This window comes from Allobosea sp. Root381 (genome assembly GCF_001429395.1).
Taxonomy (GTDB): domain Bacteria; phylum Pseudomonadota; class Alphaproteobacteria; order Rhizobiales; family Beijerinckiaceae; genus Allobosea.
Map to the genome: position 1 here is coordinate 114,340 of NZ_LMJT01000044.1, position 44,947 is coordinate 159,286.

47 protein-coding genes, 2 tRNA genes, 2 pseudogenes and 1 riboswitch (1 of these 52 cut by a window edge) are annotated in these 44,947 nt (G+C 65.7%); of the genes and pseudogenes, 22 read left to right on the forward strand and 29 right to left on the reverse strand.

The features are described from left to right. The 5 genes in view from ASE63_RS25425 to pepT are tightly spaced (at most 41 nt apart) and all read left to right on the forward strand, a layout consistent with a single transcriptional unit that may run on beyond the window. Positions 1-1,430 carry the 3' portion of an ABC transporter substrate-binding protein gene (locus tag ASE63_RS25425; protein WP_056808317.1) on the forward strand. Its footprint begins 178 nt before the window's first position, so only the last 1,430 of its 1,608 coding nucleotides appear in the window; its start codon lies beyond the left edge, outside the window; it ends in the stop codon at positions 1,428-1,430. A 39-nt stretch (positions 1,431-1,469) separates the two neighbouring features. Then, positions 1,470-2,447 carry an ABC transporter permease gene (locus ASE63_RS25430; protein WP_056808319.1) on the forward strand — a complete coding sequence of 326 codons (978 nt, stop codon included), beginning with the start codon at positions 1,470-1,472 and terminating at the stop codon, positions 2,445-2,447. Positions 2,448-2,450: 3 nt separating this feature from the next. Next, positions 2,451-3,281 carry an ABC transporter permease gene (locus ASE63_RS25435; protein ID WP_056808320.1) on the forward strand — a complete coding sequence of 277 codons (831 nt, stop codon included), beginning with the start codon at positions 2,451-2,453 and terminating at the stop codon, positions 3,279-3,281. Next, positions 3,278-4,900, forward strand: a complete 1,623-nt coding sequence (locus ASE63_RS25440; RefSeq protein WP_056808322.1) for an ABC transporter ATP-binding protein — start codon at positions 3,278-3,280, stop codon at positions 4,898-4,900. The genes ASE63_RS25435 and ASE63_RS25440 overlap by 4 nt, the downstream gene beginning before the upstream one ends. A 41-nt stretch (positions 4,901-4,941) precedes the next feature. After that, positions 4,942-6,174: a peptidase T gene (gene pepT, locus ASE63_RS25445; RefSeq protein ID WP_056808324.1), complete on the forward strand. Its 1,233-nt coding sequence runs from the start codon at positions 4,942-4,944 to the stop codon at positions 6,172-6,174. 9 nt (positions 6,175-6,183) lie between these two features. Here pepT and ASE63_RS25450 read toward each other — a convergent pair whose 3' ends face one another. The 9 genes from ASE63_RS25450 to pdxH form a co-directional block, all read right to left on the reverse strand. Beyond that, a complete protein-coding gene (locus ASE63_RS25450; RefSeq protein ID WP_056808325.1) occupies positions 6,184-6,840 on the reverse strand; it encodes a class I SAM-dependent methyltransferase in 657 nt (218 codons plus the stop codon). Between the two features lie 11 nt (positions 6,841-6,851). After that, the gene (locus tag ASE63_RS25455) at positions 6,852-7,622 is read right to left on the reverse strand and encodes an ABC transporter ATP-binding protein (RefSeq protein ID WP_056808328.1); all 771 of its coding nucleotides are present in this window, start codon (positions 7,620-7,622) and stop codon (positions 6,852-6,854) included. Continuing rightward, positions 7,619-8,656 (reverse strand): iron ABC transporter permease, encoded by a 1,038-nt coding sequence (locus ASE63_RS25460; protein ID WP_056808330.1) that lies wholly within the window; start codon positions 8,654-8,656, stop codon positions 7,619-7,621. The genes ASE63_RS25455 and ASE63_RS25460 overlap by 4 nt, the downstream gene beginning before the upstream one ends. 34 nt (positions 8,657-8,690) lie before the next feature. After that, positions 8,691-9,671, reverse strand: coding sequence for an ABC transporter substrate-binding protein (locus tag ASE63_RS25465; protein ID WP_156410615.1), 981 nt, complete (start codon positions 9,669-9,671; stop codon positions 8,691-8,693). 339 nt (positions 9,672-10,010) lie between these two features. Continuing rightward, positions 10,011-10,211: riboswitch (cobalamin riboswitch) on the reverse strand. Positions 10,212-10,381: 170 nt separating this feature from the next. Beyond that, entirely contained in the window at positions 10,382-10,651 is a 270-nt protein-coding gene (locus ASE63_RS25470; protein ID WP_056808408.1) for a hypothetical protein, read from the reverse strand. A gap of 202 nt (positions 10,652-10,853) precedes the next feature. Further along, on the reverse strand, positions 10,854-11,282 hold the full coding sequence (locus ASE63_RS25475) for a TIGR02301 family protein (RefSeq protein WP_244491596.1): 429 nt from the start codon (positions 11,280-11,282) through the stop codon (positions 10,854-10,856). Beyond that, positions 11,279-11,761, reverse strand: coding sequence for an NUDIX hydrolase (locus ASE63_RS25480; RefSeq protein WP_056808412.1), 483 nt, complete (start codon positions 11,759-11,761; stop codon positions 11,279-11,281). The genes ASE63_RS25475 and ASE63_RS25480 overlap by 4 nt, the downstream gene beginning before the upstream one ends. 13 nt (positions 11,762-11,774) lie before the next feature. Continuing rightward, complete coding sequence (locus ASE63_RS25485) at positions 11,775-12,551, reverse strand: SDR family oxidoreductase (RefSeq protein ID WP_244491598.1); 777 nt, start codon at positions 12,549-12,551, stop codon at positions 11,775-11,777. Between the two features lie 13 nt (positions 12,552-12,564). Beyond that, positions 12,565-13,179 carry a pyridoxamine 5'-phosphate oxidase gene (pdxH, locus tag ASE63_RS25490; RefSeq protein WP_056808332.1) on the reverse strand — a complete coding sequence of 205 codons (615 nt, stop codon included), beginning with the start codon at positions 13,177-13,179 and terminating at the stop codon, positions 12,565-12,567. 127 nt (positions 13,180-13,306) lie between these two features. On the opposite strand from pdxH, the gene ASE63_RS25495 reads away from it, so the two are divergent. The 3 genes from ASE63_RS25495 to fabI all read left to right on the forward strand — a co-directional run bounded on the left by ASE63_RS25495 (position 13,307) and on the right by fabI (position 15,768). Further along, the gene (locus ASE63_RS25495; RefSeq protein ID WP_056808334.1) at positions 13,307-13,768 is read left to right on the forward strand and encodes an RT0821/Lpp0805 family surface protein; all 462 of its coding nucleotides are present in this window, start codon (positions 13,307-13,309) and stop codon (positions 13,766-13,768) included. Between the two features lie 127 nt (positions 13,769-13,895). Next, on the forward strand, positions 13,896-14,804 hold the full coding sequence (locus ASE63_RS25500) for a DnaJ C-terminal domain-containing protein (protein WP_056808335.1): 909 nt from the start codon (positions 13,896-13,898) through the stop codon (positions 14,802-14,804). Between the two features lie 121 nt (positions 14,805-14,925). Continuing rightward, entirely contained in the window at positions 14,926-15,768 is an 843-nt protein-coding gene (gene fabI, locus ASE63_RS25505) for an enoyl-ACP reductase FabI (RefSeq protein WP_056808337.1), read from the forward strand. Position 15,769: 1 nt separating this feature from the next. On the opposite strand, the gene folK is transcribed toward fabI, so the two are convergent. The 3 genes from folK to folP are packed head-to-tail and all read right to left on the reverse strand — an operon-like array spanning position 15,770 to position 17,491. Further along, entirely contained in the window at positions 15,770-16,285 is a 516-nt protein-coding gene (gene folK, locus ASE63_RS25510) for a 2-amino-4-hydroxy-6-hydroxymethyldihydropteridine diphosphokinase (protein WP_244491599.1), read from the reverse strand. Then, positions 16,275-16,649 (reverse strand): dihydroneopterin aldolase, encoded by a 375-nt coding sequence (gene folB, locus ASE63_RS25515; RefSeq protein WP_056808341.1) that lies wholly within the window; start codon positions 16,647-16,649, stop codon positions 16,275-16,277. The genes folK and folB overlap by 11 nt, the downstream gene beginning before the upstream one ends. Beyond that, the gene (gene folP / locus ASE63_RS25520; protein WP_056808343.1) at positions 16,646-17,491 is read right to left on the reverse strand and encodes a dihydropteroate synthase; all 846 of its coding nucleotides are present in this window, start codon (positions 17,489-17,491) and stop codon (positions 16,646-16,648) included. The genes folB and folP overlap by 4 nt, the downstream gene beginning before the upstream one ends. Positions 17,492-17,642: 151 nt before the next feature. On the opposite strand from folP, the gene ASE63_RS25525 reads away from it, so the two are divergent. Next, a complete protein-coding gene (locus tag ASE63_RS25525) occupies positions 17,643-18,239 on the forward strand; it encodes a histidine phosphatase family protein (protein ID WP_156410606.1) in 597 nt (198 codons plus the stop codon). A 128-nt stretch (positions 18,240-18,367) separates the two neighbouring features. Here the strand turns inward: ASE63_RS25525 and ribB are convergent, their stop codons facing one another. After that, positions 18,368-19,648, reverse strand: a complete 1,281-nt coding sequence (ribB, locus tag ASE63_RS25530) for a 3,4-dihydroxy-2-butanone-4-phosphate synthase (RefSeq protein ID WP_082610298.1) — start codon at positions 19,646-19,648, stop codon at positions 18,368-18,370. Positions 19,649-19,849: 201 nt separating this feature from the next. Next, positions 19,850-20,968, reverse strand: a complete 1,119-nt coding sequence (aroC, locus tag ASE63_RS25535; protein ID WP_056808345.1) for a chorismate synthase — start codon at positions 20,966-20,968, stop codon at positions 19,850-19,852. 132 nt (positions 20,969-21,100) lie between these two features. On the opposite strand from aroC, the gene ASE63_RS25540 reads away from it, so the two are divergent. Beyond that, positions 21,101-21,343 carry a type II toxin-antitoxin system prevent-host-death family antitoxin gene (locus tag ASE63_RS25540; RefSeq protein WP_056808420.1) on the forward strand — a complete coding sequence of 81 codons (243 nt, stop codon included), beginning with the start codon at positions 21,101-21,103 and terminating at the stop codon, positions 21,341-21,343. After that, positions 21,340-21,777 (forward strand): type II toxin-antitoxin system VapC family toxin, encoded by a 438-nt coding sequence (locus ASE63_RS25545; protein ID WP_056808347.1) that lies wholly within the window; start codon positions 21,340-21,342, stop codon positions 21,775-21,777. The genes ASE63_RS25540 and ASE63_RS25545 overlap by 4 nt, the downstream gene beginning before the upstream one ends. Positions 21,778-21,796: 19 nt before the next feature. Here the strand turns inward: ASE63_RS25545 and ASE63_RS25550 are convergent, their stop codons facing one another. Then, positions 21,797-25,822 carry a Pls/PosA family non-ribosomal peptide synthetase gene (locus ASE63_RS25550; protein WP_156410617.1) on the reverse strand — a complete coding sequence of 1,342 codons (4,026 nt, stop codon included), beginning with the start codon at positions 25,820-25,822 and terminating at the stop codon, positions 21,797-21,799. Positions 25,823-26,090: 268 nt separating this feature from the next. After that, on the reverse strand, positions 26,091-27,020 hold the full coding sequence (locus tag ASE63_RS25555) for a histone deacetylase family protein (protein ID WP_056808350.1): 930 nt from the start codon (positions 27,018-27,020) through the stop codon (positions 26,091-26,093). Between the two features lie 230 nt (positions 27,021-27,250). On the opposite strand from ASE63_RS25555, the gene ASE63_RS25560 reads away from it, so the two are divergent. Beyond that, positions 27,251-27,847, forward strand: coding sequence for a L,D-transpeptidase (locus ASE63_RS25560; RefSeq protein WP_056808424.1), 597 nt, complete (start codon positions 27,251-27,253; stop codon positions 27,845-27,847). A 339-nt stretch (positions 27,848-28,186) separates the two neighbouring features. On the opposite strand, the gene ASE63_RS27650 is transcribed toward ASE63_RS25560, so the two are convergent. The 3 genes from ASE63_RS27650 to ASE63_RS25570 form a co-directional block, all read right to left on the reverse strand. Then, positions 28,187-28,396 (reverse strand): hypothetical protein, encoded by a 210-nt coding sequence (locus ASE63_RS27650; protein WP_156410607.1) that lies wholly within the window; start codon positions 28,394-28,396, stop codon positions 28,187-28,189. A gap of 278 nt (positions 28,397-28,674) precedes the next feature. Next, positions 28,675-30,054 carry an aspartate aminotransferase family protein gene (locus ASE63_RS25565; RefSeq protein WP_056808425.1) on the reverse strand — a complete coding sequence of 460 codons (1,380 nt, stop codon included), beginning with the start codon at positions 30,052-30,054 and terminating at the stop codon, positions 28,675-28,677. Positions 30,055-30,220: 166 nt separating this feature from the next. Beyond that, positions 30,221-30,622 carry a MarR family transcriptional regulator gene (locus ASE63_RS25570; protein WP_082610304.1) on the reverse strand — a complete coding sequence of 134 codons (402 nt, stop codon included), beginning with the start codon at positions 30,620-30,622 and terminating at the stop codon, positions 30,221-30,223. 225 nt (positions 30,623-30,847) lie between these two features. Here ASE63_RS25570 and ASE63_RS25575 point away from each other — a divergent pair, with 225 nt between their 5' ends. Further along, complete coding sequence (locus ASE63_RS25575; protein ID WP_244491601.1) at positions 30,848-31,678, forward strand: DUF1499 domain-containing protein; 831 nt, start codon at positions 30,848-30,850, stop codon at positions 31,676-31,678. A gap of 2 nt (positions 31,679-31,680) precedes the next feature. On the opposite strand, the gene ASE63_RS25580 is transcribed toward ASE63_RS25575, so the two are convergent. Beyond that, positions 31,681-32,595 (reverse strand): MBL fold metallo-hydrolase, encoded by a 915-nt coding sequence (locus ASE63_RS25580; protein WP_056808355.1) that lies wholly within the window; start codon positions 32,593-32,595, stop codon positions 31,681-31,683. A gap of 126 nt (positions 32,596-32,721) precedes the next feature. Between ASE63_RS25580 and ASE63_RS25585 the strand changes: the two genes are divergently transcribed. Further along, positions 32,722-33,348, forward strand: a complete 627-nt coding sequence (locus tag ASE63_RS25585) for a biotin transporter BioY (RefSeq protein WP_056808357.1) — start codon at positions 32,722-32,724, stop codon at positions 33,346-33,348. 89 nt (positions 33,349-33,437) lie between these two features. Here ASE63_RS25585 and ASE63_RS28795 read toward each other — a convergent pair whose 3' ends face one another. From ASE63_RS28795 to ASE63_RS25595, 3 genes are all read right to left on the reverse strand, one after another. After that, the gene (locus ASE63_RS28795; RefSeq protein WP_280137466.1) at positions 33,438-33,572 is read right to left on the reverse strand and encodes a hypothetical protein; all 135 of its coding nucleotides are present in this window, start codon (positions 33,570-33,572) and stop codon (positions 33,438-33,440) included. Between the two features lie 117 nt (positions 33,573-33,689). Next, complete coding sequence (locus tag ASE63_RS25590) at positions 33,690-33,872, reverse strand: hypothetical protein (RefSeq protein ID WP_056808359.1); 183 nt, start codon at positions 33,870-33,872, stop codon at positions 33,690-33,692. A gap of 636 nt (positions 33,873-34,508) precedes the next feature. Then, positions 34,509-34,585: transfer RNA gene (locus tag ASE63_RS25595), tRNA-Pro, on the reverse strand. A 169-nt stretch (positions 34,586-34,754) separates the two neighbouring features. Between ASE63_RS25595 and ASE63_RS25600 the strand changes: the two genes are divergently transcribed. Further along, positions 34,755-34,829: transfer RNA gene (locus tag ASE63_RS25600), tRNA-Gln, on the forward strand. A gap of 362 nt (positions 34,830-35,191) precedes the next feature. On the opposite strand, the pseudogene ASE63_RS27025 reads toward ASE63_RS25600, so the two are convergent. From ASE63_RS27025 to ASE63_RS28800, 5 genes and pseudogenes are all read right to left on the reverse strand, one after another. After that, positions 35,192-35,826 (reverse strand): annotated as a pseudogene (locus ASE63_RS27025) (IS3 family transposase); the annotation flags it as partial. Between the two features lie 1,034 nt (positions 35,827-36,860). Further along, positions 36,861-37,121, reverse strand: coding sequence for a hypothetical protein (locus ASE63_RS25615; RefSeq protein ID WP_056808364.1), 261 nt, complete (start codon positions 37,119-37,121; stop codon positions 36,861-36,863). A 553-nt stretch (positions 37,122-37,674) separates the two neighbouring features. Then, the gene (locus ASE63_RS25625) at positions 37,675-37,944 is read right to left on the reverse strand and encodes a DUF1488 family protein (protein WP_082610300.1); all 270 of its coding nucleotides are present in this window, start codon (positions 37,942-37,944) and stop codon (positions 37,675-37,677) included. Beyond that, positions 37,941-38,228 carry a hypothetical protein gene (locus ASE63_RS25630; protein WP_156410608.1) on the reverse strand — a complete coding sequence of 96 codons (288 nt, stop codon included), beginning with the start codon at positions 38,226-38,228 and terminating at the stop codon, positions 37,941-37,943. Before ASE63_RS25630 ends, ASE63_RS25625 begins: the two co-directional genes overlap by 4 nt. An 8-nt stretch (positions 38,229-38,236) precedes the next feature. Next, on the reverse strand, positions 38,237-38,362 hold the full coding sequence (locus ASE63_RS28800; RefSeq protein WP_274532857.1) for a hypothetical protein: 126 nt from the start codon (positions 38,360-38,362) through the stop codon (positions 38,237-38,239). A gap of 172 nt (positions 38,363-38,534) precedes the next feature. On the opposite strand from ASE63_RS28800, the gene ASE63_RS25635 reads away from it, so the two are divergent. From ASE63_RS25635 to ASE63_RS25660, 6 genes are all read left to right on the forward strand, one after another. Further along, complete coding sequence (locus ASE63_RS25635; protein ID WP_156410609.1) at positions 38,535-39,023, forward strand: hypothetical protein; 489 nt, start codon at positions 38,535-38,537, stop codon at positions 39,021-39,023. A gap of 841 nt (positions 39,024-39,864) precedes the next feature. Further along, a complete protein-coding gene (locus tag ASE63_RS25640; protein ID WP_056808374.1) occupies positions 39,865-40,182 on the forward strand; it encodes a hypothetical protein in 318 nt (105 codons plus the stop codon). A 231-nt stretch (positions 40,183-40,413) separates the two neighbouring features. Continuing rightward, positions 40,414-40,857: a hypothetical protein gene (locus ASE63_RS25645; RefSeq protein WP_056808376.1), complete on the forward strand. Its 444-nt coding sequence runs from the start codon at positions 40,414-40,416 to the stop codon at positions 40,855-40,857. Then, positions 40,850-42,085, forward strand: a complete 1,236-nt coding sequence (locus tag ASE63_RS25650) for an HlyD family secretion protein (RefSeq protein WP_056808378.1) — start codon at positions 40,850-40,852, stop codon at positions 42,083-42,085. The genes ASE63_RS25645 and ASE63_RS25650 overlap by 8 nt, the downstream gene beginning before the upstream one ends. A 183-nt stretch (positions 42,086-42,268) precedes the next feature. After that, positions 42,269-42,535 carry a hypothetical protein gene (locus tag ASE63_RS25655; RefSeq protein WP_056808380.1) on the forward strand — a complete coding sequence of 89 codons (267 nt, stop codon included), beginning with the start codon at positions 42,269-42,271 and terminating at the stop codon, positions 42,533-42,535. Between the two features lie 379 nt (positions 42,536-42,914). Next, positions 42,915-43,232, forward strand: coding sequence for a hypothetical protein (locus ASE63_RS25660; protein WP_056808382.1), 318 nt, complete (start codon positions 42,915-42,917; stop codon positions 43,230-43,232). Here ASE63_RS25660 and ASE63_RS25665 read toward each other — a convergent pair. Next, on the reverse strand, positions 43,229-43,540 hold the full coding sequence (locus tag ASE63_RS25665; RefSeq protein ID WP_056808384.1) for a hypothetical protein: 312 nt from the start codon (positions 43,538-43,540) through the stop codon (positions 43,229-43,231). The two genes, ASE63_RS25660 and ASE63_RS25665, sit on opposite strands and share 4 nt — an antisense overlap. A gap of 281 nt (positions 43,541-43,821) precedes the next feature. Between ASE63_RS25665 and ASE63_RS25675 the strand changes: the two are divergent. Beyond that, positions 43,822-44,947, forward strand: a pseudogene (locus tag ASE63_RS25675) (IS3 family transposase); the annotation flags it as partial.

The window sequence follows — 44,947 nt, forward strand, 5'->3', positions numbered from 1 at the left end:
ACATCATCGGCGGCAAGATCCAGGAGCAACTCGTCGACCTCGACGCAGCCGGCAACCCGGTCGGCGTGCTCGCCACGAGCTGGGAAGCCTCGCCCGACGGCAAGACCATCACCTTCAAGCTGCGCGAGGGCGTGAAATGGCACGACGGCAAGCCCTTCACCTCGGCGGACGTGCAGTTCACCGCGATGGAGATGTGGAAGAAGATCCTGAACTACGGCACCACGCTGCAGCTCTTCCTCACCGCCGTCGACACGCCCGATCCGCTAACCGCCGTGTTCCGCTACGAGCGCCCGATGCCGCTCAACCTGCTGCTGCGCGCCCTGCCCGATCTCGGCTACGTCTCGCCGCGCCATATCTATGAGGGCAAGGGCGACATCCGTCAGAATCCGGCGAACCTCGCGCCCATCGGCACCGGCCCGTTCAAATTCGTCACCTATGAGCGCGGCCAGCACGTCATCGCCGACCGCAACCCCGATTACTGGCGCCCGAACGCGCCTAATCTCGACCGCATCGTCTGGCGCGTCGTCACCGACCGTTCTGCCGCCGCCGCCCAGATGGAAGCAGGCCAGATCCACTACTCGCCGTTCTCCGGCCTGACGATCTCGGACGCCGCGCGCCTGAGCAAGGATCCGCGCTTCATCGTCTCGACCAAGGGCAATGAGGGCAATGCCCGCACCAACACGGTCGAATTCAACTTCCGGCGCAAGGAACTCGCCGACATCCGCGTGCGCCGCGCCATCGCGCATGCGCTCGACATCCCCTTCTTCATCGAGAACTTCCTCGGCGACTTCGCCAAGCCCGGCACCGGCCCGGTCCCCTCGGTCTCGACCGATTTCTATCCGGCCGACAACGGCCCGCAATACGCCTTCGACAAGAAGCTCTCGGCCAAGCTGCTCGACGAGGCCGGCTTCAAGGCCGGCGCTGGCGGCACGCGCTTCTCGCTGCGCCTCCTGCCCGCGCCGTGGGGCGAGGACATCACCCTGTTCGCGACCTTCATCCAGCAGTCGCTGGCCGAAGTCGGGATCAAGGTCGAGGTGGTGCGCACCGATGGCGGCGGCTTCCTGAAACAGGTCTATGACGACCATGCCTTCGACCTCGCCACCGGCTGGCACCAGTACCGCAACGACCCCGCCGTCTCGACGACCGTCTGGTATCGCTCGGGCCAGCCGAAGGGCGCCCCCTGGACCAACCAGTGGGACTGGACCAACCCGACGATGGACAAGATCATCGACGATGCGGCGACCGAGATCGACGTCGCCAAGCGCAAGGCGCTCTATGGCGATTTCGTCCGGCTCGCCAACACCGAGATCCCGATCTGGACGCCGATCGAGCAGATTTTCCTGACCACGATCAGCGCCAAGGCCCGCAACCATTCCAACACGCCGCGCTGGGGCTCGAGCTCCTGGCACGATCTGTGGTTGGCGGAGTGAAGGCTTCGTCTTCCGAAGCGGTCTGCTAAAGTCGGTTCCATGCGCATCCTGACCCTTGCGGGGCGGCGTCTCGCCGCCTCGATCCCCACTCTCGTCCTGATCCTGATCGGGGTCTTCGTCCTGCTTCAGTTCGCGCCGGGCGACACGGTCGATGCGCTGATGGCGCAGATGGGCGGCGGCGATGCCGAGACCGCCCGTCAACTGCGCGAGCATTACGGGCTCAACATCTCGGCCTGGGCCCAGCTCGGAAACTATCTCTGGCGGCTGGTCCAGCTCGATCTCGGCTTCTCGGCGATCTACGGCAAGCCGGTCGCGACCGTGATCGCCGAGCGCCTGCCGCCGACGATCCTGCTGATGACCGCCTCGCTCTCGCTCGCCTTCTTCTTCGGGCTGATCTTCGGCGTCATCGCGGCGCGCGGCGTCAACCGCTGGCCGGATACGCTGATCTCGACGCTCGGCCTCGTCTTCTATGCGATGCCGACCTTCTGGTTCGGCCTGATGGCGATCGTCGTCTTCTCGATCTACCTGCAATGGCTGCCGGCGGGCGGCTTCGAGGACATCACGGTCGCCCGCGCAGGGTTGGCCCGCACGCTCGACATCGCGAGCCACCTCGTCCTGCCGACACTGACGCTCGCCCTGTTCTACATGGCGATCTATCTCCGCATCATGCGCGGCTCGATGCTGGAGGTGCTGACGCTCGATTTCGTCCGCACCGCCCGCGCCAAGGGCATGGACGAAACCCGCGTCGTCGTGCGCCACGTCCTGCGCAACGCGCTGTTGCCGATGGTGACGCTGATCGGCCTGCAGGCCGGCACGATGCTTGGCGGTTCCGTGGTGGTCGAGAGCGTGTTCTCGCTGCCGGGCCTGGGCCGCCTCGCCTATGAATCGGTGATACAGCGCGATCTCAACACGCTGCTCGGCATCGTCTTCGTCTCGGCGCTCTTGGTCATCGCCGTCAACTTCATCGTCGACCTGCTCTACGCCCGGCTCGACCCGCGCATCACGACGGGGGGCTGAAGCATGTCCTTCCTGAAGCTCTATTTTCGCAGCCCGCCGGCCGTGATCGGCCTCGTCCTGCTGCTGCTCGTCCTCGCCATGGCGCTGAGCGCCGACTGGCTCTATCCGCGCGATCCGCTGGCGCTGGCCGGCCGGCCGCTGATCTGGCCGTTCAGCAATCCGCGCTTCCTGCTCGGCACCGACAATTCCGGCCGCGACATCGCCGCCCAGATCTTCCACGGCGCGCGTATCTCGCTGCTGATCGGGCTGGTCGCGACCGTGATCTCGGTCCTGATCGGCATCACCATCGGCGCCTTCGCCGGCTATTACGGTGACTGGGTCGACACCGCCCTGATGCGCGTCACCGAGGCCTTCCAGACCCTGCCGAACTTCATCCTGCTGCTGGTTCTGGTCGCCGTCTTCGGCTCGACCATCACGACGGTCACCGTCGCGATCGGCATCGTCTCGTGGCCGGCTTCCGCCCGGCTGACGCGCGCCGAGTTCCTCTCCCTGCGCAACCGCGAATTCGTCCAGGCCGGCCGGACGCTGGGCCTGCGCGACATCAAGCTGATCTTCGGCGAGATCCTGCCCAATGCGCTCCCCCCCGTCATCGTCTATGCCAGCGTGGTGATGGCGATCGCGATCCTGCTCGAAAGCGCGCTGGCCTTCCTCAAGCTCTCCGATCCGAACGTCGCCTCCTGGGGCAATTTGATCGGCGCCGGCCGCGATGTTCTGCGGGTGCAATGGTATGTTTCGGCCATTCCCGGCGTCGCGATCCTCGCCACCGTGCTCGCCGTCTCGCTCGTAGGCCAGGGCCTGAACGATGCCCTCAACCCGAGGCTGAAGGGCAGATGAGCGCGATCCTCACCCTCGAAGCCGTCAGCGTCCGGCTGCCGAAGAACGCCGACCGCCCGCATGCGATGAGCGAGGTTTCGCTCGCCCTCCAGGCCAACGAGATCCTCTGCGTCGTCGGCGAGTCCGGCTCGGGCAAGTCGATGACGGCCAATGCCGTGATGCGCCTGTTGCCCCCCGGCGTCGACATCGATGGCGGACGCATCCTGTTCGAGGGCCGCGATCTCGCAAGCCTGAGCGAATCCGAGATGCGCAAGGTCCGCGGCGCCGGTATCGCCATGATCTTCCAGGAACCGATGACGGCGCTCAATCCGCTGCGCACCATCGGCGACCAGATCGGCGAGATGTTCGAGTTGCACAGCGATCTCGGCAAGGGCGAGGTCAAGGCCAGGGTTCAGGCCCTGTTGGAAGAGGTCCGCATCCCCGATCCCGTCGCGGCGGCGAAGGCCTATCCGCACGAGTTGTCCGGAGGCCAGCGCCAGCGCGCCATGATCGCCATGGCGCTCGCGCTCGATCCGAAGGTGCTGATCGCCGACGAGCCGACCACCGCGCTCGACGTCACCACCCAGGCCCAGATCCTCGAGCTCATCCGCGACCTGCAGAAGCGCAAGGGCACGGCCGTCCTCTTCATCACCCATGATTTCGGCGTGGTCGCCGAGATCGCCGACCGCGTCGCGGTGATGAGCCAGGGCCGCGTCGTCGAGCAGGGGGCGGCCGAGGAGGTGCTGGGAAACCCGCAGCACGCCTATACCAAGCAGCTCATCGCCGCCGTCCCGCCGCTCAAGGCGCCGCCGCCGCGCACGCTCGGCTCCGAGCCGATCCTGACCATCGAGCATGTCTCGAAGACCTATCGCACGGGCGGCTTCCTCGGCCGCGGCCAGCGTGTCACCCACGCAGTCAAGGACGTCTCGCTCGTCCTGCCGAAGGGCGCGACGCTCGGCATCGTCGGCGAATCCGGCTCCGGCAAGTCGACACTGGCGCGCTGCATCGTACGCCTGATCGATCCGGAGAGCGGCGCCATCCGCATCTCCGGCACCGATCTCGCGAGCCTCTCCAAATCCGAGCTGCGCGCGGCGACCCGCCACATCCAGATGGTCTTTCAGGACCCCTTCGCCTCGCTCAACCCGCGCCGCAAGGCTGGCGAGGCCGTGGCGCAGGGCCTGATCGTCCATGGCAGGCCCAGGCCCGAGGCGATGATCCGCGCCAAGGAGCTGTTCACGCTGGTCGGTCTCGACCCTGCTGCGACAGACCGCTACCCGCATGAGTTCTCCGGCGGCCAGCGCCAGCGCATCGGGCTCGCCCGCGCGCTCGCGCTCGAACCGCGCGTGCTCGTCGCCGACGAGCCGGTCTCCGCGCTCGACGTCTCCGTGCAGGCGCAGGTGCTGAAGCTGCTGGCCGAGCTGCGCCAGCGCCTCGGCCTGTCGATCGTCTTCATCACCCATGATCTGCGCGTCGCGGCACAGGTCTGCGACCTCGTCGCGGTGATGAAGAGCGGCGAGGTCGTCGAGGCCGGCCCGATCGGCGAGGTTTTCGGCAATCCGCAGCACGACTATACCAAGGCTCTGCTCGCCTCGATTCCCGGTCGTGAGTTCGGTATGCGGGAGCAGACACTGAGCGCCTGACGCGGATCGTCCGGCGCCGTCTGACGGCATTCGGAGACGCCATGACCATTCGCGAACAGCTGATCGAGCGCTTCCTGCGCTACGTCGCCATCGAGAGCCAGAGCAATGCCAAGGCGACGACGCTGCCGACCACGCCGGGCCAGCAACGCCTTGCCGAATTGCTCGCCGACGAACTGCGCGCTCTCGGCCTCGACGACATCGTCATCGACCAGCACGCGACCGTCACCGCGCTGAAGCGCGGCACGGTAAAGGGCGCGCCGCGCATCGGCTTCATCGCCCATCTCGACACCGTCGATTCCGGCCTGTCCCCGGTCATCCGCCCGCAGATCCTGCGCTTCGAGGGCAAGGACCTCTGCCTGAACGCGCAGCAGGACATCTGGCTGCGCGTTGCCGAGCATCCCGAGATCCGGCCCTGGGAAGGCGCCGATATCATCTTCGGCGACGGCACCAGCGTGCTCGGCGCCGACAACAAATCCGCAATCGCCATCGTCATGACGCTGCTGGCGACGCTTACGCCGGAGGATCAGCATGGCGACATCCTCGTCGCCTTCGTGCCGGACGAGGAGATCGGGCTCCGCGGCGCCAAGGCGCTCGACCTCGCCCGCTTCGACTGCGATTTCGCCTACACCATCGACAGCTGCGAGGTCGGCGAGGTCGTCATCGAGAACTTCAACGCCGCCGCCGGCGAGCTGGTCTTCACAGGCGTCAGCGCCCATCCGATGTCGGCCAAGGGCGTTCTGGTCAACCCGCTGCTGATGGCGCACGACTACATCACCGCGTTCGACCGCGCCGAGACCCCGGAGCGAACCGAAGGTCGCGAGGGCTATTTCTGGTTCAACGACATCGTCGCCAATACCGGCACGGCGCGGCTCAAGGTAATGATCCGCGAGTTCGACAAGCAGCGTTTCGAGGAGCGCAAGCGCCGTGTCGCCGAGGTCGCGGGTGAGATTGCGGCGCGCTATCCGGCCGGGCGCGTCGAATGCACCGTCACCGACACCTATGGCAACATCTCCGACAGCCTGGGCGATGATCGCCGCTCGGTCGACCTGCTGCTTTCGGCCATGTCGGAATTGAACATCGCGCCGAAGCTGATCCCGATGCGCGGCGGCACGGACGGCGCGGCGCTCTCGGCACGGGGCCTGCCGACGCCCAACTTCTTCACCGGCGCCTATAATTTCCATTCGCGCTTCGAGTTCATGCCGGTCCCGGCCTTCGAGCGCTCCTTCGAGGTCGCGCGCCGGATCTGCGAACTGGCGACCAGAAACCCAGCCTGACGCTGGGCCTTACGCCCGGCGCGCCGTCAGCACGAACATCGGCACGCCGCCGGGATAAGGCGGCGTCGCGAACAGATGCTGCCAGGAACGCGCCTCGCCGAAGCCGGCCTCGCCGAGCATCCGCCGGGTGCCGGGCTCGGTCAGCCCGTCATGCAAAGGCAGACGCGCGGCGAGTTCGGGCGCGTAGGTCGAACGGTATTGCGGCGCGACCGACCAGAGCCCGTCCGAGACCACGACCATCCCGCCCGGCCGCAGGATGCGATGCGCCTGGTGCAGCGCGGCCATCGGCCGCTCCAGCGTCCACAGCACATTGCGGATCGTCACGATGTCGGCCGAGGCCGGCGCGATTTCCGCCTCGTCGATCACGGCTTTCTCGAATTCGACCGCGAGCCCGGCCTCCTGGGAAGCCGCACGCGCGACCGCCAGCATGCCCTCCGAACCGTCATAGCCACGCACGCGATGGCCGAGCGAGGCGGCGATGAGCGCGCAGGCGCCGGTGCCTGTGCCGAGGTCGACGACATCCTTCTGCCCGTCCGCGGCGAAGGCCGCCTGCAACACCTCACGCCATAGCGCGCTCTGCGCGACATGCGAGGCGACGCCGTCGAAATGCGGGGCCCGCGCGCTCCAATAGGCGGTCACGGCCTCCTGCGTCTTCGCTTCCCTCATCGCGGCATGCTCTATTCCGGTGGGTCGATCAGATATTCGATATGGCGGCGGCCCGACGCGCTTTCGCGGATGCTGACCGCCACGCCGAAGACCCGCGCGATCAGATCCTCGGTCAGCACCTCCGGCGGCGCGCCCGAGGCGACCACCTTGCCCTCATGCATCACAGCGATCTCGTCGCAGAACAGCGATGCGAGATTGAGGTCGTGCAAGGCGAGGATGCAGGTGACGCCGAGGCGGCGGATCAGCGCCAGGATCGAGAGCTGGTGCTGGATGTCGAGATGATTGGTCGGCTCGTCCAAGATGAGCTCGCGCGGCTCCTGCGCCAGGGCGCGGGCGATGTGGACGCGCTGGCGCTCGCCGCCGGAGAGCGTGTGCCAGAGCTGATCGTGCCGCTCGCTCATGTCGACGCGCTCGAGCGCGGCCTCGACGGCGGCCTCGTCGGCGACGGTCCAAGAGGCGAGCGCGCCGCGATGCGGCGTCCGCCCGAGCTTGACCACGTCGCAGACCGAGAGCTGCACTTCCGTCGAGGCCTGCTGCTCGACGAAGGCGAGGCGCTTTGCCAGGTCACGCCGCGTCATCGCGGCGAGGTCGCGGTCGTCCAGCGTGACGACGCCGCTCTCGACCTTGCGCAGCCGGCAGAGCAGCCGCAGCAGGCTCGACTTGCCGGAACCGTTCGGCCCGATCAGGCCGAGCACCCGGCCGGGCTCCGCGCGCAACGTCACGCCGTCGACGATCATCCGTCGCTCGGCGCTCCAGCGCACGTCATGGGCCGCGAGCGTCATGTCGGCCGCCTCGCACGGTAGAGGATCAGCGCGAAGGCCGGCGCCCCGAACAGGGCTGTGACCACACCGATCGGCAGGATCTGCTGCGGCACGAGGATGCGCGACAGGATGTCGGCGAGGATCATGAAGACAGCCCCGATGACCAGGCAGGCCGGCAGCAGCCGCGCATGCGCCGTCCCGACGAGGAAGCGCGCCGCATGCGGGATCACGAGCCCGACGAAGCCGACAGTACCGACAATGCTGACCATGGTGGCGGTCATCACAGCCGTCGTCGCGAAGAGGATGATCTTGACCCGCGTCACCGCGACGCCCAGCGAGGCCGCCGCATCCGCGCCGAAGGCGAAGGCGTCGAGCACCTTGGCGTGCAGCATGCAGACGCCGAAGCAGATCAGCGCCACCGGCGTCGCCACCCAGACATCGGGCCAGCGCACCCCGCCGAAATTGCCGAGCAGCCAGAACATCACCCCGCGCGCCTGCTCGGCATTGGCCAGTGTGGTGACGATGGTCGCGGTCGCGGCGTTGAAGAGCTGCGAGCCGGCAACGCCCGCCAGAATGACGCGGTCGCTTGAGCCGCCGGCGCCCGCCGCAAGCAGGGCGACGACGAGCAGCGCCACCACCGCCCCGATGAAGGCCCCGCCCGAGATCGTCAGCACGGCGCCACCGAAACCGAGGATCATCACCGCGACCGCGCCGGTCGAGGCGCCGGCCGAGATGCCGAGAATGTAGGGCTCGGCCAGCGGGTTGCGCAGCAGCGCCTGCAGGATCGCGCCCGACAGGGCGAGCGTCCCCCCGCAGAGCGCTGCCATCAGCGCCCGGCTCAGCCGGTAGTCGAAGATAACGCCCTGCTGAATCGCGCTGACGGGATAGCCGAGGTCGAACAGCCCGTTGCCGAGCGCCTGGAAGGCGGTCGACAGCGGGATGCGCATCTCGCCGATGGTCACGGCGAGCGTGATCGCGGTGACGAGCGCCAGCAGCGCCACCAGCGCGATCGCGATGCGCGCCGGCCAGTTGGGCTCTATCGGTGCGTGGCTCACGCCGTAGCTCTCGTCCGGCGTGGTTCGCCCGCGCTCACTTGGCGAGCCCGAAGCTCTTGATGCCGCTCGCCAGCGCCTCGATGCCGTCGATCGTGTCGAGGCCGGCGCGCGTCGCTCCCACCTCCATCACGACGATCCGGCCCTCCCGAACCGCGTCGAGCTTGCTCGCCACCGCATCGGTCTTGAGGAAGTTCAGCTTCAGATCGATGTCGTCGGCCGGAAAGCGGCGCCGGTCCATCTTGACCACCACGATCACGGCCGGATTGGCGACGGCGACCGTCTCCCAGCCGACCAGCGGCCACTCCTCATTGGTGGTGATGATGTTGCGGGCCCCGAGCTTGGCCAGGATATAGGCCGGCACGCCGTTCTTTCCGGCGAGGAAGGCGTCGCCCTTCACATCCTTGCTGGAGAACCAGACCACGACCGGAACATCCTTGGCGGCGGCGCCTGCGATTGAGGCGACCGCCTTGTCCTCGCGCGCCTTGAGCTCCGCGACCAGCGCCTCGGCGCGCGCGGAGACATCGAAGATCTGTCCGAACTCGCGGATGTTGCGATAGACCAGTTCCATCGAGAACATCTGCGTGCGCACGCCGTCGCCCGCACCCGTATTGTCCTTGCCGACGCAATCGGTTGGCGAGACATAGGCCGGCACCTTCAGCCGGGTGAACTGGTCGCGCTTGCCGACGATGCCGTTGGGGCCGACATGCCACTCGAACATCGCCGTCACGAGGTCGGGCTCCTGCGCCACGACCGCCTCGAAGCTCGGATCGTTGTCGGCGAGACGCTTCACACCGGCATTCACCGCCCCGAAGCGCTTCGCCACCGGGCTGAACCAGACCGCCGTGCCCACTACGCGGTCACCGAGACCGAGCGCATAGAGGATTTCGGTCTGGGTCTGGCCGATCGCGACGACGCGCTTTGGCGCCTTTTCGAAGGTGACCTGGTGCCCGCAGTTCTCGACCGTCAGCGGATAGCGCGTCGCTTCGGCCTGGGCCGTGGCCATGCCGGCCGTCATGAGCGTCAGGACAAGCGCCAGACTGCGCAGGGCGTTACGGAGAAGGCCGGTCGGTCGGGGCATGGTGAAATCCTGCTGGCAGAGAACCTCCGCGCCGGAGCGCTTCGGCGTCGGCACGCTTGATACATGATATGTAATAACGTTACAATTTCTTGCATCAAGGACATTCGCCGCTGGACTGCCGGTATGATGGGCGTCGGAGGGAATGGTTTGAGCCGTCGTCTGTTTCATCGCTTACCCCGTGACGAAGGGCGGGACATGCGACGGACGCGCGCGAGGAGCATGCTGGATGAGCAGCGGCCCGGTTGCGCACGACCGCTCGGGACACCCCGCCCGAAGGACCGTTCAGTCGATCAGGGCAGGTCTCCTGGCTCGCGGGTCGACGCCAACTCCGCCCGGCCTTCCCGGCGCGGGCGCGCCAGTGGACGATGGGTGGAAAGCTCGCCGCTTACAGTTGCGGGGGCAGCTTCGGCATCGGCGTGGAACGCCTCACCGAATTCCCTCTTAGCCACAGCCGGAACCCGGCCGCGGAACCTTGATCGGCGGGCACGATAGAGCGCGCGACCCTATCGTCAAGCCTGCATGGCTATTGGACTGCAGGTAACGAAACAAAGCCGAAGAGGAATGGCGCGCGGGAGAGCAAAGCTTCGAGGCGGCCGAGCGCCTACAGGCCCTTCATCCGTATCTGGTTAGGTCCGCTCAGGCCTGGCTCAATGCCGTGTGCCGGTGCTGAAGGCACCGACGCGCAGCTTGTCCGGCAGTGCTTCGGCGAAGACGGCGGTTGCCTCCTCGCCATAGGTCTCGACCAGCGTCCTGAAGGCGGCGAAGAGCGCGGCATGGGCCAGCGCATCGCTGTCGAGCCCGTCCTGCTGCGCCTCGACGAAAGCGTCCTCGACATAGCCATAGGCCACGCGGCGCGCGTCATGGCTCTCCTCTGCGAGGTTCAGGTCAAGCGTCAGGTCGTCGGGGCTGATGGACATGAAGGCGAGGACTCTGCGGCTTTGCTTGCTGGACTTGGTGTCGCGAATTCTGTTGCCTGCAACGAATCGCGCCAGTTTCGGCCCGCTTCGCAACGCCTGAAACATAGGCCGTGCCAGAGCGGCACGCTACCACGCCCTTTAGGAAAGGTTAACGCGGTCGAACGAATCGCACAGGAAATCGCAGATCGCCGCGCCCTGTCACCTATCCGCCATAGCGCCCGGCCAGCGCCCGGGAGAGGCGCTCGCCCTCCCCGGCCAGGCGCCGCGAAGCCTCCTGGCTTCCGTCGCTGCAGGAGCGATGCGTCACCGAATAGGCGCGGAAGCCGCGGTTATAGGCGCTCGTCAGGCGCTCCCGCCGCACCGGCGTCCGGCCCTCTGCCTCAACCAGCGCGGTCATGCGATTGCGCCAGTCCTGCGCCTCCTTGCCGGCGCAGAGCGTGCGCAGATAGGCGAGCGCGCCCATGATCTCGGCGAGCTTCAGGAGTTGCGGCTCGTAGGGCGGCGCTGGCGGCTCGGGCGCGGGGGCAGGCTCCGCCGGCTTCACTGCGGCCGGCGGACGCTGCTGCGCCAGGCCGGCACCGGCTGGCAAGGCCATCAGCAGGGCCAGCAGCCACGGCGCGGCGCGCATCATCCGCCCGCTCCGGCCTCGATCAGGATGCCACGGGCGCGACGCAGCACATCCGCCAGTTCGCGCGTGGTCGCGAGCCCCCCGAGCTTCAGCGGGTCGGACCACATCACCGCTCCCGCCTCGGGCCCAGGCTTCGGCTCACCGGAAAGCCATTCGCCGACGAAGGAGGCGACGACGAAGTGATGCGTGACCTCGCCCGCGGCATTGCGCCCGAAGATCTCGACATGGCGATTGAAGCCGATGATTCGCGCGGTGACACCGACCTCCTCGTCGAGCTCGCGAAGCGCCGCCTGCTCCAGTGTCTCGCCGGCCTCGACCTTGCCACCGGGCAGCGACCAGAGCTGGTCGGCCGGCGGCTTGGTGCGCGTCGCGAGCAACACCTTGCCGTCGCGGAACACGGCGACCGACGCCGCCAGCACGGGCCGCGCCGGCGCCTTGCCCGCAGCCGGAAAGCGGATGACCTGCCCGCCCTCGCCGCTCATCGGCGGCTCCTGATCATACGTGCTGCCCGCCATTGATGTGCAGTTCCGCGCCGGTGACGTAGCTCGACGCATCCGTGCAGAGGAAATAGATCGCGCGGGCGACCTCCTCCGTCTTGCCGAGGCGGCCCATCGGCAGTGTCGCGACGATCTTCTCGGTGCCCGGAGACAGGATCGCCGTGTCGATCTCGCCGGGCGAGATCGAATTGACCCGGATTCCGAGCTTGCCGAAATCGGAGGCCATCTCGCGCGTCAGGCTGGCGAGCGCCGCCTTCGAGGTCGCATAGGCCGCCCCCGCGAAGGGATGCACCCGCGAGCCGGCGATCGAGGTGACGTTGACGATGGTGCCCTGGGCCGCCGTCAGTTCGTCGAGCAGGCCGCGCGCCAGCATGATCGGCGCGAAGAAATTGACCTGGAAGACCTTGTGCCAATCATTGAACGAGGTCGTCGCCGCGCCGAGCCGGGCGCCGTCCTGCCCCTTCGGCGAGATGCCGGCATTGTTGACCAGCGCGTTCAGCTTGCCGCCCTCGGCCGCGAGCCGACGCTTGATCTCGGCGATGCCGCGCATCGTGTCCTCGGGGTCGCCGAGATCGATCTGAACATGGTCGTCGGCGCCCGACGGCCAGGGGCACTTGTCGGAGAAGGCCTGCCGCGAGCAGGACAGGATCCGCCAGCCCGCCATGGCGAACTGCATCACGGTGGCGTGGCCGATGCCACGACTGGCACCGGTCAGCAGCATCACCGGGCGCTTGCCGGGCTCGGTCTTCGGAAAATCGAATTTGGGCATAGCCATGTGGCTCGGATCCTCAAGGGTAAAGGCGAGTGCGCGCCCAGGGCTCGCCGGCGGAAGTCCGCCGGAAGACGACGCGGTCATGCAGGCGGAAGGCGCCGTCCTTCCAGAACTCCAGATAGACCGGCATGATGCGGAACCCCGTCCAGTGCGGCGGCCGCGGAATCGTGCCCAGGCCGAACTTGGCGGCGTGGACCGCAACCGCCTTCTCGAGGGCGAAGCGGCTTTCGAGCGGGCGTGACTGCTGCGACGCCCACGCGCCGATGCGGCTGTCGCGCGGGCGGGACTGGAAATAGGCGTCGGCCATCTCGTCGCTGACGATCGAAACCTCGCCGCGGATGCGGACCTGGCGGCGCAGGCTCTTCCAGTGGAACAGCGCCGCCGCCTTCGGCTGGCCGAGGAGCTCCTGGCCCTTCTGGCTCTGGGTGTTGGTGTAGAAGACGAAATCCTCGCCGTCGCGGCCGTTCAGCAGCACCATGCGGCTGTTGGGCATGCCCTCGGCATCGACCGTCGAGAGGGCCATGGCGTGGGGGTCGTTGGGCTCGCTCGCCCTGGCCTCGTCGAACCATTCCTGAAACAGCGCGAATGGGTCCTGCTGCTGCGTGAAGTCACCGCTCGTTAACCGATCCACGTGTCTAATCCTCGATGATGCTGGGTTATGCGTCGGGCGAGCGCGAGCGGTGATTTTGGTCAGGTCAGGTTGTCTATATAGGACAGCGGCGGGAGCGTTCCAAAGCCTTCCGCAGCGCGCTCCGGCCATGCACAGGTTCGCTGTCGCAGGCGCCGTCCTCCTCGGCCTGGCGAGCGCCGGATGCTCCGTCTCCTTTCCCATTCTCGGCCTGTCCAGCAAGGCCGAGGACGAGGTCGCCACGACGTCTTCGGTGCTGCCTGCGCGCGGCTCCTCGAGGCCGGGCGCCCTCGCCTCCCTGGCCTCCGAGCTCGGCCCGGAGGATCTGCGGCGCGCCGACGGCGCGATGGCGGTCGCGCTCGATCCGCAGGGCAATGGCGCAGCCGTCTCCTGGGACAACCCCCTGACCGGCGTGAAGGGCTCCTTTACCCCTGTCGGCGGCCCCTTCCTGCGCACCGATGAGATCTGCCGCGCCTTCATCGCCAATGTGCAGACGCAAACCAAACCCGCCAAGCTGCAAGGCACGGCCTGCCGGCCCTCGGGCGGAGAGTGGAGCGTCAAGGACATCGAGCCCTGGAAGGGCACGAGCTGACCGCGCCAAAACCTGCGGGCTGGATGTTGCGCTGAGGCCACACTGTTCCCAGATTAGGGTTAGAGTATCAAGCTGGCCCGGTGCCCGTACCGGCCGGCCCGTCAGTGTTGCCAATTGGGGTTCATGAATGCGCGACCCGTATCAGGTTCTGGGCGTCGCCCGCGCGGCGAGCGAAGCCGAGATCAAGAAGGCCTATCGCCGCCGCGCCAAGGATCTGCATCCGGACCGGAACCGGGAGGATCCCAAGGCGCAGGATCGCTTCTCCGAACTCAATTGCGCCTATGAGATCATCGGAGACGAGACCAAGCGCAAGCAGTTCGACCGCGGCGAGATCGATGCCGACGGCAAGCCCAAATTCCAGGGCTTCGAGGGCATGGGCGCCGGGCGCGGCGGCCGCGCCGGCGGCTTCGAGTTCAATTTCGGCCAGGGCGGCGGCAGTGCTGGCGGCGGCGCCGGCGCGGGCTTCGACCCGTCCGACATCTTCGGCTCGCTCTTCGGCGATGCCGCACGACGCGCCGGCAAGGCCCGGGCCGAACAGCAGAAGCCGCCGGAGCAGAGTTTCACGCTGGAGGTGACGCTGGCACAGGCGGTTGCAGGCGCGACGCGCCGCGTCCGCCTGCCCGGCGGGCGCGAAGTCGAGGTCACGATTCCAGAAGGCGTCGCCGACGGCAAGGTGATGCGCCTGCGCGGCCTCGGCCAGACCGACCCATATTCGGGCCAGGCCGGCGACGTGCTGATGACCATCAAGGTCAAGCCCGACTCCCGCTTCACCGTCGACGGCGACGACCTGCGCACGCGCGTCGCGGTTCCGCTGTCGCGGGCGGTACTGGGTGGGCCGCTGCATGTGCCGACGCTGACCGGCGCCGTCGAGATGAAGATCCCGCCGCTGACCGGCACCGCCAAATCCTTCCGCCTGCGCGGCAAGGGGCTGAAGGGCGAAGGCGGCAAGGTCGGCGATCTCTTCGTCTCGATCGACATCGAGATGCCGCAGACGGACGCCGAGTTGACGGCCCTGATGAAGGCGCGGGCGGAGTAGGCATTCGGCGCAAGCAGGTTCGCCACGCGCGCGCCGGAGCACGCCACCGGCAAATCCGGTTTCCACTTCAGGCGTCATGTTCTAAGAGACCCGCTCCCCTTTTTCAGTTTGCGGGTCCGAGATGCCTGATTCCACTGCCGTTGCCCGGCCGAGCGCCAATCTCCTCAAGGGCAAGCGCGGCCTCGTCATGGGCGTCGCCAACAACCGCTCGATCGCCTGGGGCATCGCCAAGGCCGCTGCCGATGCCGGCGCCGAGCTCGCCTTCACCTATCAGGGCGAAGCGCTGAAGAAGCGTGTCGAGCCGCTGGCTCAGCAGCTCGGCGGCCATGTCGTCGGCCATTGCGACGTTACCGACGGCGCGTCGATCGACGCCGTCTTCGCCGAGGTCGAGAAGCTCTGGGGCAAGCTCGACTTCGTCGTCCACTGCATCGCCTTCTCCGACAAGGACGAGCTCACCGGCCGCTATGTCGAGACCAGCGAGGCGAACTTCACCAAGTCGCTGCTGATTTCCTGCTACTCCTTCACCGCCGTCACCCAGCGCGCCGAGAAGCTGATGACGGATGGCGGCGCCATGCTGACGCTGACCTATTACGGCGCCGAGAAGTGGATGCCGCACTACAACGTCATGGGCGTCGCCAAGGCCGCACTCGAGTCGAGCGTGCAGTATCTCGCCGCCGATCTCGGCCCCTCGAAGATCCGCGTCAACGCGATCTCGGCCGGCCCGATCAAGACGCTCGCCGCCTCCGGCATCGGCGACTTCCGCTACATCCTGCGCTGGAACGAGTACAACTCGCCGCTGCGCCGCACCGTCACGATCGAGGAGGTCGGCGAGACCGCGGTGTTCCTCGTCTCCGACATGTCGCGCGGCATCACTGGCGAGATTCTGCATGTCGACGCCGGCTACCATGTCGTCGGCATGAAGGTGCCGACCGCACCCGACATCACGCTCGACAAGGCCGAGTAAGCTAGCCTTTCAGCAGCACGTTCAGACGGTCCGTCGCGACAGCATCGCGGCGGACCTTTTCGTTTGCGACAGCCGCGAAAAGGGTTGCGACAGAGCTGCCACCAATCACCCGCTCCGGTGCGATCTCTGCCAGTGGCGCCAGCACGAAGGCTCGCTCGGCAATGCGCGGATGCGGGATCTGCAGGCCCGGCTCGTCGATCGTCTCGTCGTCATAGGCCAGGATGTCGATATCGATCGTGCGCGGTCCCCAGCGCTCGCGCCGCTCTCGCCCGCCCTCGCGCTCGATCTCGAGACAAAGCGCGAGAAGCGCCCGCGCCGGGAGGCTCGTCTCGATCAGCACGGCCATGTTAAGGAATTCGGGCTGGTCGAGCTTGCCCCAGGGCGCAGTCCGGTAGACGCTGGACGGGCGCAGCGCGGACACCTCGGCATGCTGGGAAAGCCGACGCAGCGCCGCCGCAAAGCCGGCCACGGGGTCGCCGAGATTGCCGCCGAGCCCGAGCGCGGCCTCAACCGTCACGCCGGTAGTCCAGCTTGATCCCGACACTGGCGAGCGTCGCATGGATCGGCGGCGCCGGCTTGCGCAGCGTGATCTCGACCCGCGTGACTGGCGGGAAGCCGTCGAGCACCGCGAGCGCTACGGCCCGCGCCGCAGCTTCCAGCAGATTGAAACGCTTCGCCGTGAAGGCTTCCGTGACGACGCCGACGACCGCGCCATAGTCCACGGTGTCGGCGAGCGCATCGCTGATCGCTGACGCCCTCAGATCCGTTTCAAGCAGGAGATCGAGCACGAAGCGCTGCCCCAGCCGCTCCTCCTCGGCGAAAAAGCCGTGATAGGCGTAGATGTCGAGCTTCTCGATCAGGATGGTGCCGGTTGCGCTCACGAGGTGGGCTCCGAAGGCTGTGAGATGGCAGCCCAGACCTTGAACGCCTGCGCATGCTCGGCGACGTCATGGGCACGGATGATCGCTGCGCCCTGCGTCGCGCCGTAGAGATGGGCGGCGACGCTGCCGGCAACGCGATCGGCCGGTACGCTCTGGCCGGTGATGCCGCCGATCACCGATTTGCGCGAGGCGCCGAGCAGGATCGGACAGCCGAGCTCCTTCAACCTGGCCAGCTGGCGGATCAGCAGCAGCGATTGCTCCGCCGTCTTGCCGAAGAGGCCAATACCCGGATCGACGACGATCTGGCTGCGCGGCACCCCCGCCGCGAGCGCAATCCCGATCGAGCGCTCGAGGAAGCGCAGCACGTCCGAGAGAATGTCGAGCGCCGGATCGATCGTCTCGCGGTTATGCATCAGGATGATCGGCGCGCCGTGCCGTGCCGCGACGCCCGCGATGGCCGGATCGCGCTGCGCGCCCCAGACGTCGTTGACGATCGCAGCGCCCGCGACGAGCGCCGCCTCCGCCACCTCCGACTTCCAGCTGTCGATGGAGAGTGGCACGCCGGACCTTGCGCGCAAGCCTTCGATCACCGGCAGCACGCGGGCAAGCTCGGTCGCGGCATCGACTGCTCCGTGCCCGGGCCGGGTCGATTCGCCGCCGATATCGATGATGTCGGCGCCATCCGCGACGAGCTTCACACCATGCGCGATCGCCCCTTCGGAGTCGCGCAGCATGCCGCCATCCGAGAACGAATCCGGCGTGATGTTGACGATCCCCATCAGCAGGGGACCGGCATCGAGATCGAGGCTGCGCCCATCGGGCAAGGTGAGAGCCGCAGGCATAGGGGACCATCGTAAAGGGCGAAGAGCCGCCTATAGACCGCTGCAGCGCAACAGGCCATTGGAAACGACGGCACCGCCATGGTCGCGGCGCATGCCCCCGATCCAGAGCAATCCTTTGACGCCGCGGCGGACAGCGTGCAGAAGCCGGGTCATGCTACCGCTGACCCTGCCTCACCGCCTCATCCTCATTCGCCATGGCGAAACGGACTGGAATCGCGAAGGCCGGCTACAGGGCGGCCAGGACATCCCCCTCAACGAGCTCGGCCGCCGACAGGCCGCCGAGGCGGCGGAGCGGCTGCGCAAGCTGGCACCAGGCTTCGCCGCGCTCGACTTCGTCGGTTCGCCGATGCACCGCGCCCGGGAGACGATGGACATCCTGCGCGCCGAGCTTGCCCTTGCGCCCGGCGCCTATCGCATGGACGACCGGCTGAAGGAGCTCACCTTCGGCACCTGGGAAGGCTTCACCTGGCGCGACATCCGCAAGGCCGAGCGCGAGCAGGCGCAGCTGCGCGAACGCGACAAATGGAGCTTCGTGCCGCCCGGCGGCGAGAGCTACGCGATGCTCGCCGAGCGCGTCCGCCCGGTGCTGGAAGAGCTGCCGGGCGAAACCGTCATCGTCAGCCATGGCGGCGTCGCCCGCGCGATCCTGGCGCTGGTCGGCGCCGTGCCGCCGCAGAAGGCCTCGATGGTCGAGATCTGGCAGGGCAAGATCCTGACCGTCACCGGCAACAAGGCCGACTGGGTCTAGGCCTCGGCGTCATTGCGAGGAGCGTCAGCGACGAAGCAATCCAGGGGCGGTAGAGCTCTACGCCCCCCTGGATTGCTTCGCTACGCTCGCAATGACGGCCAATCGGTCGCGCCACCGATCAACTCGTCTCACTCCAGCGGCTGCGTATCCGCGATCTCGATGCCGAAACCGCTCAGCCCGACGAAAGAGCGGGCCGAGGAGGCGAGGTTGACGATAGAGCTAACGCCGAGATCGCGCAGGATCTGCGCGCCGAGGCCGACCTCGCGCCATTCCTGCGAGCGCAGAGCGTCCGCGCCCTCCTCGATGCTCTTGATCGGCACGCCGGCCGAGCCGTCCCGGAGATAGATCAGCACGCCGCGGCCATCGGCCTGGAAGCGCTTGAGCGCGCACTGGATCGCAGCTGCCCCACCGAGCACGTCCGAGACGACGTCGGCCCGGTGTAGGCGCGCCGGAACCCTCTCGCCGTCGCCGATCTTGCCCATCACGAAAGCGAAGTGCTGGGTGTCCTCGAAGGGCGTGATGTAGACATGCCCCGTCATCTCGCCGAAGGCGGTCTTGACCGGGAAGGAATGCACCCGTTCGACCAGCTTCTCGCGCGACTGGCGATAGGCGATCAGGTCGGCGACCGTGATCTGCTTGAGCCCGTGCTTCTCGGCGAAGGCCGCGATCTGCGGACCCTTCATCACCGTGCCGTCGTCATTGGCGAGTTCGCAGATCACGCCGACCGGCGGCAGTTCGGCGAGCTTGCAGAGATCGACGGCAGCCTCGGTATGGCCCGAGCGCATCAGCACGCCGCCATCCTTGGCGATCAGCGGGAACACATGCCCCGGCCGGACGAAATCGCCCGCGCCCATATTGCCATTGGCGAGCGCGCGCACCGTGTTGCAGCGCTGCTCGGCCGAGATGCCGGTGGTCAGTCCGTGCTTGACGTCGACGGTGATGGTGAAGGCGGTGCCGAGCGGTGCGTCGTTCGACGATACCATCGGGTCAAGCCGCAGGCGTCGTGCCTCACCGGAGGTCAGCGGCGCGCAGACGATGCCGCAGGTGTTGCGGATGATGAAGGCCATCTTTTCCGGCGTGCAGAGCGAGGCAGCGACGATGAGATCGCCCTCGTTCTCGCGATCGTCGTCATCGGTTACGATGACGATCTCGCCGCGGGCGAAGGCCTCGATGGTGGCGGTGACATTGGACATGGCTGCCTCGCGTGGCCGCGGCCCGGACAGGCCGAGGAAATCATTGGGGGTGACGGCGCCGCCGGTCGCGGCCGCGATGCGCTCGGCGCTTTCGCGCGAGATCCAGGCGCTCTGGTCGTTGCAGAGCGCGGTCACGCTGGCCGGCGACAGACCGACCTGCTTGGCGAAGGCGCTACGCGCGATCCGGTGCCGGGAGAGATAGGCGTCGAGCTTCATGCGCCCAAGCTAATACGGCAACATTTCATCCGCAATGAATGAATGAAACATTTTCAGTATTACTGAAAAACAGGCTCCGCCGCGCCGTCATGCTCGGGCTTGCCCCGAGCATCTCATGACGAAGAGGCTCCCATACCGAAGCCCTTTCCGCCCGGAGATTCTCGGATCTGCGCTCGCTTCGCCCGAGAATGACGGACTACCTCACTCCTGGAACGGCCAGCGCGGCTCCACCACCCCGACCTGCGCCCGGTGCCGCAAATACTGGTCCGCCAGGACGCAGGCGACCATCGCCTCGCCCACGGGCACGGCACGGATGCCGACGCAGGGGTCGTGCCGGCCCTTGGTGAACATCTCCGCCTCGCCGCCGCTGCGGGTCACGGTCGCGCGCGTGGCCAGGATCGAGGAGGTCGGCTTCACCGCGAAGCGCGCGACGATGGCCTGCCCCGTCGAGATGCCGCCGAGGACGCCGCCGGCATGGTTCGACAGGAAGAGCGGCTTGCCGTCATTGCCGGACCGCATCTCGTCGGCGTTCTCCTCGCCCGACAGTTCCGCCGCCCCGAAGCCGTCGCCAATCTCGACGCCCTTCACCGCGTTGATGCTCATCAGGGCGGACGCGAGTTCGGCATCCAGCTTGGCATAGATCGGCGCCCCTAACCCGGCCGGAACGCCCTCCGCCACGATCTCCAGCACCGCCCCGATCGAGGAACCGGATTTGCGCACGCCGTCGAGATAGCCCTCGAAGAACTGCGCCGCCTTCGCATCCGGGCAGAAGAACGGATTGCGGCCGACCTCGTCCCAGTCCCAGTTGTTCCGGTCGATCTTGTGCGGCCCCATCTGCACCAGCGCCCCGCGCACGATCATGCCCGGCACGACCTTGCGGGCAATGGCGCCGGCCGCAACCCGCATCGCCGTCTCGCGGGCCGAGGAGCGCCCACCGCCGCGATAGTCGCGGATGCCGTATTTCACGTCATAGGTGAAATCGGCATGGCCGGGCCGGTACTTGTCCTTGATGTCCGAATAGTCCTTCGAACGCTGGTCGACATTGTCGATCATCAGCCCGATCGACGTCCCGGTCGTCACCTGAACGCCGTCGCTCTCGCGCGCGAACACCCCCGACACGATGCGGACCTGGTCCGGCTCCTGCCGCTGCGTGGTGAAGCGCGACTGCCCGGGCCGGCGCCGGTCGAGATCGCCCTGGATGTCGGCTTCCGTCAGGGGCAGCAAGGGCGGGCAGCCATCGACGACGCAGCCAATGGCAGGGCCATGGCTCTCGCCGAAGGTGGTAACGCGGAAGAGGTGACCGAAGCTGTTGTGGGACATGATGAGCCTGAGCCGCAGAAGTGCAGGCTTTTAGGCGGGATTGCGCCGAGGCGAAAGCCCGGACCAGCCACGCTTGCCAGGCCGGGACGAGCGTCACATATTATGACCAGTTTTCTGGTCATGGAGGCCGACATGAAAACCGTCAACCTCGCGGAGGCAAAGGCCAAGCTCAGCACCCTCGTCGAGGAAGCCAAGTCTGGCGAGACCGTCTGCATCACCAAGCACGGCAAGCCGGTGGCACAATTGGTGCCGCTGGAGCAGCCGAAAAAGCCGCTCGATGTCGAAAGACTGCGCGCTCATCTCAAGACGATGCCGATGCAGGAGGAAGACGCCGGCACCTTCATGCGGCGCATGCGCGACGAGGAGCGCTATTGAAGCTTTACCTCGACACCTCGCTTGTCGTGACCGCTCTCGTCACGGAACCGGCCTCTCCCGCAGTCGTCGCTTGGCTGGAAGAACGAGCATCCACCCGCCTCGCGATCAGCGATTGGGTCGTCACCGAATTCTCTGCCGCGCTCTCGATGAAGTTGCGAAGCAGAACACTTGATGCAGAGGCCCGGGAGCGGACGCTCGCTACCTTCGGAGACCTGCTCTCGGGAGAATTCGAATGCTTGTCGGTCGCGCCTGAGAGCTTCCGGCTCGCGGCGGCCTTCGCAAACCGAAGCGAGACGGGATTGCGAAGCGGCGACGCATTGCATCTGGCCGTCGCCGCAATGCATGGCATCAAGCTCTGCACACGCGACCGGCGCTTGGCCGAGGCCGGTGCCGGCTTCGGTGTCCTTACGGAACTCGTCCCGTCACTTTCGTAGAGGCGCGGCGCCCCCACGCTCAATGCCCCGCGGCGGCCCTCGCCGGCACCGCCGGCGCCCCTTCCCAACGCGTATTGGCCGGCAGGTTCTCGCCCTTCATGATCACGGTCAGCAGGCCGACCTGGGCATAATCGCCGACGTGGGTGTCGTAGAGCACGGTCGCGCCAGCGCCGACGCAGACGCCCTTGCCCAGCTTCACCCGGCCGACCTTCATGACGCGGTCCTCGTAGAGATGCGTCTGCAGGGCCGAATGGGCGTTGACCGTGCAGAAATCACCGACATTGATGCAGTCGAACTCGGTGATGTCGGTCGAGTCCATCCAGACGCCCCTGCCGAAACGCGCGCCGAACAGCGTCAGGAACCAGGGCAGGAACGGCGTGCCGCGCAGATGGTCGAACAGCACCTTGCCGCCCAGCCCCCAGTAGAGGACCGACACCGCTTCCGTCCGCATCGCCCAGAACGACCACATCGGCTTCATCAGCGGCTTGTAGGCGCCCATCATCAGCCATTTGATCGCGGCGCAGATCACCGCCTGGGCGATCGCGATCAACACCGCGACGCCCATGAAGGAGAGCACGAGGCCAAGCCAATCCTGCTCGTTGATCTTCTGCTGCAGCACGACATCGACGGCGATCGTGCCGAAGGTGATAAACAGCATCGCCGGGAATGACGTGTGCAGCGCCTCGAAGACACCGCGCGCGATCTGCTTGCCGGGCGAGGGCTTGTAGGTCCAGTCGGCCCCGAGATCGACCTTCTGCCGCGTCGGAAGCTTGATCGGCGGCGAACCGAACCAGGTATCGCCCGGCTGCATCTGGTCGTTCGCCGGCGGCTTCGACTTGATGCCGATCAGCACGCGGTCCGGGATCATCGCGCCCGGCGGCACCACCGCATCGTTGCCGATGAAGACCTGCTCGCCGGTGCGCGTCATGTCGAGGCGCATATGGCCGCGGCGCATGTCCTCGTCGCCGAACACCACCTCGTCGGCGATGAAGTTGCCGGCGCCGATGGCGGTGAGGTCGTAGCGGCCGGACAGGTTGGTCGAGATCTCGGCGCCCTTGCCGATCCGCGCTCCCATCAGCCGGTACCAGGCGCGCATGTAGATCGTCGCGAACAGCGAGGAGAGCGTCTCCAGCGTCACCTCGGTCGCCAGCGCCACCGTCCATTTGCGCGCATAGAAACCCGAATGGATCGAATAGGAGCCGGAGGTCACCCGCGGCAGGATCGCCCAGCGCAGGCCGGCCATCAGCAGCACGGTGAAGGTGATCAGCCCGATCGCTGTCGGCCAGGTCAGCAACGGCAGGTACCAGAGATAGCTGATCTCCGACCAGGTCGCGATCCAGTCGTCGATCTGGTCGAACAGCCAGAAGGCCGGGAAGATCGGCAGCAGGCTGATCGGCGGCAGCACGACCAGCATCAGCACGTAGAACGCCGTCATCGCCGCGCGCCGCTGCGGGCTTGGCCGCGGCTGGGGCGGCAGCGCGGCCACGTCGACCGTGCCGATCCTGCGGGCCGGCGAGCCGTCCCAGATCTCGGCTTCGCCGATCACGGCGCCGGGCGCGATCGCGGTCAGGTCGCCGATCTCGGCATGGTCGCCGACCACGCAGTCATGTCCGAGCACGACCGAGGCGCCGGCGCAGACATCCTTGCCGACCCTGATGCGGCCGATGATCAGCTTGTCGCCGATCGCCTCGCCATTGGCGAAGGTGGTCTTGGAGCCGAAGGTCGTGCCATCGCCGATCTCGATCAGGTCGACCGCGCCGGCCTCGTAATCGGAGATGATGACGTCGCGGCCGACCTTGGCGCCGAGCATGCGCCAATAGACCCGCATCACCGGCGTGCCCTGCAGCCATTTGATGTGGACGAGGCTCGCGATCCGGGCGGCGAACCACCAACGGAAATAATAGACGCCCCAGAGCGGGTAGACGCCGGGCTTGGTGCGGCCGAGCACGATCCATTTCAGCGCGATCGCGATCAGGCCGGTAACAATGGTGATGGCGACATAGACGCCGAGCAGAGCGAACACCTGGCCGAGCAGCGGCAGGTCCTCGCCCGACAGCAGCATGTAGGTGACGAAGATGCCGAGCCATTGCGCGGTCGAGAGCCCGATGATCACCGGCAGTGCCGCCGCCTGCGCCGCCCCGCAGAGGAAGCGCCGCAGGAAGGGTGGCGGCGTGAAGGAGAGATCCAGCGCCTCGGAGGCGCCGCGGCCATCGAGCAGCGCCGCCATGCCGCGCAACGTGCGGGCGCCATAGACGTCCTGCAGCGTGATCCCGGCATAGGCTGGCGTCTCGCGGACGATCGAGATGAAACGTGCGGCCAGCAGCGAATGACCGCCGAGGTCGACAAAGAAATCGGCCTCCAGCGGCAGGCTCGAGGCGCCGAGCACGCGCTTGGCGGCTTCGAGCAGTGCGGCCTCGGTCGCATTGCGCGGCGGCTCCTGCTCGCCCGCGGCGCTCGGCGCGGTCAGCGGCGCCGCCTTCAGCATGCGGCGGTCGACCTTGCCGGAGACCATGCGCGGCAACGAGCCGACAGCCTCGAAATGCGCCGGCACCATATAGGGCGGCAGCTTGTCGCGCAGCGCGGCCCGCAGCGCCCCACCATCGACCGCGACGCCAGGCTCGGCCACCACGAAGGCGACGAGCCGCTCGATTTCGTCGTCGGTGCGCATCACGACCGCGGCCTGGTTCACGCCCGGCTCGTCGGCGAGCTTCGATTCGATCTCGCCGAGCTCGACGCGGAAACCGCGGATCTTGATCTGGTCGTCGATGCGGCCGTGGAAGACGATGTTGCCGCTGTCGTCCAGGCTCACCGCATCGCCTGAGCGGTAGAGCACCGGGTCGGCGCCCTCGCCGAAGGGGGCGCCGAACGGGTTCGCGATGAACTTCTCGGCGGTCAGCTCCGGCCGACCATGATAGCCCCTGGCGACGCCGGGGCCGCCGATCAGCAATTCGCCCTGCTCGCCCGCCGCGACGACCTGCATCGTCTCGCTGACGATATAGGCGGTGTAGTTCGGAATCGGCCGGCCGATGGTCACGGTCTCGCCGGGCGTGACCTCCGCTGCGGTGGCGACCACGGTCGCCTCCGTCGGTCCATAGGTGTTGAGGATGCGCCGGCCCGGCTTCGACCATTTCTGCACGATGGCGGGCGGCAGCGCCTCGCCGCCGAGCAGGATCAGCCTGAGCGAGGGCACGTCCGCCGGCAGGATGCCGAGCAGCGTCGGCACGGTGTCGATCACGGTGACGCCGGCTTCCGTCAGGATCGCCGGCAGCTTCTCGGCATCGCCCATCGTCTCCGGCGAGGCGACGTGCAGTGTCGCGCCTACGAGATAGGGCGTCCAGATCTCCTCCATCGACAGGTCGAAGGCGACGGACGCGCCCTGGAAGACCACGTCGTCGGGGCCGAAGCCGTAGAGCGCGTTCCCGGAGCGCAAGAAATGGCAGATGTTGCGGTGGCTGATGACGATCGCCTTCGGCGTGCCCGTCGAGCCCGAGGTGTAGATCAGATAGGCCGGATGGTCCTTGGTCAGCCCGGCGGCGCGCGCCGGCATCGCAAAGCCGTCATCGGCGGCGGCGAGCGCTTCCGGCGTCCAGACGATACGCGCCGCCTCCACAGCCCTGTCCTGCCAGCCTGCGCAGGTGACGATTCCCTTGGCCTGTGCGTCGGTCAGACAGACGGCGATACGATCGACCGGCGCCTCCGCGTCGAAGGGCACCCAGGCGGCACCCGCCCGTGTGATCGCGATCTGCGCGATGAGCAACTCGATGCCGCGCGGCATCCACAGCCCGACGAGATCGCCCGCCCCGATGCCGGCGAGTGCCAGTCCGCGCGCCTGCCGCCCGGCCGCCGCCCAGACCTCGTCATAGCTCAGCCGTTGCGCGCCCTCGACCAGCGCCGGATGTGCGCCACGCGCCGTCGCGGTCGCGGCGAAAATCTCGCCCAGAACCTCGTCGCGAAGCAGGTCTGGCCGCTTCTCGCCCGCCATCATGGCAAGCGACTTCGCAGCCGCCGGATCTGTCGTCGCCGACAGCGTGCTCATGTCGTTCATCGCGCCCCGCTGCGCCCAGGCCGGTCGCATCGCCGGCTCTGCCGCCCTCGCGACGTTGCCGGCGCTATCGGACCCGACGCGCACCTTCATTCAAACCCGGAATCGCGCTTACGCCGATGCGATCCCGTCTAGAGCCCCCGGCCGAGCGAACCGCCGCAGCACGGCCCGCCCCTAGCACGTTTCTCCTGCGAGCACACGACTGAACCCGCGATGAATGCCATGTCGCGCGGTGGCCGCGACACCGCCTGCGAGGTCCCACGCCGAGGCTTCAGCCCCGCATCAGCGCCGTGACATGGGCCGCGGTCGAGCGGGCGAGGCCCTCGAGATCGTAGCCGCCTTCGAGGATCGAGACGATGCGCCCGCCGCAGGAGCGGTCCGCGATCTCCATGAGCTTCTGCGTCGCCCAGGCGAAGTCGGGCTCCTTGAGGTTGATGTTGGCGAGCGGATCGCGCCAATGCGCGTCGAAACCGGCCGAGATGATGATGAGATCCGGCTCGAACGCCGCGACGCGCGGCAGGATGCCGACCTCCAGGGCTTCGCGGAAGACGTCCGAGCCGTCGCCGGCCCGCAGCGGCGCGTTGACGATCGTGCCGTGCTCGCCGCGCTCGGAGGCCGCGCCGGTACCCGGAAAGAGCGGCATCTCATGCGTCGAGGCGTAGAGGACGCTCGGATCGTCCCAGAAGATCTCCTGCGTGCCGTTGCCGTGATGCACGTCCCAATCGATCACCGCGACCCGGCCGGCCCCATGACGACGCTGCGCGTGGCGCGCGGCGATCGCGGCGCTGTTGAAGAAGCAGAAGCCCATCGCCCGCGCCGTCTCGGCGTGATGGCCCGGCGGGCGCAGCGCGCTGAAGGCGTTCGACACCCGCCCCGTCATCACCTCGTCGACAGCCTGGATTGCGCCGCCGACGCCGTGCAGGACCGCATCGACCGTTCCCGGCGACATCAGCGTGTCGCTATCGATCTGGACGAGGCCGCTTTCCGGAGAGGCCGCCAGAATGGCTTCCGCGAAGTCGCGCGGGTGGCAGAGCGCAACCTGCTCGAGCGTGGCCTGCCCGGCATCCTCCCGAATCAAGGCGGCGAAGCGCTCATCCTCGAGCGCCGCCTCGACTGCCCGCAGCCGATCCGGGCGCTCCGGGTGGCCGGGCGGCGTCTGGTGGCGCAGGCTGGCGGGATGGGTGATCAAGAGGGTCGTCACCGGCGGGCCTCGTGCTTTGGCAATGGATGGGGCTGGGCGTGGCCGTGATGCCACGGTGCGCTGCGAAACGCATGATTGCGCTTGTGCGAAGGGAACCGGGTTTGCGCCATGGTTGTTTCGGGCCTAGAGCATCGAAAGGCGCACCGATGCGCGTGCCGAGTTCTGTGGCTACGAAGCGTTAACCCTGAATTTGTCATAAAGACCGCCCTCGGGCCGCTCTGGTGGACGTCATGAAACAAACCGTGATTCTTGCATTGGCAATGTCGACCCTGCTGGGCGCGTGCCAGTACAAGAGCGTGAACGCCCCGGCCCTGTCGGCTCGCGACGCCGAATACATCGCGCTGGTGCCGAAGTTCGACCATCAGATTACGCATCTGCCCTATGAGATCGTCGATCCGACGGGGCAGTCCCCCGGAACCATCGTGGTCGATACCAAAGAGAAGTATCTCTATTACGTCCTGCCGAACAAGAAGGCGATCCGCTACGGCGTCGCTACCGGCGACGAGGCCTTCGGCTGGACCGGCGAGGCCGTGGTGGCGCGCAAGGCCGAGTGGCCGCGCTGGACGCCGCCTGCCGAGATGATCGCGCGCTGGCCGCATCTGGCGCCGCGCGCCGGCGGCATGGAAGGCGGCCCGGACAATCCGCTCGGCGCCCGCGCCCTCTATCTCTACCAGAACGGCCGCGACACGCTCTATCGTATCCACGGCACGAACGAGCCCGAGACGATCGGCCGTTCGGCCTCCTCCGGCTGCATCCGGATGCGGAATATCGACGTGATCGACCTGTTCAACCGCGTGCCCAGCGGCACCAAGGTGATCGTCACCTGACGCGGCGAGCGCAGCCTCGCGGCGCAACGCAGGCGAGCTCCGGCATGTCTGGGGCCTTCTGAGTTTTCTCGGAAGCCACATCGTCTTTCCGGGGCTTCGCGAAGCGAAGAGCCCGGAACCGATGCCGGCTCCGCGAAATGCGCGTGCTATCCGCAGCCCCGTGATGAAATGCATCGGTCCTGAGTTCCGAGTTCAGGCCTGCGGCCTGCCCCGGAAAGGGGCGCGCTTCAGCGAACCCCGGCCCGGCCGCCGCAGAGCCCTCATTGCCAAAAAAGACCGGCGAGAGTTCTGAAACTCTGCGCCGGTCAGGCATGGAGGGTCTCGTGAAGGCTCAGGCGATCAATCGTCGAAGCCATGGCGCAGAACACCGGGCAACTCGGCCCTGCGTTCGTCGCGCTGTTTATCCAACGCAGCCGATGCGGTTCTTGTTCCCGCCGCAACAGCAGGCAAGGCGATCGGACGGAACCAGGACGCGTAGGCCTCTTTCACCTTCGCGTCGTGGAAACTTGCATTTGCCTGCACCGCTTGACGCGGAATGGCCGGGATCATCGGGTCTCAACTCCATTGAAGTGCGCCGACGGTTCCTGGCCATCGACACGACCATGCTCGCCGCCGATCACGTCAGCGCCGGGGCGCGAACGTGATCAGTTCATGGCGATTTCTGTCGCCGCCTAACTTTGTCACCATATTGGTGAATGAATTATACTGACGGCCAGCGGAGGCTTCTCGGCGGGAGCGGGGCACGAAAACGCCGCCGTCCCGGACTGGCGGCGCCGAAGCAGCCAGCCCGGAACGGCGGCGATGAAGCCGCCGCGCGGTCGCGGTGGTCAGGCTGCGAGCAGGCCTTCGGCCTTGGCCCAGTTCAGGGTCTTGTCGAGGGCGCGCTCGAAGCGGTTGAACATCTCCTCGATCTCAGCCTCGCTGATGACCAGCGGCGGGCAGAAGGCGAGGCGGTCGCCCATGGCGCGGGTGATCAGGCCTTCCTGCAGGGAAAAGGCGACAGCCTTGGCGCCGACACCCTTCTTCACCTCGAAGGGGGCCTTGGTCGTCTTGTCCTTGACGAGTTCGGCGCCGCCGATCAGGCCGACGCCGCGCGCCTCGCCGACCAGCGGGTGCTCCGCGAGCTTGTCGAGGCGACGCAGGAAGGTCGGCGACACCTTGCCGACATGCTCGACAATCTTGTCGCGCTGGTAGATCTCCAGGGTCTTGACCGCGATGGCACAGCCGACCGGGTGGCCGGCATAGGTATTGCCATGTCCGAAGGTGCCGATCTTGCGGCTCTGGTCGACCAGAACCTCATAGACCTTGTCGTTCATCATCACGGCGCTGAGCGGGAAATAGGCCGAGGTGATCTGCTTGGCGAGCGAGATCGTGTCGGCGTTCATGCCGTAGGTCTCGGTGCCGAACATCTTGCCGGTGCGGCCGAAGCCGGTGATCACCTCATCCGAGATGAACAGGATATCGTACTTGGACAGGACAGCGTTGATCTTCTCGAAATAACCCTCGGGCGGCGTGATCGCGCCGCCGGCGCCCATCACCGGCTCCGCGATGAAGGCGGCGACCGTATCGGGTCCCTCGCGCTGGATCATCTCGTCGAGTTCGGCGGCGAGGCGCGTCGAGAAGTCCTGCTCGCTCTCGCCCGGCTCGGCGAAGCGGTAGTGATGCGGGCAGGAGGTGTGCAGGATGCCCGGCAGCGGCAGGTCGAAGTCGATGTGGTTGTTGGGCAGGCCGGTCAGCGAGGCCGAGGCGACGGTGACGCCGTGATAGCCCTTGAGCCGCGAGATGATCTTCTTCTTCTGCGGCCGGCCGAGCGCATTGTTCATGTACCAGACGATCTTGACCTGGGTGTCGTTCGCGTCGGAGCCTGAGGCGCCGTAGAACACCTTGGAGATCGGGACCGGCGAGATTTCCTTCAGCTTCTCGGCGAGCTCGATCGCCGGGTCATGGCTGCGCCCGCCGAAGATGTGGGTGAAGGGCAGCTTCTTCATCTGCTCATAGGCGGTCTCGATCAATTCCTGGTTGGAATAGCCGAGCGCGGTGCACCACAGCCCCGCCATGCCCTCGATATATTCCTTGCCGGCCGAATCGTAGACATAGATGCCCTTGCCGCTCTCCAGCACGAGGGGGCCGTTCTCGCGATGCGTCGCGAGATTCGTATAGGGGTGGACAAGGGTCTCGATATCTCGGACGGCGAGGTTGGACAGCATCGTGCGGTTCCTGATGCATTTGACGGATTTTGCGATCATAGACCGGCCACGACGCAAGCGCTGAGCGATTTTAGCGCGCATCGGCGCAGACTCTGCTGCAGGGCTGAGGCAGCGCGGCCGATCATTCCGGCCCTGCCCTATATCCGTGGCCGTCGGTCCGTATCTCTCAGATCTCGTCTGCCGCCCGCGCCAGATCGCGCCAGGCGAAGACGAGGCGGTCGAGATCGGCGAGATCCTGCGCCGGAAGCTTACCCAGCGTCTGCGCCACGAATTCGCGCTGAGCCCTGATGCCGGCCTCGGCCAACCGGCGGCCCTCGGGCGTCAGGTGCATGGCGTAGGAACGCCGGTCCCCGGCGATGGCGCGCCGCTCGACGAGCCCGGCCTGGACCAGCCGGTCAACCAGGCCGGAGACGTTGCCTTTGGTGACGTAGAGCCGCTCGGCCAGCTCGTTCTGGCTGATGCCTTCGCGTTCGGTCAGCGTCGAGAGCAGGTCGAATTGCGGGATCGACAGGCCGAGTGCGCGGATCCGCGTCGTCATCTGGCCCAGCATGCGCTGGTGCAGCCGCATGAAGCGGAACCAGACGCGGTCCGGCTCGATCGCCTCTGCCTGCGGCGCTGTCTTCGGTTCGGCCACGAGCTCCCCCTCCCTGACGGCAGAGCATTTTCGAGCGAAGTGGATACCCGTTCGCGTAAAGAAAATGCGTTGAAACAGATAGTTGGAGCGCTTCCGCGTTTCAGGGAAACGCAGAAGCGCTCCAAGCCACGCCTAAACCATCTCGCAGGCCGAGGCGAGATGCGGGAACGCCCGCCGCTTGCCTTCGTGCGGCGGCGGCGTCACCTATGGGCGATGCATCGCCGTCTGGTCTTCGAGGAGCCCGTCTCGCGCGCCGCCGTCTGGAGCCGCCGGCTGGCCTGGTTCTCGCTTGCGGTGCTGCTGCTCGCCTTCCTCGCCTTCCGCACCGGCGAACCGAGCCTCGAGCGGCTGGCTCCGATCGCAGCGGCCTATGTCTTCGTGCTGCTGGCGCTGCTCTTGTCCTTGCTCGCCTTCGCCAGGATCTGGCAGTCTGGCCACCGCGGCGTCGGCATGGCCTCGGGTGCCTTTGTGCTGTGCGTCGTCATGCTCGTGCCGGCAGCCTATGCCGGCTTCCAGCTGGTGACGCTGCCGGCACTGGCCGACGTTTCGACCGACATCGACGATCCACCCGCTTTCAGCCGCTCGCGGGTGGCTCTCGAAGCCCGCGCCGGCCGCGTTCCTCCGGACGTTGCGCCGCTACGCCGCCGCGTCCAGCGCCAGGCCTATCCCAAGGCGGTGCCGATCGTGCTGGAGGTTCCGGCGGAGATCGCCTTCGACATCGCCCGCCGCGCCGCGCTGGCCCGCGGCTGGCAGGTGCTCGAATCGTCGCGACCGGGCGGGCGCAGCGGCAGCGGACGCATCGAGGCGGTGGCGCGCTCGCGCATCTTCCACATCTCGGAGGACATCACGATCCGCGTCAGGCCGCGCGCCGATGGCAGCCGCATCGACATCCGCTCCGCCTCGCGCCTCGGCCCGCACGACCTCGGGATCAACGCGGCGCGGATCGCCGCCTTCGCGGACGAGGTCGACCTGCTCGTCGATGCGCGCTGATTTCAGGCGAGGCGGTAGCGGCTCGCCAGCGTCGGCAATGGCTCGTCGCAGAACACCGCGCCGCGCAGCACGAGGTCCTCGAGCTGCGCCAGCACGGACAGCGCCGCCGCGCCATGCAGCGCCGGCGGCAGCCCCTGATAGATCGGCGGAACCATATCCACGATGGCTTCGTCGCCAGCCCTTAACCGGCCGAGGATCGCCGCCTCGCGCTGCCGCCGATGCTGCACCAGCCCACGCAGGAACCGCTGCGGCTCGGTGACCGCCCCGCCATGGCCGGGCCAATAGCGGTCATGCTCCATGCTGCGCAGTTTCTCGATCGACGCCATATAGGCCGCCATCGAGCCGTCCGGCGGCGCGACGATCGAGGTCGACCAGGCCATGACATGGTCGCCGGAGAACAGGGTCGCCTCTTCCGGCAGCGTAAAAGCGAGATGGTTGGCAGTGTGCCCGGGCGTCTCGACGGCGGTCAGCCGCCAGCCCGGCCCCGCGATCGTGTCTCCGTCTCCCATCGCGAACTCCGGCGCGTAGTCACGGTCCGCCGCGGCATCGAGGCGGTTGCTTTCACCCTCTGCCAGTTCCCGAGCGGCACGATGCGGGCCGCAGCCGACGACCGTCGCTCCCGTCGCGGCCTTCAGCGCCGGCACGGCCGGTGAATGGTCGCGATGGGTGTGCGTCACGACGATGTGGCTGACCGTCTCGCCGGCCACCGCCGCCAGAAGCCGCTCGATATGGCCGGTGTCGTCGGGGCCGGGGTCGATGATCGCGACGGTCCCTTGGCCCACGATGTAGCTGCAGGTGCCGGTAAAGGTCATCGGCCCGCCATTGCCGGCGATGATGCGCCGGATGAGTGGCGAAAGCCTCGCCACCTCCCCCGAGGGCGTCGTCGCGCCGCGGTCGAATTCGATCTCGTCGCTCATGCCTGATCCTGCATTCCGGCCTGCCTGTGCTTGCGAAGCTGCGCCGCTTGTGGGGCTTTGCCGCATTTTCTATAGACGGGAAAGACGGTCGCGCGGCGCGGCCCTTCCGAACAGGACCAGATGCCCATGGCCGACATGCTCCCCCTTCAAGCCCCGACCTTGGCCGGGGCGGCCTTTCCTGCCGCTTCCGGCCCCCGCGCCACCCTGCTGCGCCAGATCGCGCTCGCCGTCGCCGGCAGCCTGTTGCTGGTCCTGGCCGCGAAGGTCAAGGTGCCGTTCTGGCCCGTGCCGATGACGCTGCAGACGATGGCCGTGCTCGGCATCGGCGCCGCCTGCGGCTCGCGCCTCGGCGCGGCAACGGTCGCGCTCTACATCGCCTACGGCCTGGCCGGCCTGCCGGTGTTCACCAACACCCCGCCGGTCGCCGCCGGCCCGCTCTACCTCGTCGGCCCGACCGGCGGCTTCCTCGTCGGCTTCGTGATGGCCGCCGTCATCGCCGGCTGGGCTGCCGCGCGCGACGCCTCGCTGGTGCGCCTGGTCGGCGGCCTCGTCGCTGCCGAGGCGGCGCTGATGCTGCTCGGCTTCGCCTGGCTTGCCATCGGTGCCCAGATGGCCGCCGGCACCACCGGCGTCGGCTTCGCCAAGGCCTTCGCCTATGGCGTCCAGCCCTTCCTGCTCGGCGATCTGGTCAAGCTCGCGCTGGTGGCCTGCCTGGCACGCGCCGGCTGGTCGCTGCTGCAGCGCCGCGGCTGAAGGCGCAGCAACGCAAGAAGCGTTGAAGGCCGGGGCATCGCCCCGGCCTTTTTCATGTCGGCGGTCGTCGGGCTGGCGAGCGGCGCCGCTCAGCCATTGGGAGTGGACGTGCTGCACGTCTTCGGCTCGGCGCCGAAGAACGGGCCGAGATTGCCGCATTTGTCACAGCCCGCGAGCAGCGTCGCCAGTCCGAGAATGCCGAGGAGTTGCAGCGCGCGCTTCATGATCGATTTCCGTGGACGGTTGGCGCCACCCTAGAGGGAATTGCTGGCGAATGGATAGCGGGATCGCGCGCCCCGATGACCGGAAAGCTCCGACGGTCGAGACACGCTGCGAGCCGGCTACGAGGTCGGCGGATGCGGCCGGCCGTCCGGCACGCTGAAACCGAGCCTGCGGCCCTCGCTGATCCAAGCGCAGATCGCCTGGCCCAGCGCGTCGCCTTCCCGCTCACGGCCGGCCTGATAATGGTCGCGCTGCTCGCTTTCGAGCTGCTCGAGATGTTTTCGCCACTCGCCCTGCGTCATCCGGTCCAGCGTCTCTCCATTCAGAGGAACGGATCATGTGTCGGGTTTCGCCGCACATGACCGTGCCGCGCGGTGCAAAGCGGCACTGGCCTGCGACGGACCGATTTTAAACTGCAGCAAGAGGTCCGAAAGCCACGGAACGGCATCACGGCCCCGCGTCAAACGCAGAAAGAAGCTCGACCGTACCCAGATATATGACCAAGGCGCATGGCATGGCCACGGATATCGGGGCGACGAAAGCGGACTGCGACAGGCCCCGTCCGTCCCGATGGGTGCGGGGAGCGGCGTCATCGAGCCGTCATTGACACTGAATACGCGTCGCGGTCGACATGAGACACCTGCCTCACGACTGCAAACTGGCTCTCACCTTCGTTGCCGGCGCGGCCGCCCTGATGTGGTCCTGGCTCGGCGGGTTGCTGACCTGAGCTCCGGCCGCTGCGCCGCGCCGCAATAGCATGAGGCCGGCAGCATATGTTTCGGGTCGGGGCCCTCGCCGGTGGCAAGCGTCGCTGGCCGGGCATGCGCCTGCGGTCACGCGAACGCCGCCGAGACGGCGGCCCCGGCTGCGGGCAGAATCAATGTGTCAACAGGAACCGCAGGGCGCCGAATCGGGATCGGCCAAGCCCTTGAAACCAATGGTCGGAGTGGCAGGATTTGAACCTGCGACCCCCTCGTCCCGAACGAGGTGCTCTACCAGGCTGAGCCACACTCCGATCCGCTGGTGGCGGGCTTATAGCCAGCCGCGCGGCTCCGCGCAACAGGACTTACGCTTCTCGACGTCGAATTATCCGCAAGCCATGAGGATGCGCCAGCTTCCCTTTCCCGCCGCTGCGCCTGACCGGTTGCGCAAGGCCACGGCGCGTTCTAGAAGGCGCAGCGTATTGGGGCGTCGCCAAGCGGTAAGGCAGCGGTTTTTGGTACCGCCATGCGGAGGTTCGAATCCTCCCGCCCCAGCCACGCAGTCTGCCGATCTGCCGATTTTGGACAGCCGGGCAATTCCTGCGACAGCGTCGAGGGTTAGGTCGCCAGGCCTGTCTGGCCAAGCGCGATTTGCGCTCGCTCTCGCCGAACCAGGCCGGCTACTCGCCTCCAGTCTGGACTGCCCCCTTTTCGTGTTCCGCGGCGATCTGGGCTGAGACGGGTTTGCAGCTGATTGTCACGAGACGGGTTCGACAATGACCCCGGACAGCAAAAAGCCCGCCGGCGTGGCGGGCTCGTTCGAGTGGCCTTATTGGTGGGCGTTACGGAACAAGGATGCTCTGTTCCTGGGCCGCCCAGTCATGCGGCAACGCTGCACAGAGCCGACTGATGGTGAGATTGGGACGCTCGGCGCGAAGGCGGATGCAGGATCCGTCCGCGAGCCAGAGCCGACCTCGTTTGGGTTGTCGGGCCGGAACCTTCAGCCCCTCGCGTCGCCAGATCCGCTCGACCCGCTTGTCGTTGACCACCCAGCCTGCCGTTGAGCGCAGCAGCGCGGCGATCTTGCGATAGCCGTAGCGTCCGTATCGGCGGACCAGTTCGACGATGTCGGCGATGAGTTGCTCCTCATCGTCGCGTCCGCGCGGGATCCTGCGTTGGGTCGAGCGATGCTGCCCGAGCACACGGCAGACCCGCCGCTCCGATACCTTCAGAGTGAGCCGGACATGGTCGATGCAGGCACGGCGACGCGCGGGGCTCAGTAGTTTCCCGACGCCGCCTCCTTCAGGATCAGCTTGTCGAGCGTCAGGTCGGCAACGGCGCGCCGGAGCCCGGCGTTCTCGGCTTCGAGCTCCTTCATCCGCCTCACCTGATCCGTCTTCAGGCCGCCGAACTCGCGGCGCCAGCGATAGTAACTAACCTCAGTCACGCCGATCGAGCGGATCGCGTCGGCAACGGCCTGCCCCTGCGAGACCAGTACATCGACCTGGCGCAGCTTCGCGACGATCTCTTCGGGCTTGTGGCGCTTCTTCGGCATTGCGGTCCTCCTGTCTGCCAAAAGACATACTTCAGGATGGACCAATTCAACGGGGGTGGATCACCTGGCGCGACGTGAACGAAAGGGCCCGGCCCCGCGCGAAGCGAGACCGGGCCAAGTGGTATTAGGGGTATCGCGTAGGCGCCGGAAACCGCTCGGCACGGATGCACGGCAACGCCGCGATGCGAGAATCTGAAAACCGTAGAAATTTTAGGCTTCATAGAGCAAGAAAGCCAAAAGGGCCGGCCTCATAAAGGCCAGCCCTTTACCCCTGCCGAAGTCATCAGGCAACTACAATCTGGATTGTACTCGAAATTGTCACCAGAAGCACGTTCTTTTATCGAGGACGTCTCGATAAAACACACGCTGAGGGCCCGCGTATTCACGAAATCGCTAAGCTGACAAGCAAGCTTGCGAACGGTGGAATATGGTGGTTTAATATCGGCTGGGCATCAACATGACCTGATGGAGGCACGACTTGATCAGGGGAAAAGGAACCCTTGTCCTGCGCCACGCACCGCCAATCACTGTTGAGTATCAGTTCGGCGGCAACTACGACGACACTTGGTCCGGCTATCTCGTCTTCGATGTTCGATCCTACGACCCTGCCGTCTTCGTCGATCGGCTAACCTTGGACTGCGAGGACGGAACGCGTGTCACCATGGCCACAATGAATATCAGCGATCGACACCTTTCTGTTAACGGTCGCGTTGTTTCATCTAAGATAGCCGATAAAAATAAGAGCCCTGAGGTCTACTAACTAAGGCCCGGCCTTCTTTTTTCACCGATGGTTTTGTTCATGTGAATCCCATAGGGCGCGGCTCGGCCACGCGACGCGTCAAGGGGCCGGCATTATGCCGGCAGCGGATGCCGCAAAGCGGCGAGCGATGTCGAAAGAGAAAAGAAGTCGGGCAAACCGCGATTTCGCGATGCCAGCTAGGCGACTCCGTCGATCATTTATTATTGGTCGATCATTGTGGACGTTTGAGGTCCCTGCGAGGCTACATCCAGCCGGAGCGCGCTGCACGTTTCGTTCAAGCGACTTGATTAAACTCCGGCAACGGACGCCCCACGACTGCCATGTAGCGATCCGTCCAGTTGGTGACGGCAAGTTCGATCGCTATGCCACCTTCGCATTGAAGGAGGATCTTGTAGGAGAACTCGCTCGGATCGGCAGTTTCCGTGTCGCAGATCAGATACCCGACCCAATGATGCTCCTGATGCGTGCCAAACTGATATTTGGCGTGCAGCCTCCGGCCACTGCGTAAAATGACTGACCCGGTTCCGTTGAGCATGGTTTGTGTCTCCGCTTGGCGACGTGACAGGCGCCGCGACGGTCATTTCCAGAAGCGTTATGGAGACAACTGTAGCCGAACCGAGCGCCCTTTCGCCGGACATCGCAAGTCACGTTTCGGGTATGAGGAAAAGCCGCAGATGCTGATCTCGATGAAGGGGACAGTACAGCAGCCGAATTCGGATGGCGGCCGGAGCCGGTATCACGACGTCAGGTCCGATCTGCGTAGGGAGGCACATCGACGAGCGTCCCAATGACGCGGAGCAAGGCCTGTTGCTCGGGACGGTCCGACTTTCCGGAGACGAGGAAGGCTCCCAACTCGATATGCGACAGCTGGCCCCCTCCCGGACCGTTCGGTTGATGGATCACGAAGGCTGCACCGCTCGTCGGCTCCCGCCCCAGAAACCAGCAGTCACCGGCGGGGCTGCGATATAGCTCTCGCCGTTCGCTCATGATCTCGCGTGCTCCTGCGATTGACGATGGCTGGACAAACGCAAGCCTACCCGCTGCCCTCGCCGGTCCCATACGCGCGGCCGGTAGTCTCCCGGCTATTGCTAGCGGAAGGCGACGGCCGAGAGCCGATGATAGCCCCCGCGCTTCTTCAGATAGGCGGAGCGAGCGGCCCGCAATATCGCTGAGCGATTGAGGTCGAATGCGACCAGGAACGAACCCTCGCTTCCGTCGATGACAGCGGGACTTAAAGTCCGCAGAACATCGAGCTCGATCTGGAACATGACTTCCAATGATGCTTCAGAACCCCAGAAGCTCACGCAGCCGCGGCCGGGTTCGTAACGCCGGATCGAGTTGGGAAAGTCGAGGCTCATGACCTGCGCCCTGCCCCAAGACGCACCAGCTCAGCCTGATAGGCATCGACATGGCGCCGCTTCCGCTTCGTTCGCAACCAGATCCCAACCGGAAACGCGATCAGCGAGCCAACACCAACCAACGACAAGTGGGGGATCAGAGGCATGTCATAAAACCTGCCCGCTCCCCACATGCCGACGCTGAAGAGCGCCATGCCGATCATTCCATAGATCAGGGCCGACGCCTCCGGCGCTGGAGCATAGCCCGCGGCTGCAAGCCGAGCCTTTTCCCGATGCGGTTCCATGGGAGACATCATTTCAGCACGAGTGCAAAGGCCAGTGCGAACGCGGCGATGAGGCCACCATGCGCGAACCAAACCAGATAGCGGTCTGCGGCCCAAACGCGATAAATGAACCAGTGCCCGGAAATATTTGTCATGGCCGGGCTCCGATTGGCCCAGATCGGGGCAATTCGCGCAAATGCTCTGAAGTAAAATCCCGATGCGTTTCGAGACTGCCTTAAAATGGTGCGCGCAGGATAATCTTGCAAGTCTAGAAGCGATTATTTCCATCCTTGCGATTATGGCCGCATTTGATGGTGCCGATCTGATGTGGCATTTGATACCTTGTTGCTGGGTTCGCCTCAGCCTATCTGTGTCATAGCCCTGCGCCTTTCTGGACGCGATCCCCGCATCAAACGTATCGTCAACTCGCCGGCCATGTTTCCCAACATCCCGGGCTTTGTCGTTGCCGCGTCAGGAGCTTTGCTGAAGAGCTGGCCGGAGGCGGCGGGACGTTTCGTCGGGCTGTTCCACAAGGCGAGCGAACGGATCCGTGCGGAGCCGGCCAAGGTCGCACCATTCGTGCTGGCCGCGCTCGGCGGCGACCTGGTCGCCGAAGCGACGATCGCGAAGGCCTTCGTTTCGCCAGCTGCGAGCTTCGTGAACGACTCCGTAGAGATCAGGGCAGCGACTGAGGCATTGCTGGCCTATCAGGTGGAGCTCGGCGATTTCCCTCAAGCACCGGCGCTGGACGGCTTGTTCAATCGGGCTCTCTACGAGGTCGGGGTGGTATCCAAAAAGATGCGCCGAGCCCTCTGAAATGATCCCAGAACAAATGGCGTAGATGTCCGCTATTGGGCAAATGACCAACGACCGCTTATGGCGCTGCGCAGCTATGAGTCATGCGCCTCGAACGCCATGCTGACTGAACGCTGCGCGGAGCTTTCGCGAGAAGCGGTTCCTGCGCCAGCTTTTGGAGTCGACTGCCCGTGGTCGCATCGCGAGGGGTGTCGCGGTCCGGCATGGGCGGCAAAGGCGATAACTGCGATTCCTTCATGGGAGATACTCCCTTTGAGGCCGAAAGGCCGAGCCGGCAAAAATCGATGCGAGGCCGCGGCCGCGATGGTCAGACCGGGCTGAGCTGACGCCAGAAGCGGCAGAGATCCGGATCGGCATCGTCGCCCGTCCAAGGCGGCCGGGCGCGGCGTCACCAGCGAAGGCGACGGGAGTAGTAGTTTCGGCGATAGTAGCGATGGCGGCCGCGGTGATATCGTTCGCGTGGTATCGAGCCTAGCTGACATTGCCCCGAACTTCCGCCCAGCCATCCCCATCTGGCCGAGCGCTCGGGACGACATTCCCTACGCGAGCGTCATCGACGACCTCCACCCGAGCGGGCCGTCCCGAGCCGGGTAAGGGTGGCTCGTGCCGGACGTCCGCTCTCGGGCGGCGTCTCAATGTCGGCAAATGGCGCATCTCGCCCGAGCGAAGGGCGGGCGATTTGGCCCAGAGCTGACATTTGCTATGTCATTATCCAATGGGGAACGCAGCGGCGGGCTTGTTCCAATTGCGGCGTAGCACCTGATTGGGAAGTGGTGCTTCGCGATAGATCGTCGGCCGCTTGCGCCTTTGAATAGCCGCGGAGTCGGCGCACACCTTACCGATGGAAAAGCCCCAGACCGACGACATTAACGTTCAGATGTTGAAGCTGCGCACAGCGCTGCCAATCTGGGGCGTGGAAGCAAGTGACCTCGTCGAGCTTGCGCGCAACGCCGAGCGAGCTGCGGCCAGCGTGGACGAACGGACTTTGCAGCGGATGCGGGCATTGATCGAAACAACGACCGGTTGGCACAACACACTCCTGTACTGGGAAGAGCAGCACGCGGCGCCTGCCATGAGCGCCGACATTCGAGTGCTCCGAGCTTCGCTCAATGCGATGCGGTCTGAAGTCGCCAGCGCGGCAATGATGTTCCAAAAGTAGTTTCTTAGAACTTGGCCGATGCCCGCGTCCCGTCCTTCTGGATGTAGCGCGACGATCTGCAGCAAGCCTTCTGGGAGCGGCCTTTTTAGTCGCATTGGCTGGCTCTCATAGCGCGGTCATCAAGCTTTCTCACTTCCTCCTGCGTCGCCAAGCTCACACGCCCATTGACTGCGCCTTCAATTGCTAGGATCGTCGATTTCGCGAGACGTCGCTTGGAGAGCTGCTTTGGCTATGCCCCCGCACCCAGCAGCCACGTCTCACCTGCCCTCTTTCATTACAGCGCCTGGTGATACGGACATCCTCCTCGTAGTCGCGATCGTGACCGTGCTGGGAGCAATTCTGGGCGTAGGTCTGATTTTCCTGCGGCTCCATACGCTACCCGAACGGATGGCGCATAAGGCGCATAAGCTCCAGTTTGAGATTGTCGCTGTGTTGGGGCTCCTCGCCCTCTTCACACATATCCATCTCTTCTGGGTCGCGGGGTTGTTGCTGGCTCTGATCGAAATTCCTGACTTCTTGGGCCCGCAGCGGCGTATGGCGGGTTCGCTCGAGAAAATCGCCCGGCAGGCACCAGGCCAAGGAGCAGACGCAGCAGACACGGCAGCTGAGCGGTTGCTAACGCAGATTCCAGCCGACGCCAAGCGCGACGAGACTGGAACGTCCGGCCATGCTTGAAATTTTGCTCTGCTCGCTTCTGACCATCCTGCCAGACTATCTCTATCGCCGCTATGGCCAAGGTAAGCGAATTGGTCATGAGATCACACTATATTCCGTCTGGTTTGAGCTGCGCTGGGGCATCGTAACTTGCCTGATGCTGGCGGTCGGCCTGATCACGGTGATCTTCTACAACCACCCCTCGACGACTAATGCGACGCTATTCTTCCGAACAGTGCCGATCCTGCCAGAGACCAATGGGCGGGTTGCGGAGATCTATGTTCGGCTCGGCGGTGACAAAATCGCCCAGGGCGCGCCAATTTTCAGGCTCGACAGTTCCAAGCAGGACGCGGAGATCGAGACAGCGCATCGCAAGATCGCCGAGGTTGAGGCTGCTGTCGTCCTGGCCAATGTCGATATCCAGACGAACGACGCCAAGATTCTGGAGGCGCGAAGCGAGCACAAGCAGACGCTCGATGAGTTGCAAACGAAACAGGAGCTAAGGGCCCGCAACTCCGGAACAGTTGCGGAACGCGAGATCGAGCGCCTGGAAAACCTAGTTGCGGGTCGACTAGCCGCCGTGGCCGCAGCGACTGCCGCCCGAGAAGGGGCGCAGACGCGGATTTCCGTGGTGCTGCCGGCCGAAAAGGCGAGTGCCCAGGCGGCTCTCGCCCAGGCCCAGGTTGAACTTGCAAAGACGGTGGTACGGGCAGGCTTCACAGGCCACATCGAGCAGTTCGCGCTGCGAGTGGGCGATATCGTCAATCCGTTCATGCGTCCGGCCGGCATCCTCATTCCGGAGGAGGCAGGGCGCAAAGCAATCCAGGCGGGCTTTAATCAAGTTGAGGCACAGGTTCTGAAGGTCGGCATGATCGCTGAGATCACCTGCTTGTCCAAGCCCTGGACAGTCATCCCGATGGTGGTGACAAGCGTGCAGGACTTCATCGCGGCGGGGCAGTTCCGTGGCGGAGAGCAGCTCATCGACGCCCAGCACGCGCGAGCGCCCGGCACTATTCTCGCCTTCCTGGAGCCGCTTTATGAAGGAGGTTTGGACGGCGTTGTTCCCGGCAGCAGCTGCATTGCCAACGCTTACTCTAGCAACCACGATCTTATCGCGTCGGGCAAAGTGGGAACGGGCCGCAGTGTGGTCCTCCACGCTGTCGACACCGTGGGGCTAGTCCACGCGCTGCTTTTAAGAGTTCAGGCGACCGTTCTGCCGATCAAGCTTCTGGTATTTTCAGGGCATTGATCGACCGCTTGAGCCTAGCATCCGGAGCGCTAAATATCGATGCGGGCTCTGGATGTAACGCAACTGGAGTCGAACCGGCGCTCCCGTTCAGAGTTTCGAGCGACGTGCCCTTGAAGGCTAGCTCGGCTGGCCGGTCCTCCGGAACAGTGGCTCGCGCCTCACTAGCTCGATCGGGAGTCGATCATGACCGATATGCCCGACCTCACGCGCTCTGCCCTTTCGAAGCGATTTTCCGCCGACGGCCTGACGGTCGATGTCGAGATCTATAGGTTCCCCGGCGACCGTGGATGGACCCTTGAGGTGGTCGAAGAAGCCGGCGACACTACCCTCTGGCAGGAAACCTTTGAAACTGATGTCGAGGCTTGGGCCGCATTTGCGGATGGTGTCGAGCGTATCGGCTTGGCAGCCGTCATAGATCCCGACGGCGCGGAAGTGCAGACGGTGCACTGACCAACGCATACCGAATGAGGCGCATCATCCAGGCCTGCGCGGAAACTCCCTTCGATTCACGCAAATCCCTCTGACCGTCATCAAACATCCCGCCCGCCTCGGAACGCGCGTCGATCCTAATCCTTGCTGGCGGCCGAGAGGTCAGCGCCTGGTCCGAGGAGTGGAAGGAAGAGTGCGAGGTGATACGGCGGTCGCGAAGCTGCGCGCCGAGATCACACTACGGGGCGTCCGTCCGGTCAGAGACTCTAGCTGCGCGCGCCTGCGACAGTGAAATGCTTGCCATTCAGGCGGAACAGGCGCCCGATGCAACGGCGCGGTATCCCTGTGCATGATCCCTCTGTCCGCTAGCGCGCCGAGGTGAGTTTTAAGCGAGAACATCATGGAATCCGGCCAAGGCAGGTTAATCCTGTGTGACGGCACGGCAGCGCTTGTCAGATACCTTTTTGCCCTACCTAAGAAGGGCCAGCGGCGTTACGGTACGATATTCGGTGACCTAAGCGAGATCGACGAGAAAGAATTCGCCCAAGATGTGCGCTTTGTGCCCACGGGTGGCGATGAAATTAGCTTACTGGTGACCACCTTCACCCACCGCTACCTCACAGTCATCAGCTATGCCAGCAGTGAAGATGGTATGCATCTGTCTGCCGGCGAGCGCGCGCCAAACACTTGCTGGGCGAAAGGCTCGCTAAGGTCTTAGTCTTGCTGCGTGGGCTTTCTGAGCGCTAAAGCGACGGCGTCAGCGGCCTCGTCAGCTTGGCGGTCTTCTTCAAAAATATCGCCTGCATCCTTCGCCTTGAAGTCTAGCGAAGCTCGATAAATCTCATTCCCTGACGCATCTTCGACGAGCGCGCTGAATGTCGCGTGCGACCCGTTGGGCAACGTGTCTCGGGCCGCGTCCGCTAACCCAATCTGAGCATCGTCCTTAGCCGCTCCTACAGTCGGAAATTCAACGATATTCTCGTCGATATTGCCGTCGATATCGCTGGTAACTTTGAAATGGGGCATGGGCGACTCCTACTGCGGCCCCACACCCCCGTGATGAAGGCAGTTCCAAAAAAGCGCGTAGGCCGGCATATAATCTAACCCGGGTGTTTGCAGTTTTGGCCTGCCCCCTGAAAAGTGGCCCTCCCTGAAGTAGGCTTTTTGAGCCTTTGGAGGATGCCCGCGATGCCGCAGAAGAAGCACAAGCCTGAAGAGATCGTCGCGAAGCTGCGGCAGGTTGGCCTGCCCCCTGAAAAGTGGCCCTCCCTGAAGTAGGCTTTTTGAGCCTTTGGAGGATGCCCGCGATGCCGCAGAAGAAGCACAAGCCTGAAGAGATCGTCGCGAAGCTGCGGCAGGTCGACGTGCTGTTGTCCCAGGGGCGCCCGGTTGCGGAGGCGATCCGGGCCATCAGCGTGACGGCGTTCACGTATTATCGCTGGCGCAAGGAGTTTGGCGGGCTGAAGTCCGACCAGGTGAAGCGCCTGAAGGATCTGGAGAAGGAGAACGAGCGGCTGCGCAAAGCCGTCTCGGATCTGACGTTGGAGAAGCTCATTCTGAGGGAAGCTGCGTCGGGAAACTACTGAGCCCCGCCCGCCGCCGTCGCTGCATCAGCCACGTCATCGAGAAGTTCGACGTGTCGGAGCGGTTGGCGTGCCGGGTTCTGGGGCAGCATCGATCTACGCAACGCAAGGTTCCGAAGGGCCGCACTGACGATGCGGCGCTGACCGCCGACATTGTCGAGCTCGCCACCCGCTATGGACGCTATGGCTACCGCCGGATCGCGGCCATGCTGGAGACGGCTGGCTGGGCGGTGAACGTCAAACGCGTTGAGCGGATCTGGCGTCAGGAGGGGCTGAAGGTGCCGGCCAGGCAACCGAAGAAAGGCCGTCTCTGGCTCAATGACGGATCATGCATCCGGCTTCGGCCGGAGTATCCCAATCATGTCTGGTCCTACGACTTCGTCGAGGATCGCACCCACAACGGTCGGAAGTTCCGCATGCTGAACGTGATCGACGAGTTCACCCGGGAATGCATTGCAATCCGGATCGACCGGAAGCTCAAAGCCACCGACGTCATCGACGTGCTATCCGATCTCTTCATCCTACGCGGCGTGCCCGGGCATGTTCGTTCGGACAACGGTCCCGAGTTCGTCGCCAAGGCGGTGCGGGAGTGGATCGTGGCAGTCGGCGCGAAAACGGCGTTTATCGAGCCTGGCAGTCCTTGGGAAAACGGCTACTGCGAGAGCTTCAACTCCAAGCTTCGTGACGAGCTTCTGAACGGCGAGCTGTTCTACAGCCTCGCCGAGGCTCGGATCGTCATCGAGGTCTGGCGTCAGCACTACAATACCCGCCGCCCGCACTCCTCGCTCGGCTACAAGCCGCCAGCACCGCCCGCCGTGCTCTGGCCGGCTGCACAAACCCAACCCACTTC

What these genes read in the sequence shown, in the direction of transcription:
- ASE63_RS25430 (WP_056808319.1), top strand. Translation starts at nt 1,470, where the DNA reads ATGCGCATCCTGACCCTTGCGGGGCGGCGTCTCGCCGCCTCGATCCCC.
- ASE63_RS25435 (WP_056808320.1), top strand. Translation starts at nt 2,451, where the DNA reads ATGTCCTTCCTGAAGCTCTATTTTCGCAGCCCGCCGGCCGTGATCGGC.
- ASE63_RS25440 (WP_056808322.1), top strand. Translation starts at nt 3,278, where the DNA reads ATGAGCGCGATCCTCACCCTCGAAGCCGTCAGCGTCCGGCTGCCGAAG.
- pepT (WP_056808324.1), top strand. Translation starts at nt 4,942, where the DNA reads ATGACCATTCGCGAACAGCTGATCGAGCGCTTCCTGCGCTACGTCGCC.
- ASE63_RS25450 (WP_056808325.1), bottom strand. Translation starts at nt 6,840, where the DNA reads ATGAGGGAAGCGAAGACGCAGGAGGCCGTGACCGCCTATTGGAGCGCG.
- ASE63_RS25455 (WP_056808328.1), bottom strand. Translation starts at nt 7,622, where the DNA reads ATGACGCTCGCGGCCCATGACGTGCGCTGGAGCGCCGAGCGACGGATG.
- ASE63_RS25465 (WP_156410615.1), bottom strand. Translation starts at nt 9,671, where the DNA reads ATGACGGCCGGCATGGCCACGGCCCAGGCCGAAGCGACGCGCTATCCG.
- ASE63_RS25470 (WP_056808408.1), bottom strand. Translation starts at nt 10,651, where the DNA reads ATGTCCATCAGCCCCGACGACCTGACGCTTGACCTGAACCTCGCAGAG.
- ASE63_RS25475 (WP_244491596.1), bottom strand. Translation starts at nt 11,282, where the DNA reads ATGATGCGCGCCGCGCCGTGGCTGCTGGCCCTGCTGATGGCCTTGCCA.
- ASE63_RS25480 (WP_056808412.1), bottom strand. Translation starts at nt 11,761, where the DNA reads ATGAGCGGCGAGGGCGGGCAGGTCATCCGCTTTCCGGCTGCGGGCAAG.
- ASE63_RS25485 (WP_244491598.1), bottom strand. Translation starts at nt 12,551, where the DNA reads ATGGCTATGCCCAAATTCGATTTTCCGAAGACCGAGCCCGGCAAGCGC.
- ASE63_RS25495 (WP_056808334.1), top strand. Translation starts at nt 13,307, where the DNA reads ATGCACAGGTTCGCTGTCGCAGGCGCCGTCCTCCTCGGCCTGGCGAGC.
- ASE63_RS25500 (WP_056808335.1), top strand. Translation starts at nt 13,896, where the DNA reads ATGCGCGACCCGTATCAGGTTCTGGGCGTCGCCCGCGCGGCGAGCGAA.
- fabI (WP_056808337.1), top strand. Translation starts at nt 14,926, where the DNA reads ATGCCTGATTCCACTGCCGTTGCCCGGCCGAGCGCCAATCTCCTCAAG.
- folP (WP_056808343.1), bottom strand. Translation starts at nt 17,491, where the DNA reads ATGCCTGCGGCTCTCACCTTGCCCGATGGGCGCAGCCTCGATCTCGAT.
- ASE63_RS25525 (WP_156410606.1), top strand. Translation starts at nt 17,643, where the DNA reads ATGCTACCGCTGACCCTGCCTCACCGCCTCATCCTCATTCGCCATGGC.
- ribB (WP_082610298.1), bottom strand. Translation starts at nt 19,648, where the DNA reads ATGAAGCTCGACGCCTATCTCTCCCGGCACCGGATCGCGCGTAGCGCC.
- aroC (WP_056808345.1), bottom strand. Translation starts at nt 20,968, where the DNA reads ATGTCCCACAACAGCTTCGGTCACCTCTTCCGCGTTACCACCTTCGGC.
- ASE63_RS25540 (WP_056808420.1), top strand. Translation starts at nt 21,101, where the DNA reads ATGAAAACCGTCAACCTCGCGGAGGCAAAGGCCAAGCTCAGCACCCTC.
- ASE63_RS25550 (WP_156410617.1), bottom strand. Translation starts at nt 25,822, where the DNA reads ATGAACGACATGAGCACGCTGTCGGCGACGACAGATCCGGCGGCTGCG.
- ASE63_RS25560 (WP_056808424.1), top strand. Translation starts at nt 27,251, where the DNA reads ATGAAACAAACCGTGATTCTTGCATTGGCAATGTCGACCCTGCTGGGC.
- ASE63_RS27650 (WP_156410607.1), bottom strand. Translation starts at nt 28,396, where the DNA reads ATGATCCCGGCCATTCCGCGTCAAGCGGTGCAGGCAAATGCAAGTTTC.
- ASE63_RS25565 (WP_056808425.1), bottom strand. Translation starts at nt 30,054, where the DNA reads ATGCTGTCCAACCTCGCCGTCCGAGATATCGAGACCCTTGTCCACCCC.
- ASE63_RS25570 (WP_082610304.1), bottom strand. Translation starts at nt 30,622, where the DNA reads ATGCGGCTGCACCAGCGCATGCTGGGCCAGATGACGACGCGGATCCGC.
- ASE63_RS25575 (WP_244491601.1), top strand. Translation starts at nt 30,848, where the DNA reads ATGCGGGAACGCCCGCCGCTTGCCTTCGTGCGGCGGCGGCGTCACCTA.
- ASE63_RS25580 (WP_056808355.1), bottom strand. Translation starts at nt 32,595, where the DNA reads ATGAGCGACGAGATCGAATTCGACCGCGGCGCGACGACGCCCTCGGGG.
- ASE63_RS25585 (WP_056808357.1), top strand. Translation starts at nt 32,722, where the DNA reads ATGGCCGACATGCTCCCCCTTCAAGCCCCGACCTTGGCCGGGGCGGCC.
- ASE63_RS28795 (WP_280137466.1), bottom strand. Translation starts at nt 33,572, where the DNA reads ATGAAGCGCGCGCTGCAACTCCTCGGCATTCTCGGACTGGCGACGCTG.
- ASE63_RS25590 (WP_056808359.1), bottom strand. Translation starts at nt 33,872, where the DNA reads ATGACGCAGGGCGAGTGGCGAAAACATCTCGAGCAGCTCGAAAGCGAG.
- ASE63_RS25615 (WP_056808364.1), bottom strand. Translation starts at nt 37,121, where the DNA reads ATGCTCAACGGAACCGGGTCAGTCATTTTACGCAGTGGCCGGAGGCTG.
- ASE63_RS25625 (WP_082610300.1), bottom strand. Translation starts at nt 37,944, where the DNA reads ATGAGCCTCGACTTTCCCAACTCGATCCGGCGTTACGAACCCGGCCGC.
- ASE63_RS25630 (WP_156410608.1), bottom strand. Translation starts at nt 38,228, where the DNA reads ATGGAACCGCATCGGGAAAAGGCTCGGCTTGCAGCCGCGGGCTATGCT.
- ASE63_RS28800 (WP_274532857.1), bottom strand. Translation starts at nt 38,362, where the DNA reads ATGACAAATATTTCCGGGCACTGGTTCATTTATCGCGTTTGGGCCGCA.
- ASE63_RS25640 (WP_056808374.1), top strand. Translation starts at nt 39,865, where the DNA reads ATGGAAAAGCCCCAGACCGACGACATTAACGTTCAGATGTTGAAGCTG.
- ASE63_RS25645 (WP_056808376.1), top strand. Translation starts at nt 40,414, where the DNA reads ATGCCCCCGCACCCAGCAGCCACGTCTCACCTGCCCTCTTTCATTACA.
- ASE63_RS25650 (WP_056808378.1), top strand. Translation starts at nt 40,850, where the DNA reads ATGCTTGAAATTTTGCTCTGCTCGCTTCTGACCATCCTGCCAGACTAT.
- ASE63_RS25655 (WP_056808380.1), top strand. Translation starts at nt 42,269, where the DNA reads ATGACCGATATGCCCGACCTCACGCGCTCTGCCCTTTCGAAGCGATTT.
- ASE63_RS25660 (WP_056808382.1), top strand. Translation starts at nt 42,915, where the DNA reads ATGGAATCCGGCCAAGGCAGGTTAATCCTGTGTGACGGCACGGCAGCG.
- ASE63_RS25665 (WP_056808384.1), bottom strand. Translation starts at nt 43,540, where the DNA reads ATGCCCCATTTCAAAGTTACCAGCGATATCGACGGCAATATCGACGAG.